Origin of the sequence: Candidatus Izemoplasma sp. (assembly GCA_036172455.1) — a bacterium.
In the GTDB taxonomy this organism is placed as follows: Bacteria; Bacillota_I; Bacilli_A; order Izemoplasmatales; family Izemoplasmataceae; genus JAIPGF01.
Window position 1 is genome coordinate 1 of record JAXKVY010000003.1, and the last position, 57,671, is coordinate 57,671.

The following is a 57,671-nucleotide window of genomic DNA, read 5'->3' on the forward strand; positions in this document are numbered from 1 at the left end:
ACCAATCTAAGGGGTAGAAATAGAGTAAGAAATCATATCTTACTCACTTTAGGATGTATGAATCTTAAAAAAGCAGCAAGATATCTCGAAAGATTATCAAATATGGACTAGAAAAGCTTTGCTTTTCGCAATGTAGTCTAAAAATACAAAAAATCGACTATGATTTGATAATCATAATCGATTTTCTTTTATTAATGTGGTGTTTGTCAACAGTCTGAGAGAATCTCTTTATGAGATTCTCTTTTTTCTATCTTTCCACAATCCCTTATCTGTGATATCATTAATCTGGATTATCATGTTATAATCAGTTTAGCTTTTAAAAAAGGATGATATGTATGCTTACAATTGCACTACTTATAATAAATTTCATTATTGCCGGCTTTGGAATCTATTGGTTTGACTATCTACCTGATCAAATGATTAACCATCCATTGATCATAATCTCATCACTTGTACTTGGAACAATCGGTATGGTCATTGCACTACTTATGTATATTGAAGTGTTTTATATACTGATTGCCAAAAGGAATCCTAAGACAAGCATGTTGAAACACAAAATAGCGAAACAGATGGTAAGTATTCCCCTTCATTTAACACACGTTAAAATCACAGTAGAAGGCATGGAACATCTACCAAAAGATCCAGGGTTTACAATATTTTCTAATCACACATCATTAATGGATATTCCCGTTTTAATGTATAAATTATATGAGTACCCAGTTGCTTTTTTACAAAAAAAAGTTGTCGCTAATTTATTTAGTGTGGGTAAATGGACACCTGAACTTGGCTGTGTAAACATCGATCGGACAAATCCAAGAAAAGGCGCAGAGGCGATTATTCAAACCATAAAACATGTAAAACAAGGGAGTACAATGGTCATTTTTCCAGAAGGAACAAGAGGATCTGAAATAGGAGAATTATTACCCTTTAAAGACGGTGCTTTTAAAGTAGCGCTCAAAAGTAAGGCGCCATTAGTCCCGATAACAATTGTAAAGCCGAAGCGGTATAAAAAAATTATATGGCCTTTAAAAAAGCCAATCAAATTGATTATACACCCACCCCTTCAGTATAATACGTATAAGAATCTTAAGTCACAGGAACTATCTGAACGCGTGAAAGAGATCATTAAAAAATCATTAGAAACACGATGAGTTTTAAAAGTAAACTCATCGTGTTTCTTATAAATGGACAGTTCTATCAAAGTTAAGAATCATTCACACGATTTCTGGAAGGTATTTTGTTCTACCCTCTTCTTGTTATCAACAAAACAAGCGAATGCTAAAGAAAATAATATCTTGTTTTCAAAAATCCTGAAATAAAAAAGATACCTTGTTTGTTAATACATTCAAACATAGTTGTATAGAAATGTGCTATTACATATTCGTATCCCATTAAGAACGAATTAATGTATGGTAAAACAGAAAAACTCTATTTTGAAATCTTTTTACTTTTCACATATCACTTCATTATTAAAAATTATATAAAATTACAATAATCATATAAAATGGTTTGTATATTATTTTATATTATATATAATATCGTTATAGAAGAAAACTAAAAGGAAGGGAATACAATAATGAAAAAATTAGTTATGTGTTTTTTATTGTTAATTATTGCTACTTTATCGTCATGTTCAAATGATGTAAACAATCATTAGACCAAGATAATAATGAGGTTAATACAAAAACTGAGATGCTTGAAGTATTTGATAACTTATTGAGTAAAATGCTATCACAAGGCTTTTCTGAAGATGCTAAAGAAGTCATGAACTATTATAGGGTGTTGGAATCACATTATGAAAATTTAACTAATGATAGAGCCAAACCAGAAGACGTTAAACAACTTAATCTTAAAAATAATTTTCTTTTCAGTGTAAAATATGCACTGTATAGATCAGTTGATAGAGCAACTGATGTATTTGAAAATGACATAGAAGAGAATACTATTTATAAAGATGGTAATAACAAATATACGGTTTACACAAATGATAATTATATTTATTACCAAGAAGTAAACGAATATGAGAGCGAAAACATGACAACAATTCAAGTACTTAGAGCGCTAGATAAAGAAGATGGAGTTGTATTAGATTATACCGTTATTAATCTAAATGAAGATGGATATATGATATACTTTTATGGTTATAATGGGACACAATATGAACGGATAAGTTCGCATCATCGTGATGAAAGAACAATAGATTCCGAATCATTTCCTAGCCAAACAAACTTTAATTATCAGGTCTACAATAAATCAACTGATAAGTATCATCAAGAATTATTTGCAATTGAAGAAGATGTAGTAGGCGATTATATTTTAGATAGACTTGAGTATAGAGAATATGATTTCAAGAACAATAATTTATTCACAGTATCTCGACGTGGCTCACTTTATAAAGAATATGAGTATGGTAAGCTATCAGATAATGCCACAAGCATTGTTCAAAGAGTTGGTCAACATGCAAACTTGCAGGATAGGGGCTATGGACCAAAACAATATCTTCTAATATATGCAGCAAAGGATCTAGAAGGATTCAGTTATGCACAGTATACAGCAAATAAGATGGAACTTTTCAATAGTGATGACGAGGCAATCACTGAACTTCAGGGATACTATCAACTAAAATCATATAATTATTACAAATATATAATGGAAAATGCCAAAGATTTAACAAACTCTGAGTTTCAAACAATTGATAATGTATTAGAGTATAATACATATACCTTACAAGAGCTTAGTACGTTAGAATCTGATGCAATAAGTGCACTTGATAATAGTTATATAGGTGAGTCAGCAATTTATATTAATGGTGAAGAATACCTCATTAATGACGATATAAATACCTATTTATCCTATATGCCAGATAAAGTTGTAGATGTATACCAAGAGATAATAGAATAAAAAAACCTAGATAACATATCATAGTTGTTATCTAGGTTTTTTCATCATCATTATTTTGTAATAAATAAGTAAAACTATAGCTTGGATCAAGTTCAATTAATACAATAAAGATTAACATACCGATACCACCCTGACCTTTGCCAGTCACATAGCCAAGTAATACTTGTAAGGCAATTGCAATAATTAAATACATTAAAATTTTAAATTTCTTCACACTTAAACCTCGCCTTCTTGAGATAGTTTTGTCTTTAAGTTTGGAAGGAGATAAGGCAACTTAAATCGTTGATTCGCAACCAATACAATTAAGATAATCACACCAATATGGCGTTAACCTTGCCCTGTCCATTCATCAAGAGTAATTTGAATTAGTATGCTAATAACAACATAAATTATTAACATAACTTTCAACACATAAAATCCTTATTACCCTTATTATATCATAAATTAAGTTATTAAAACAAAGGTATAATATTTATGACTATTGTCAACGCTAAGTGATTATGATAATATAGTAATAACAAAATAAGAGGATTCTTTATAAAAGCACACACAAATTAATTTTTGTGTGTGCTTTTTTAATAGTTGATGCCAGCTTTTTGGACTTTGTTAGGATTATGAGCGCTACATGGTGTAACGCCATAAACCATACTGCATTCTGGACATTTATCTTCAAAATACATCATTTCAAAATGATAGCCGCAATCACATGTGATCGGCAAGGCCATTGGCAACATACCTTCACTAAAGCCCATCATTCTAACTTTATCTACGACTTGTTGTCCATTTTCAAAACTTCCACTACAGTTATCATGCATTAGTATTCCTCCTTAAGTTCAATTGTTTTACCATATCGTAACTGTTGACGCAGAGTCATTAACGTTTTGTCTAGTGCTTCTAGTTTGCCTAGTATATTACGCTCTTCCTCACTTGAATTGATAATCGAATCAATACCACCATTGTTAATAACAATACGTTTGTCTCCCATAAGTGCTAAGATGGGGTCATGTGTTGACATTAATACAATTTTATCTTCACTAACAAGTAAATCAAGTGCTAGTTTCCGATCAATACCAGCATTTTCTATTTCATCGATCAAGATTATAGGAGACGTACTCAAAATCGCTGTATCCGCAATCATTAAGGCCCTTGATTGGCCACCAGACAGTTCTGTAATTGGTGTGTCTTTTGTGAATGCTTCACCGGCTAATGTATTGGCCTTATTAAAGATGGTTTGAATTATAGTTTCTTTGTCTTTAACCAATCTACTTGTTGCATGTAAGTCAAGGAACTCTTCAACAGTCATATCCATGACAAAGTTCATATTTTGTGATAATTGAGCGACTAGTTTATTCGATGATGAGAAGCGTTCATGAGGCTCTAGAGCTCGTCCATTTATATGAACTGTTCGTCCTGTTGGGGTATCGTCATTCGCGGCCCATTCTATGTCAGCAAGTAACCGTGATTTGCCACTACCTGTTGGCCCCACAATAGCAATGATCTCACCACTTTTAATATGGATAGAATCAAACGATTCTTTACGTCCATCTTTGTGGGTTCCGGGGTAAATTGTTATTGATGTTTGTTTTGGCTTATTAGAAACAAAATATTGTTTCATTAAATCAATATATTCAACTAAACTTTTTGTAAATAGATCAGGATTGATGGCATTTTCTTCAATTATGTTCGGATCGAGATATTTAAAGAATGCATCTAATGTTAAATGTTCCTTCCCACGATAAGGGATTAAATGGTCTTCTAAAAAGTCCTTGACAAAGGGATACTCAGTTAATAGTTGACTAATTGTATATTCTTGTGTGTATTTATCCATTATGAATCACCTAATTTGATTTTACGTACATTACCAACTTGATGCTTTTTACCAATACGTGTTTCTCCTAAACAGTAACTACACAATGCTGATGGCATTGGATAACGTAATTGCTCACCTTCTAGGGTTGCGACATGTTTATCTTTATCATAGATTAATGTACTTAACTCATATGCACCTTGTCCACTTAAGCCATTTACGTGCATAATAATAGCTTTTGGATTAACACTTTGAACTTTCATTGTAAATACTTCACGCTCTGCTTGTGAGACGATATCTCCTTTTGTGATCACAACAATATCTGCACTTTTTAACATAGGGCCTATTTTTTTAGGCGTGTTAATACCACTTAAGTTGTCAATGACACAAACTGCTTTAATATCTTTAATGTATGGACTACATCGATTACACAAACCCGCAGATTCTGTAATTAAAATATCTAAGTTTTGATTATTTCCCCACTCAACAACTTCTTCAATGTTTGAAACAAAGTAATGATCTGGACATAATGAACCCGATAATCCTTTTTTAACCGGAATATCTAGCTTGGCAAAGTAGACATCATCATCTGTGAATAGACAATCAAACTTAACCACACCGACATGAAGGCCACGTTGTTTAAAATGCTCAATTGTTCTCAGTAGAATTGATGTTTTTCCAGATGAGGGTGGTCCGCTAACTGTGATGAGATCCATTTTTTGCCATCCCTCTCTCAAATAACTTAGTGCAATGATTTAATGTCGCACCAATATCGTTGTTGTTAATGTAGTCCCAACCAATCCACTTAAAGGTTGGGTTATCTAACTTGTTATCAACGTCTTTATGAGTTGAAGGGAACAGTCCCTTGTGTGCTAAAATCTCTCCAACTTCTTGACTTTGGAAGTAATCTGTATAAGGTTTTAACGTCTCTTCTTTTTCTGTTTTTGTTAACATAAAGATTGGCGATATAATGGCCCCGTCTTCTGGCCATACCGCTTGCATCACACTCCCTGGTAATGCCATCTTTGTAAAGAAATAGGGCATAATACTAATCGCAGGTTTAACACGTGATCGACTAGCGCTTTTAACCATTTGAGAAGGATGCATACTTTCAACAAGTTGTTCACCTAATGTCTCGATGGCACCTTCACCAAATTCTTTATAAAGATGGATCATAATGGCATTGAACAAATCAAAATCACTGACAGGTAAACTAATACTTCCTTTGAAAATAGGATCTAATATATCTTGCCATGTCTTTGGCATTGGTCTATCACCGAGTTCTTTGGTGTTGACTAAAAAGACCGCAGGAACAACGCCTATCATTGAATAATCTCCTTGAGGATCTTTTAATGAGATTGCATCATTATGAAAATCTTTGTTGAAGGGAACATCGTGATAGTAATCTTTAAAGACGTTTTTATTTTTATATTGCTTCATCAAATCTTCTTCAAAGAAGAGATCAAATCCAGCACTAATGTAGATATCAGCTAAATCATGTTCATCTGTTGCATTTTTAACGGAGTCTTTTAACCAATCTAATCCTTCTGCCGCAGCTTTTAACTCATGATTAACTTGTTCAAAATGCGGTAGATTATTTAATCCTTCAAGCAATGGCACCCTTACAGGGCAAGGAAGGAGACCTAATAGATCAATCGTTCCGTTAGTAGAACCTTCTTGTAAAGTGACATCTATCGATTCATCTTTTATTTGCTCTTCTAATAACTCAATAAAGACACTCACATTTTTATTCTTGAGTGTCATGAGTTCTTCTAATGTTTTATCACCAATTTGTTTTAAAATATGGGGATTATCTGTTCCTTTGATACCATGGACCTCTAATGTTGGTTGTAACTCTGGGTAGCTATCTATCAATTCTTTTAAGGTTGTTTTTGGTGTTATCATTGTATTTCTTCAACCCCAACTACTTCAGGAACTTCTGCGAGTAATAAACTTTCGATACCGTCATATAAGGTCATATTAATCGCACTACATCCACTACAAGCACCATGCATTTTAACATACACGATACCTTCTTTAAATTCTATAAATTCGATATCGCCACCATCTTGTTGTAAGATAAAGCGTGTTTTATCTAATACTTCTTCGATTCTTTGTTCTACAGTTTTCATATCTTCACTCCTTGTCATTAATTAACCAAGATTATATTACCTTATGAAAGAAGCTTTGTATGTGATTTTTATCACACTATGCAAACTCTTCTTAATAAGGAGTATTTCAGTCAAGTAATAAAAATGGTATAATAATCATAGCGATACTTTATCACAATGAATCATAAAGGAGGCTTTTATGGAGCATTTAATTTTATTCAGTCATCAATTGAATAAACGGTATATAGATAGGGTCAAACCTGATAAAACCACTGTGTTAGTGACAAAAGAACAATTCAATAGGTTTAAATATCATCAGTTTCGAATTGTATATCATATGTCAGCAGCCAAACACTTTGCGAATGAAAAAGAGATTGATTATATTGAATCAAAAAACTTTGATCAGTTTTTTGCATCGTGTCCTAAAGAGGATAATTATCACTTTTTTACGCCAAATGATGTGTGGATGAAAGACTGTTTAATAGAAAAAACATCTCACCTCCACACAACTTTTTATCTTGACATTAATTATTTCTTTCCAAACATCACAAAAGAAATTAAAGAGGCACCTTATAAATTAGATCCTATATATCGAAAATGGCGAAAACAATTGGATATTCTAATGGACGGTGATAAGCCAATAGGTGGGAAATTCTCATATGATCAAGATAATCGAAATAGACCACCACTAACACTTGATATACCGAAGCCTTTGACGTTTGATATGGATGATTTAACGTCTTCGCTATATGAATCGATTAAGATTGATTACAATGACCATCCTGGTTCTAACAAATCCTTTAACTATCCCGTAACCCAAGCTGATGCGAAGGAACTTCTTAACCATTTTATTGAAAAACGGTTACCATATTATGGAAAATATCAAGATGCGATGATGACTGATGAACCATTTATGGTTCACTCATTACTGAGTGCCTCAATCAATCTTGGCTTGCTTTTCGCAGAAGATGTGGTAAGAGAAGTAGAGAAAGCATATCATGATGGTAACGCTCCTATTGAAGCCGTTGAAGGATTTATTAGACAAATTTTAGGGTGGAGAGAATATATTAGAGGCATCTATTTAAAAGAAATGCCTAATGGATATGGTGATTTAAACGTACTACATCATCAAAAACATAAACCACGTTTTTTATATAATGGTAAATGGTCGTTAAACTGTATAGCAACTGTCATTACTGAAACGATAAATTATGGCTATAATCATCATATAGAGCGTTTGATGATTATTGGCAACATTCTAAATCTTTTGGGGGTATGTCCACAAGATGTTAGAGAATGGTTCAATGAGATGTACATTGATTCATTTGATTGGGTTGTAACCCCTAATGTGATTGGAATGGCAATGTATGCAGATGGAGGCTTGATGAGTACAAAACCCTATATTTCAAGTGCCAATTATATTCATAAAATGAGTGATTATTGTAAAAAGTGCCAATTTAATCCAAATGATAAATATGGTGAACAAGCATGTCCTGTTAATGCACTTTACTATGCGTTCTTAGATCGTCACAAATTATCTTTAGAAGATAATCCGAGAATGAAGTTTATGTATATGAATTATAAAAAATTGTCTAAAGAGCAATTAGATACATTACTATCTTATGCAAATCAGTTTATTCAAGCGATTTAGGACGGTACCATATGTGGTATCGTTTTTTTGCGTGAAAATATTTTCATCATAAATGTACACTATGAGAATGAAAGCGCTTATGATATAATGATTTAAAGAGGTGAAGTCGATGCGAATCAAAGAACATCCAATATTGGACTTTAAAGAAACGAAAAAGCTTCATTTTATGTACAACGGAAAAAAAGTCTATGGGTTTGAAGGCGATACAATAGCAAGTGCGTTACATGCGCTCGGAATCAAGACATTACGGCACAGTATCGAATTGAAAAGACCCCGAGGCTTTTATTGTGCCATTGGAAATTGTGCATCTTGCAATATGGTTGTTGATGGGACACCGAATGTTAGAACATGCATTACCCCTTTAAAAGAAGGCATGCAAGTTGAGACTCAAACAGATAAGGGTGTTTACTATGCAACACGTTGATCTATTAATTATCGGTGGGGGACCGTCAGGCCTTTCCGCGGCTAAAATGGCAGCCGAATCAGGTGTTAAATCATTAGTGATTGAACGGAATTCTAAGATCGGTGGTCAACTGGTTAAGCAAACCCATATGTTTTTTGGTAGTGAGAAACAATATGCTAAAACAAGAGGAATTAATATCGCTGAGATTTTAATTCAAGATTGTATGGAACATAAAGACATGATTTCTTTTATGACAGAAACAACAGTTGTGGGATTATATCCTGATTATGTTGTTACTGTCATGGATCGTAATCATCAATATAGCAAGATTAAAGCCAAAACCATTCTTATAGCCACAGGGGCAAGTGAGAAGGTTCTAGCATTTGAGAATAATGATTTACCAGGCATCTACGGGGCAGGAGCCGTTCAAACGTTAATGAATGTTCACGGTGTCTTACCTGGCCAAGATGTTGTGATGGTTGGCAGTGGCAATATTGGCCTCATTGTCAGTTATCAATTAATGCAAGCAGGTGTCAATGTAAAACGCGTTATTGAAGCGTCTTCAGTAATCGGCGGGTATAAAGTTCATGCGTCGAAATTAAAACGTCTCGGTGTAGATATTCAAACACAAACAACGATTAAGCGTGCAAATGGAAAAGAGGCGGTATCATCTATTATTGTTCAAAGATTGGATGATGACTGGACATTTGTACCAGGCACAGAAGAGGAGATTTCAGTTGATGCTGTTTGTGTTAGTGTTGGACTATCTCCCTTAAGTAATCTATTGAGTATGATGGGGTGTGAAATGAAATATGTTTCAGCCTTAGGTGGACATGTACCAGTAATTGATCAGAGTCATGAAACTTCCGTAGACAATATATTTGTTGCTGGTGATGTATGTGGTGTTGAAGAAGCTAGTAGTGCCATTGTAGAAGGCTATTATGTTGGTCTCATTATTGGGAACAAACTTGGTAAACCACATCCGCATTATGAACATCTTATTCAAGATTTTTCACAACAGTTAGATAACTTACGAAGTGGACCATTTGGTGAAAAAACACGTACGGGTCTAAAAGAACTAAGAGGTGATCAACATGCTTAACAAAACCGGCGTACCCGAAAAATCTCTTATCTTAAGTCGTTTTCCAGATAATGTCAACCTCGGGAAACCAAAAGCAATCACTGAGTGTTATGAACCAATACCATGTAACCCATGTGAGACGAGTTGTCCTTTTGATGCAATCACTGTTGGGAAGGACATTAACACACCACCTAAAGTCGACTTTGATCAATGTACCGGATGCGGTATATGTGTGTATAGTTGTCCTGGTCTGGCAATTATTGTTGCGCAGATTAAAGAAGATCAAGCGTTCTTTAAAATAGCTTATGAGTTTAGCCCATTACCTGAAGTTGGTGAAACCGTTCACGCAATAAACAGAGAAGGTAATATACTGGGTACTGCAAGGATTGAGAAAGTGACATTACGGAAAAAGCAAGATAAAACAGCATTAATTGATGTTTCTACATCAAAAGACTTCTTGCATGAGTTTGTCACGATAAGGAGGATGTCATGAACAAAGAAGATGTTATTATATGTCGCTGTGAAGATGTCACGCTCAAACAACTTCATGACTGTTTTGAAGAGGGGTACACAACATTTGAAGAAGTTAAACGTATATTGCGTATTGGTATGGGACCTTGTCAAGCTAACACATGTAGTTTACTCGTGCAAAAAGAGATTGCGCAATTTACCAAGCAGCCATTAAATAAAGTTGATACACATGTTATACGCCCACTTATTACCGGCGTTCCTTTAGGTTCTCTCGCGAAGGAGGCTAAAGATGAAAGCTGATATTGTAATAATTGGTGGAGGAATTAGTGGTGTCTCTATTGCCTATAATTTAGCTAAACAAGGAATGAAAAATATTGTTGTTTTTGATGATAATTATATGACAGGTGGTGCGACGGGTCGTTGCGGAGCTGGTGTCCGCCAACAATGGGGAACAAAAATGAATTGTTTGATGGCGAAAAAAAGTATTGAATTTTTCGAACAAGCACAAGAAGAACTTAATTATCATCGTGATATTGAATTTAAACAAAAAGGCTATCTCATTGTCGCTGTTACTCAAGAAGAAGAACAAAAGTTTAAAGAAAATATTACCTTACAAAATGCCTTAGGTATTCCTTCACGATTTCTCACACAAGATGAGGCATTAGATATTGTCCCCCACCTTAATAAAGATGCTTTTTTAAGCGCAACGTACTGTCCTACAGATGGCCATCTGAATCCGTTTTTAATGACTGATGCCTATTATCATGCCGCAAAGAAATTAGGTGTCACGTTTCACTACTATGAAAAAGTCATTGACATCGTAGTTGAAAATCAACAGATAAAAGAAGTTATTACAGATAAAAGACGGGTTAAAACACATAAAGTGGTCAATGCGGCTGGTGGCTATGCCAAAGAAGTAGGCGAACTGGCTGGTGTGGACATTCCTGTCTATAGCGAAAATCATCAAATCTTGGTCACTGAACCAATCGAACCTATGCAAGATCCAATGGTTATTTCTTTTGCCCATAATATCTATTGCCAACAAGTACCACACGGGGCATTTATCATGGGAAGAAGTCCAAACAATCCTCAGCACAATCATGATATGTCAAGTAGTTGGCAGTTCTTAGAAGAGATGGCAAAAACGGCCACAACATTATTACCAGCACTTGCTGATTTAAGAGTGATAAGACAATGGGGAGGGTCGTATAATTGTAGTCCCGATCGCCAACCTATTATAAGCGAGTCTAACTTACCAGGATTTTACCTTGCTTGTGGTTTCAGTGGACATGGGTTTATGTTCGCACCGATGACAGGATTATTATTAAGTGAAATAATTCTTAACAAACCAACAACGATTGACATAAAAGACTTACATGTGAATCGATTTGAAAATATGGAAAAAACAGAGTATGAAACCTCTGTCGTCTAAAGATTGAAAGGAGAGAATAACTATGGCTATGTATCCATACAAAACAGAACCATTGACAGATTTTTCAATTAAAGAAAACAAAACGAAATACGAAGAAGCAATTAAAGGTGTACGCTTGCGATTAGGAGAGACCTATCCGTTACTAATTAATGGAGAGAAAGTTGAATCAGGTAAGCTGTACAAATCAGTGAATCCATCTAAAAAAGATGAGGTTATTGGACATGTTCATCAGGCAACAATAAAACATGCTGAAAAGGCCATGGAATCAGCATTAGAAGCCTTTGAATCATGGAAGAAAGTACCCGCTAAAGTACGCGCTGATGTATTATTTAAAGCGGCTGCCATTTTACGTAAACGTAAATTTGAGTTTAGTGCACTTATGACACTAGAAGCGGGAAAACCTTGGCCTGAGGCAGATGCCGATACAGCAGAAGCAATTGACTTTTTAGAGTATTATGGACGACAAATGCTTGAACTGAGTGAAGCCGATAAAAAAGTTCAAAGTAGAAGACATATTGAACGCAATGAATATCGTTTTATTCCGCTTGGTGTCGCCGCTGTCATTACCCCTTGGAACTTCCCACTGGCAATTCTTACAGGAATGACAAGTGCCGCAGTTGTTAGTGGCAATACTGTCTTACTAAAACCAGCTATTACAACTCAAGTGATCGCATACCATTTTATGGAAGTCTTAGAAGAAGCAGGACTACCAAAAGGTGTTGTTAATTTTATTCCTGGTAACGGTCCTGAGATTGGCGAGTTTATGGTAAAACATCCAAAGACACGATTCGTTTCCTTTACAGGAAGTAAAAAAGTTGGGCAAACGATTTATGAGAATGCCGCAAAGGTTCAAGAAGGACAAAAATGGTTGAAACGTGTCATAACTGAAATGGGTGGTAAAGATGCCATTGTTGTAGACAGCGATGCGGACTTAGACCTAGCTGCACATTCTATTGTAAAAAGTGCGTTTGGCTTCAGTGGACAAAAATGTAGCGCATGTTCACGCGCGATAATCGTAAAAGATGTGTATGATGAGGTTGTTGAAAAAGTCAAATCACTTACAGAAGATCTAACAATTGGTGATGTTCAAAACTTTGATAATTTCATGGGACCATTGACAGATCAAAAAGCCTTTGATAAGGTCACTAATTATATTGATATAGGTAAAAAAGAAGCAAAACTATTAGTTGGTGGTACTTCTAATGATGAAAAAGGATATTTTGTTGATCCGACAGTCTTTATTGATTGTGACAAAGATGCTCGCATTATGAAAGAAGAGATTTTTGGGCCAGTTCTAAGTGTGTGTAAAGTAAACGATTTTGATGAAGCAATTGAGGTTGCTAATAATACTGAGTATGGATTAACGGGCGCTGTCATTTCTAATAATCGTATGCATTTAGAAAAAGCGCGTGAAGATTTTCATGTTGGTAATCTATACTTTAATCGTAAATGTACCGGTGCCATTGTTGGCTATCAACCATTTGGTGGCTTTAACATGAGTGGGACTGACTCTAAAGCAGGTGGGCCTGAGTATCTAACATTACATATGCAAGCCAAATCAATTAGCGAAATGTTATAAGTTCTGATTATCATTTCATAAAGATTTAATAAAGCCACTCCAGACAGGTATTCTAACGGAGTGGCTTTTTGTATTCTCTGTCATCATCATCCAAAGTTATCTTTATGATATTGAATGCGTATAGTATATCCAATTCATCTTAATATATATCAGGTATAATAAAAACTATTAAGGGTTTAAAGGAGAATCTGATGAAAGAAGATGTAAGTACGGTAAAAGACTACATTAATGCTTTATCTCAAGAGAAGAAACACGTCATCAATCGGTTACGAAAGACTATTCAAGCTAATCTACCAAAAGGTTTTGAAGAAACTTGTCAGTATCATATGATTAGTTATGTAGTTCCGTTATCACTATATCCTAAAGGCTATCTAAATAAGAAAGATACACCGTTACCTTTACTAAGTTTGGAAGCTCAAAAACATCATATTGCCATATACCATATGGCACTATATATGTCCCCTAATCTAATGAGGTGGTTTAAACAACGATATCAAGAAACAGTAAATCACAGGTTAGATATGGGTAAAAGTTGTATTCGCTTTAAACATCTAGATGATATTCCATATGAACTAATAGGTGAACTTGTCGCAAAAATTACGCCAAAAGAATTCATCTTACAGTATGAATCAGTTCGTAAATAGTAAAAAAGAAGCCGACAAATCATGTCAGATTTGTTGGCTTTTTCAAGGAAACGAACTGCTATACTTTACCACTCGTGTAGAGTCAGGCGTAAATATATCTATTATGGAAGGTTAGTCCGTTTGGCTCGGCTTAATCTTTGATTATATACCGAGCTTGAATATTTCAATTGTACATGTCTTTCTGTTATAGAAAAAAAGACTATATTAGTATGTTACTTAATCTATTTTGTCAAGAATGATATAATATAATTAAGAAAGTAAAAATATTTATTTGCACAACAATAGGAGGTTGTAATTTTGTACGAAATTATTCAAGATTTTAATCATGAAATTTTCGAGGAGAAAGATGGACCATTTGTATCTATCTATCAGAACACACACAAAATACCGAATGACGTGCAACAAGATCTATTAACATTTAAAAATTTACTCAAGAAAGTTGAAAAATCGCTACATGAAAATTATGATGGTGATGTGGCTGAAGCTGTTTTGACACCATTAAGAGAGTTGAAAGAAGTTAATTCATTTTGGAATACAAATACCAGTGCGTTTGCCCTACTAGCAACTCAAAATGATTTTGTTGTCTTTCGCTTAAATAAAGAAGTGAAAGAAAAGGCAATTGTCGCAGATACTTTCCATACGAAACCATTAATTAGACATTTTCAAACACGTGGAACTTTTGATGTGCTCACATTAGACCGTGAGAAATTTGCTTTGTATTTCTGTAATCAAGATGTTTGTCATAAAGTGGTATTTGAGGAAGGAATTCCTGTGACCAAAGAAGAGGTGCTTGGCACATTAGATAAAGATGAATACTTATCACATGCGTCATATAATGGCGCTGGGAATCAAGCGATGTATCATGGACACGAAGACAATAAAGATATTATTGAAAAAGATACTGAGCGCTATTTCAGATATGTTGATCACTTTATTAACGACACATACTCAAAACCAACAAATCGACCACTTGTGTTATGGGCGCTACCTGAACATCAAGGTGTATTCCGTAAGATATCTAAAAATAAGCACTTAATTGATGAAGGAGTAAACCACTCAGATAAAGAGTTAACTACTGACAAAATCCAAGAAGAAGCATGGGAAGTTGTTAAGCCGGTTTATCACAAAGAGATTGAAGAATTGCAAAATCGGTATCAACATGCTCGATCAAAAGGATTAGGATCTGACAATATTCAAGACATTGGTAAAAAAACGATTCAAGGAAATGTTGAAGCGGCTATAATCACCGCAGAAAGGTCTATTCCAGGTAAGTTAAACGAAGTAGATGGAACAATTTTAGAAGGAAAATTAGATAATCCACGATACGATGATGTATTAGATGATTTAGCTGAACACATTACTCAACAAGGTGGAAAAGTCTATGTATTAAAAGAAGATGAGATGCCAACTGATACTGGAATCGCAGCTATCTACAGATATAAATAAGATATAAATAACAAAACCGCTTAGAGTGATTAGACTCTAAGCGGTTTTAAATTTAAGCCATCTGTTCAATTAACGTCTTCACAAAGACAGGCAAATCGTTTGGTGTCCGTGATGTGATTAAGTTATCATCAACCACAACTTCACGATCAACATATGTTGCACCAGCGTGTTTAATATCATCTTGAATAGAATAAAATCCGGTTAAGGTTTTGTCAGTCAAGTCACAGCTAGAAATCATCATCCATGGACCATGACAGATTGCAGCAATAGGTTTTTTGAGAGTGTTCATCTCTTTGACAAAGTCAATCATATCAGGTGAACGGCGCATATAATCTGGTGAGTATCCACCGGGAATCACAACCGCATCATAGTCCGCTGCTTTAATATCTTTTACTGCTTTGTGACTTGTTGTGCTTTGGTCATGCTTGCTCGTATAAGCTTGTTTTGCTTTGTGACCAATAAGTTCAACAATATAGCCAGCTTCTTGTAGTCTGTAATAAGGATAGAATAATTCATTATCCTCAAATAAGTTTGCTACTAAAATGGCGACTTTTTTCATTATTATCTCTCCTCTTTGTTTCACGCTTTATCTTAAGCTGGTGCATCTACTTTTAGTATAGAAAATAATCATATAAATGCAACTAAGACGACTATTTAATTTGTTTGTATTGATTGTCAGAAATTTCTAATAGCGTTATAATACACGTAGGAGGTATTTTATGGATAAAGAACATAATCATTCTGATAATCACGGAAATCACAATCACAAAGATCATCATAAAATGATGATTGATGATTTTAAAAAACGGTTTTATATTGTATTAGTATTGACGATTCCTATTTTGATATTATCCCCTACTGTACAAGACTGGATTTCTTTAACCTTTAGTTTTCCAGGAGATGCTTATCTATTGATGGGCTTATCGACCATTGCATTTTTCTATGGGGGCTGGCCATTTCTGAAAGGTAGTTATAAAGAGATCTTTAAAGAAACCATTGGTATGATGACCCTTATTGCATTAGCACTCACAGTTGCTTATGTTTACAGTAGTGCGACAATACTTGGGTTAGAGGGTAAAGATTTCTTTTGGGAACTAGTTACTTTGATTCTCATTATGTTGCTTGGGCATTGGATAGAAATGAAGTCGGTTGTCAGTGCATCGAGTGCACTGGATGAACTAGCTAAACTGATTCCTGATGATACCCATAGAGTAACTGATGATAGAACGGAAGATGTCTTAACCAGTGAGATTGAAGAAGATGACATTGTTTTAGTCAAGCCAAGTGAACGCATACCATTGGATGGTGTTATCGTAGAAGGCAACAGTCATATCGATGAATCTGTGCTTACAGGTGAATCTCAACCTGTTCACAAAGATGTGGGTGATGAAGTTATTGCTGGGGCGATAAACGGTAATAAAGCGATTAAAGTCAAAATCACACATAAATCTGGTGACTCTTATGTCTCGAATGTTATTAAGATTGTAGAAGAGGCCCAATCATCAAAATCAAAGACACAAAATTTTACTGATAAAGCAGCGTTTTACTTAACAGTTGTGGCTATCTCTGTCGGGATTGGAACATTAATAACATGGTTTATTATTACAGGAGACTTAGCCTTTTCAATCACACGCATGGCTACTGTTATGATTATTACCTGTCCGCATGCTTTAGGATTAGCCATTCCCCTTGTGGTTGCAAACTCAACAACCTTAGCAGCTAAGAATGGTCTGATTATTAGAAATCGCACTGCATTTGAAAACTCACGAAATATTACTGCGATGGTCTTTGATAAAACAGGAACATTGACCGAAGGCGAATTTGCTATTAGTGAATATAATACATTAAATGATAAACAATCAAAAGAAGATATTTTGATCATTGCAGGCAGTTTAGAGCATGCTTCTGAACATTCAATTGCCCAAGCATTTATGAAAGCAATTGATGACGCTGACCTTGATCAACGTGATGTAAAAGATTTTGAAATCATTCAAGGAAAAGGGGTCAAAGGTAAAATTGATGGAACACTATACTATGTTGTTAGTAAGAACTATCTTCAGGAACTCGATTTAACATTACCCGAAGATGTATCCATTGAATCTACGGGTACACAATCTTTTTTAGTCACTGAAGATTCAGTGTTAGGATATTTTGTCCTCAAAGATCAGTTAAGAGAGTCATCTAAAGAGTCAATTCAAACTCTTAAAGACCGTGGTATTGAATGTTGGATGCTTACAGGAGATAATGAAGCAGTTGCGAAAGAAGTCGCAGAAGAACTTGATTTAGATGGATATTTTGCTGAAGTGTTACCAGATCAAAAGCAAGATAAGATTAAATCATTACAAGATGATGATTATATCGTCGCAATGACTGGTGATGGTGTCAATGACGCGCCTGCTTTAGCACAAGCAGACATTGGTATTGCCGTTGGATCAGGAACAGATGTCGCAGTAGAAACCGCTGATATAATCTTAGCTAATAGTGATCCTAAAGATATCGTAGACCTACAGTATTTTGGAACGAAAACTTATCAAAAAATGATTCAAAACTTAATATGGGCAACTGCCTATAATGTTATTGCTATTCCATTAGCAGCCGGTGTGCTTTACAATCAAGGTATCCTTATCCCACCGAGTGTAGGTGCTGTTGTCATGTCATTAAGTACCGTAGTTGTAGCGATTAATGCAAAATTATTATCGTTTGACAGATCATAACTATTCATAAAAAAACACGCCAATACAGATGTATTGGCGTATTTATTTTATTGTTTTCTTTACCACATATAATGGACGGGTTCTTTGATGTACTTATTATACACAGATTTTATTTTAGCCATTTCTTCATCGGTTAATGGGTCTAAATCAACAGCTTGAACATTGCTTTTGACATGTTCTGTTTTACTAGCACCTGGAATAACAGTCGATACGGCATCAAACATTAATATGTAACGTAAGGCAAGTTGAGGTAATGATTTATCTGGAAATAAAGATTTTAACTCATCAACAGCCTTTAATCCTGTTTCAAAATCTACGCCACTAAAAGTTTCACCTTTATCAAATGCTTCACCATTACGATTAAAGTTACGGTGATCATCCTTTTTAAATGTCGTATCTTTCGAGAATTTACCTGATAATAATCCACTCGCTAATGGGACACGGACAATAACGCCAACATTGTGCAATTTAGCTTGTTCAAAGAATAACTCAGCTGGACGTAATCGGAACATATTGAAAATAATTTCAATGGCTTCTACACCCTCATATTCCATTGCTTTTAAGCCTTCTTCTACACGTTCAACGCTCACACCATAGTGCTTAATCTTACCTTCTTCTTTAAGTGTGTCCATTAACTTAAAGACCTCAGGCATGTAGTAGACATCTGTTGGTGGACAATGTAATAACACCATGTCTAATGCATCAACATCCATGTTTTCTCTTGAGTCATCTACATACTTACGTAAGGTTTCTTCATTATAGGCTTCTGCAATATGCGGATTTGATTTTCTTCCGGCTTTTGTAATAACAAATGGTTTTTCTTTAAGTGTTTTAATATATCTCCCGATGGCATTTTCACTCATGCCACCTTGATAAACATCCGCTGTATCAAAACAAGTAATATCTAATTCCGTTGCCGTTTTGAGCGTCTTAAATGCTAACTCATCATCATAAGGATCGCCCCATTTACCACCTAATTGCCAACAACCAAGTGATATTTCACTAACGGATACATCTGTTTTCCCTAATTTTCTATACTTCATAATAACCTCCTTATTCTTATTATATACGATTTAAAAGAAACCTCAAAGTTATTGCGTAAGTATCTTAACACATGGAATTCGATACTTAATACATAGTAGATTAAGGTAAAATTGTCATATATTGATGATTGACTAAGACTTTTTAAAAATATAGGTTTTGAGGCCTTGCATCTTAAGAACTAAAGAAGAAGAGATTAAATGTTTCTAACAAGTTGATATAAATTTATATATGTAAAAAATTTATAAAAAAATAAATTCTATTATGATTAACCTTCATTAACAGGTGGTTTTAATTTGCTATAATCACTTGACTATTTTGTGGGATGTTGTTATTCTTAAATGTAATTTGAACTTCAAAGAAAAGGTGATTTTATGTCATGGCTAAAAACAGATGGGAGAGTAGTAATTCCAGGGATACTTATGATGCTTGTTATGGGAAGTGTTTATAGTTACTCAGTTTTTCGTTTACCGATTGAATCCTATTATGATGTATCAACGAGTCAAAGTGGCACACCTTACATGCTCAGTTTGTTTTTCTATGCTGTTTTCATGGGGATTAGTGGTAAAATTTTAGAACGTATACATTTATTTTATGTGATGTTAATTGGGGTGTTTTGTATATCAATTGGCTGGTTGATTGCGTATTTCAGCTCCCTTTTTATATTGTTATCAATCGGATATGGTTTATTTATTGGAACTGGAATTGGGTTAATTTATGGGATTCCTTTAATGGTAATAACGCAACAATTCCCCCATAAAAAAGGTCTATACCTAGGACTTGTACTGCTTGGGTTTGGATTAAGTCCATTCGTAACTGCTCCATTTTTACAATCACTTGTAGAAAACGTGGGACTTCATTCAACCTTTCTCGTGATGAGTGTATTAACATTGGTTATATTGACTGTTTTAGCGTTCTTTTATAAAGGATACTCGAATACTTCTCAGCATCTTACCTTAAAACCATTTAAAGAGACTTTAAAACAAAGCAACTACCTGTTTTTATATCTACTATTTTTTATCGCAACCTTCATTGGACTAAGTGTTATAGGATTTAGTTCTACATATGCCGTGAATGTTTTACATTATTCATTGAAAGAAGCTGCTGTATTTGTATCATTGTTTGCTATTTTTAATGGTGTGGGCCGTGTTATATTTGGTTTTTTAACTGACCGATATCATTTAGGGAATGTAATGCTTTTATCATTTGTATCAATTATGATAAGCACGTTGTGTATCGTGCTCTTTGTAGAAAGTGTGATGTTTTTCATTCTTGCTTTTTCAATCCTTTGGATGAACTTGGGTGGTTGGTTAGCAATAGCACCGGCCGCAACATCTCAATTGTTTGGAAATATCGCATATCCTAGAAATTATGGATTTTTATTTAGTGCCTACGGTCTTAGTGCCTTAGCAGGAGTCTACATTACGGGAAACTTAATCGATTACTATGGACAGTATCAATCAACATTTATGTTGTTCCTAATTTTATCAACCCTTGCACTGTTTGTCACACTGAAGTTTAAACACCAATTGAAAAATATTATATAGTGAATAGGTTAAACGTATAGAAAAATCTATACGTTTTTTTTTGCACCAATTTCCATAATTGTACTTTTAGTGATATAATGAAAGTATCAAGGATGGATGGAGGTAAGATTATGAGTTTATGGAACAAAGGTTGGTTTAATTTTTTGATTGCACCAATATATGGTTGGTTTTATAAAGGACAATATAAGCGGTACAAAAAAGTTGTCACAGATATGCAAGAGACCTTAGATGTTACAGACTTTCATACTGCAATAGATTTGGGTTGTGGCACAGGGGCTATGTGCGCTGTTTTACATGACCTAGGATTAGACGTCACAGGTATAGACCAAGCGAAATCAATGATTAAAGTGGCTAAGAAGAAAACGAAAAACCGTGATATAACGTTTTTAGAACATGACTTACTAGAAGGTATCCCGTTCAATGATAAGCGATTTGATATAGCTATAACATCCTATGTTGCACATGGGTTAACCATCGAAGAACGTAAAAAGCTATATCAAGAAATGTGTCGTCTTGCGACAAAATGGGTCATTATCCATGATTATAACGATGAACGTGCTTTTTATACATCAACAGTAGAGTGGTTTGAAGGTGGCAATTACTTTACATTCATTAAGGACCCAAAACTTGAAATTGAACAACACATTCAGGAACTTGAAACATGCTTTGAGGAAGTACAAGTTGTACAAGTAGATATCCGGGCAAACTGGTATATTTGTAAACCGAAGTCATTATAGTTGTTACATTATAAATTAGGAGGAAATGGATGCTTTACACTGGAGAAAATCTACGTTACAAAACGGTTCTTGATATCGATCAGTTTACAATAGAAGAACATCAAATAACAGTTTTATTAGGGCCAAGTGGGGGTGGAAAAACAACATTCCTCACACTGTTAAATAAAATGATTTCACCTACAGAAGGCACTTTGATGTTTCATGATAAACCCATTGATGAATTTGATTCGGTTCAATTAAGAAAAAATGTTGTCTTATTACAACAAACCCCCTATCTTTTTAAGGAGACAGTGTTAGATAATTTTAAAATCATCGCCAAATATCACGATTTAAAGGTTGATAAAGATAAGATTCAACAATTACTTAAAGATGTTGATTTAAATAAAAAATTAGATGATCATATCAAAAATTTTTCAGGTGGCGAAAAGCAGCGCCTTGCCTTAGCAAGGCTTCTCTATTGTCATGCGGATGTAATTCTTTTAGATGAACCATCAAGCAGTTTAGATGAAAAAACTGAAGCGTTTGTAATTAAGAAGATTGTTGAGTACGTCAAAAATAATAATAAGTCACTTATTATGATTACCCACTCAACAAAGATAGCAAAGACCTATGCTGAAAAAATCATTAAAATTGAAAATGGACAGATTAAAGAGGTGATTGATAATGAATAATGGCATAATTGAAATTGGTTATTATCAATTGGCAATTGCGTATATATTTATCATCATTATTTTATTTTTAATGAAACGCCGTCACATTTCACGAGAAAAAGAACTATTCATTGCAACGGTCAGAATGACTGCACAATTAATTTTGGTTGGGTATATCCTTGCCTATATTCTAAACAATCCCCATCCATTAATCAGTTTAGGTGTTATTTTACTTATGGTAACCTTTGCTATATATACGGTCTTTAGTAAGTTTAAAGGACAGTTATCTAGACCCTTAAAACATGTCATCGCATTTGCGTTGTTTGCAGGTACATTACCCGTATTAATGTTTTTCACCTGGGCTGTCATTGGGATAGAACCATATTATAATCCTCAGTATTTAATACCACTGACTGGGATGATTATTGGTAATTCAATGACAGGTATTAGTTTAGGTATTAAGACTTTGGTTGAAGGATTTACGACCCAAAAAGATGAGGTTGTAGAGGCTTTAATTCTTGGCGCGAGTGCTAAAGAGGCTTCGAATAATATTATTAATTCTGCCTTTGATTCAGCTATTATGCCAACCATTAATTCAATGCTTGGTATGGGCATTATATTTCTACCAGGTATGATGACAGGTCAAATATTATCTGGCGTAGATCCTAGATTATCTGTTTTATATCAAATAGCAATTATGCTAGGCATTTTAGGTGGCGTAAGTTTAACAACATATATTGCTTTAATAGTCGGCTATAAAACATATTTTAATCATCAAGTACAATTAATTGACTTTTCATACCTTGACGAATAAGAGGAGATAATTATATGGCAAAAGACCTTAGGAATATGACAAAAGAAGCACTCATCCAACATGTTCATGATTTAGAAGACACTATTAGTAAAATGTTAAAAGAAAAAGAAGATACATTTTCAGTTAACTTTCCTTGGGCAGGCAATTTGGGACAATGGGAGTGGTTTTATGATAAGGATCTCGTTGTTTATAATGACAAAAAAGCTACGCAAATAGGTTAAGATCCAGAAAAAATAGGGACGGTTGGCTTTGAGTTTTTCACAGAAAAACTACATGAAGATGACTATGAACGTGTGATGGATAATATGCGTAAACACCTTTAAGGTGAAACAGATGCCTATGAAGTTGAGTATCGCATCCAACATAAAGATGGGCACTATTTATGGTACTATGACCGTGGCATTGTAACGAAACGAGATCACGATGGCAAACCATTACTCTTACAAGGGATTGTCTTTGATATTTCTAAGTCTAAAAAAATGGAAGAACGCTTAAGAGAATTATTAGAACAAGATGACTTAACTAAAGCCTATAATCGTCGTGAACTATATAATGTATTAAATGGATTGATCGAACAATACAATAAAACAGGCGAAAGATTCTCCTTAATTATGTATGATATTGATCATTTTAAAAAGATCAATGATCAACATGGACATTTAATAGGAGATAAAATATTAAAAGAATTGTCACAATATATCATAGATCACAAACGGTCAAAAGACACACTCTTTCGATATGGTGGAGAAGAGTTTATTATTACCTTAGGTGATACCAAGTTAGACGGTGCTAAGCAATTAGCAAAACGCTTTAAAGAGGGTATTTCTGAAGTAGATTTTACTGATGTAAGTGAAATGACTGTCAGTATGGGTGTGGTTGAGTACCATGACAATGAAAGACCAGATGATTTATTAAAACGTGTAGATGAGTTTATGTATAAAGCTAAAGAAGCTGGCCGAGACCAAATTAAATTTGAATAATTCAAAAGCCTATGACAGATTTTCATTGTCATAGGCTTTTATTATATATTTACGATACGCGCTTCAAGCGCAAGGGCATCATTTATATCATGTGTTACTAAGATTGTTGTAATATGTAATGATTGTAACACACGTTTAATATCAAATTGAATCTGTGATTTTAATTCGGCATCAAGTGCGCTAAAAGGTTCATCAAGTAACAATACCTTCGGTTCAGTCACCAATGTTCTTGCGATAGCTACGCGCTGTTTTTGTCCACCGCTTATTTCATGAGGATACCGTTTTAGTAATTCAATAATATCTAACTTTTTAGCAATCTTCTGAATTCTTTTTTGTTGCTCATTACGGGATAGATTATAAATACCATATGCAATATTTTTCTCGACAGTTAAATGGGGAAATAAAGCATTGTTTTGAAAGACATATCCAACTTCACGTTTATGAGCTGGCACATCGTTTATACATACACCATCTAAGAAAATATGACCTGAATCAGGTGTTTCCAGTCCTGCGATGAGACGAAGAACTGTTGATTTTCCGATGCCACTTTTCCCCTGAACTGCGATTATCTCACCCGGCTTCAAGGTTAAGTTAAAGTCGTTTAAAACAGGTGTTTTTATGTCATATGAAAATGTAATATCTTTTAATTGAATCATCGTTTATTACCTTCTTCCAAATAAATAATTAATCCAGTACACAATAAAATGATGATGAGTGAAGGGAATGCGGCGATACTGATCATTTCATTCCCGGCATACCGATAAACTTCTGTCGACAGCGTTTTAAAATTAAACGGCCTTAGACTATATACAATCGTTAATTCTTTCACCATATCTATAAAAAGGATAATAGCTACGGCGAAAATAGACCGTTTTAATACTGGAATGGTTACTCTAATTAAGGTAGAAAATTTAGTCTCACCTAAATTCTCAGAAGCTTCTAATAACGCATAGTCCATGCGGTTATAGGCAGACAAGAGGTTTGAATAAGCAATTGAAAAAAACTTGATAAAGAACCCAATAATTAAAATTGTTATGGTCGATGTGATGAGCATTTTATTTAGGCCAATAGGATTAAATAATCGGTAGAGGAATTGATCAAAACGAATAAATAATAGATACAACCCCAGTGCTAGTACCATCGAAGGGATAGCATACCCGATCACTGAGACACTGGCGAGTACCTGTTTCTTACGTCCTTTAATATGGACAGTAATTGTCGTTAAAATAAGCGCAACCAAAATAATCAGTACAATCGTAATAGATGTTATTAACAAGGTATTAAATGTAATGGTTAAAATATCTAAGTTAGGTAAGTAACGATAGTTGCTGATCACAGAAACGATCATTTGTGTAATTGGCAATAAAGCGCCTAAAGAGATGATTGTAATAATAAAGCCATAGGTAGCTAATCCTTGAATGAAATTAGGGGTTCTTAAAGCTAAGTGTCCATGCGTACTATCTGCGCTAGAATACCGTTTGTTTACCCTGCTTCGACGTTCTACAAAGATCAAAACAAACATAATAACAAGGATGTATAAGGCAAACCGTGCAGCACTGACAAAGTCACCTTGACCAAACCATGCTAGATTAACATACCTAGATAAGGTTAATACTCCATAATATTCCACAACCGCAAAGTCCGATAATGTTTCAAATAAAGCAAAAAGCATGGATCCAATAATCACTGGACGAGATAATGGTAAAATCAGTTTAAAAAACATTCTAAAATGTGATTGTCCGAGTGTTAAAGATGCTTCTACATAATCCGTTAAGTTTTTCTTCAAATAGGACTTTGAGGCAAGATACACATAAGGGTATAAGAATAGACTATAAATAAATACAGCACCATTCATAAAGAAGGGTTGTTTAATTAAAGTCTCTAAAAAAGGTAAGTAGTAAAAAATGTTTGTATATGTATACGCCGCAACATAAACAGGTATGGCTAAGGGTAATATAATAAGTATATTAACGACACGCCTATACTTAATATTAAAAAATGTCATTAAGTAAGCTAATAAGAAACCAATTATTGATGAGAAGAGGCCGACTTTAACAATAAGTTCAACTGTTTTGATGATCCCCTCTAATAAGGCTTTGCTTTCCCATAGTGTTTGAAAATATAATGAACTTTCTCCAAAAGATTTAATAACTAATTGAATAAGTGGTAATAACACAAAAAATGGGATAATTAACCCCATTATTGTGAATATGAACTTGTCATTAGTTTTACGTAAGAGAGGTAATATCATAACTACTCCCTCCTTTTGTTGTGAGAAAAGAGAGCATCTGCTCTCTTGTTTACTCAGTTAAGTGGGATGGATTATCCCAGTTTGCATTTGTCATAATAATTAACGCTGTTTCATTATACTCACCAAGGACAGATAATTGAATATCTTGTTCTTTTATTGCGGATAATCCTTGATCGGTTAACCAACTTTGTAATAGGTCACTCATATCAGCTTCAGGATTCACAGGGAACTCATAGTTTGCTGCCGAGAAAGTTTCTTGGACAGATATACTAGATAAGAATTCAATTAATTTGATGGCATTTTCTTTGTTCTGTGCATTGTTGATAACACCAGCACCACTAACATTTACGTGAGCGCCAGATTCGTTTTCACCTTGGCTAGGGAAGTAAATACCCACTTCATCAGCAACACCATAATAACTTGATGTTTGATCAGTTTCATTCACTAGTTTACCATAGTAATATGAATTTGCAATAGCTATTTTAGCTTCACCATTCGCAATGGCTACAGCTTGATCTCGGTCATTTCCTTCAGGTACACGAGCCATGTTGTTAACAATTCCTTCAACCCATTCAGTTGTTTCAGTTTCTCCCCATAAAGCGACAAATGAAGCAACTAATGACTGGTTGTAAATGTTTGATGATGACCGTGCAATAATGTCATTAGGATATTCATCAGCAACATTTTGATAGGTTAAACCAGTAGGATCAATTGAGTTATCATATAAGAAAACTCGAGCCCGTTTGGTTAAACCAAACCACATATTATCAGCATCTTGATATTTGGCAGGCACATTAGATTCTAATGTGTCACTATCGATAGACTGTAAGATACCTTCTGATTTAGCGAGTGCTAGATAACCAGCATCAGCAGAAAAGAATACATCTGCTTGAGGCACATCGCCTTCAGCTTTTACTTTTTCGATAAGCGCAGGCGCATTATCATTAATAATGTTTACTTTGATTCCTGTTTCTTCAGTGAATTTCTCATATAATGCATCATCACTGTCATAATGTCTTGTTGTGTAAACATTAACGACTTCCTCAGTTCCTGAGCAAGCAGATAACGTAACAATTGTTAATGCTAAAACAACAAACATAAATAATTTTTTCATCGAGTAATTCTCCTTTTCATTTTTTTAGTACATCGCCATTAAAACATACAAAAAAAGGATTTTCAATCATATCAATAATTTTTATAAATAATAACTATTTTTATAAAAAACATACTTAAAAAGTATCACAGCAGCTATGTTCTAAGTACCACAATAAGTTACGTATTTTTCATCGTTAGGATTAGGAGTCTGAAATTTTTCAGGTAGCTCAACTTGATAATTAAAAGGATTTTTAACGAATGTGAGAAGATGTTGGAATAAGGTATCATCATCGTTAAAAGCAAATGACGACAATGCTTCTTCAACAACATGATTTCTAGGGATAATAATTGGATTATGTTTAGTCATTAACGTAGTCGCTTTATCGAAATCTTTAATAGCTTTTTGCCAAGAATTATACCATATGTCAAATCCCTCTTTTTCTAACAAATCATTTACTTGGTTTTTGGTTAGTTTGATAAAAGTGTTAGTATAATCTAATGTGTGAACCTCCATCAAATGAAGTAAGTCATGAACAAGTTGGTTATGAGGTGACTTAAAACCAAGTTTATACGACATCTCTTGGTGATAATAATAAGTATAAATATCTTCAAATGATGTAATCAATTTATTGGCTTTTTCTATAGCTAAATCTTGATTATCATCAAATAATGGATACAGTGTTTCTGCAAGTTTAGAGATATTCCATGACGTTATGATTGGTTGTTGTGAATACTTATATCTACCTAGTCGGTCAATTGAACTGTATACTGTATTTGGATCATAATAATCCATAAAAGCACATGGACCGAAATCAAGCGACTCGCCACTAATGAAGACATTATCAGTATTTAGTACACCATGGATAAAACCAATGCTTTGCCACTTCGCAATTAATTGTGCCTGACGTTTGATTACCTCATGAAAGAAACCATAATAATCCCCAATATGTTTTGGAAAAAGTTGCTCAATCGCGTAATCAGCTAATCTTTTTACAAGCGGTATACCACCTTTTACATAAGCATATTGAAAAGTACCAATACGTAAGTGTGAACGCGCTATACGTGAAGCGATAGCGCCTTTATGTGTACGCGCTCTTATAACTTTTTCACCGGTACCTATGATAGAGAGTGTTCTAGATGTAGGAACATTTAATGCATAAAGCGCTTCACCTATAAGGTACTCTCTAAGCATACTATAAAGTGTTGCTTTTCCATCTCCGCTTCGAGAATACGGGGTGTGTCCGGATCCTTTTAACTGAACATCATACAAAGTATTATCTTTTTCAATCTCACCTACATTGAGTGCTCGACCATCGCCTAAAGTAGTAAAATGACCAAATTGATGACCAGAGTATGCTTGTGAGAAGTAGTCAACGCTATCTGAACCACCAGATAATACATGTTTGCCTCTATCTGAATGCAATCTATTTAATGCTAAATTATCAGCTAAATCATGGTTAAACAATACCCATTTTAGATTCTCATATGACTTACTTTCTACACGACGATATAATATATTTGGTAAGGTTAAATAACTATGTTGTTTGATCATATGTATCACCTTTCTATTTATAGTTTACCGAATAATGTTAATCTTACAAACCAGGATGCATTCTGAGATATGTTTTTCTTAAAATGATTTCATTCAAAGACGTTTTTTGATATAATCAACAGTAGTTAAGAAATAAAGGTAGATAGAAATGAAAACAAAGATATTCCATAGTGAAAAAGATGATTTCAACTCACTCATCACATATTCAGCTCAAATTATCCAACAAGGTGGACTTGTTGTTTTTCCTACTGAAACAGTCTATGGGATTGGTGCGAATGCATTAGACCCTAATGCGGCCAGTAAAATATATCGTGTTAAAGGTCGTCCGTCTGATAATCCCTTAATTGTTCACATTGCAAATCAACAAGATTTAAATACGTATGCAAAAAACATTACAAGCGATGCCAAGTTATTAATCGATGCGTTTTGGCCGGGTCCACTTACGATTGTATTTGACAAACAGACAGTTGTACCAAGCGCTATTACAGGCGGATTAGATACTGTTGCTATTAGAATGCCAAGTAATCCTATTGCACATGCTTTAATCAAATCTGCTAATGTGCCAATCTGTGCACCTAGTGCGAATATAAGTGGGACACCATCTTCAACGATATTTAAGCATGTCTACAATGATTTATTTGGTAAAGTCGATGTGATTATTGATGGTGGACAATCTGCTGTTGGGCTAGAATCGACAGTCCTTGATATGACAGGCGATATACCAGTTGTTTTAAGACCAGGAGCGATAACAAAATCAATGATTGAAACAATCATTAAACATTCGGTAATCGACACCACTGAACATATCACTGACAATACAATTCCAAAGGCACCGGGGATGAAGTATAAGCATTATGCGCCAAAAGGAGAGGTTATCTTATTGAAAGGTACCCAGGACGATATTATTAATTACATTAAGCAACAGGATCCATCGATAGGTATCATTGCGAGTAATGAACTTTGTCAATACTTAGAGACATATCATACCTACCCTCTAGGTCCTAAAAATGATCCATCTCTCATTGCAAGAAATATCTTTTTAGCTTTAAGAACGATGGATGAACATAACATAAAACACATTTATGTAGAAGCGTTTGAGGATAAAGAATTAGGACAAGCTATTATGAATAGATTGTTAAAAGCAAGCAACTATAATCTTATTAAACTATAAAAAAACACCGACTAGTAAGATACTAGCGGTGTTTAGTATATTATTGAATACCGGGGGTTTTGATATTTAGGAATGTCAGACCATCATCGTCTGCCTTTAGTGACATTGGAGTATTTGGTGGACAAAGAATGATATCATTTTTCACAATTGTTTGGTCACTTTTACCAATAGTAATGGTACCAGAACCACTTAAAATAAAAAATGTTACATCAACGGGGACTTGATGTGGTGGAATAGTTTCATTTGGTTTCATAATTAAGTTTTTAATCGTGGCTGTTTTGTGACTCACAACAGTTTTTGTTGATATACCACGCTTATTAATAAATGTCTCTAAATCACTTAAATTTTTATGATTCATCGGATCACCCTTTCTAAATATAGTATAACACACCAAAATACTTTCGCTGTGATATGGGTCACATATCGTAGAAAAACAAGGAGTTTGATAACATGCGCAAGGATTTAATTATCTCAACTTTAATTACATTACTTATCGGAGTATTGATATATGTTTTAACTTTACCGAGTATTCTTAATACAGCGGATCAATATCCATTATTAAGTAGTTTTATAAAGTTTTTCTTGCTTGCATCTATCGGTGATATTATTGGATACCGCCTTCAAACGGGTACTTGGCATAGACCACCTAAATTACTTGCAAAAGCGATTGTATGGGGTATCATTGGGAGTATCATCTATATGATCTTTCAAATATACTCAGAAGGTATTAGATTATTACAAGTTAATAACATCTTACCTTTTGCTGGTAGTAAACTAGCGTTTGCATTGTTCGTGTCTATCATTATGAATTACACATTCGCACCGACAATGATGAGTGTACATCGAATGAGCGATACGTATTTTAACTTACAAAAAGAGGGTATGAAGCCATCTTTTAAAGATGCAGTAGGGGCAATTGATTGGAGCGCGTTTTATCATATGACACTATTAAGGACAATCCCATTATTCTGGATACCTGCCCATACAATCACCTTTTTGTTACCAGAAGACTATCGTATCATTTTTGCGGCTAGCCTGGGGATAATTTTAGGCATTTTATTACGATTTACAGATAAATTAAAACAATAATTTATCGCTATTAACATCACAAAAGACTTCATTATGAAAAAGAGCGTTCCATGTAATGATTGGAACGCTCTTTTAATATGCGTTATAAAGGATGGTGCATTGTTTATTAAAATGACTGAAATTAGCTCTGGTGACTGGTTATCGCGATTCATGCATTGCTTTGATCCGATTTAATGCCTCTTCTAGTGTAGATAAGTTAGCCGTATATGAGAGTCTGACGTAGTTATCATGGTTACCAAGGAATGCGCTCCCTGGGATTAATGCGACACCATAATCTTTAACAAGTTTTTTACAATAGTCTAGTGAGTTAAAACCTGTATCTGCAATACTGTAAAAAACATAAAAAGCTCCATCAGGATGTATATAAGATATCCCTAGTGTCTCCAGTTTTTTTATAACATAATCGCGTCTGTGTTTTAAACTATCAATCATGTCGTCATAAGTGAAGTCTATTGCTTCTAATGCAGCATATTGGCTGATGGTTGAAGTAGATGTTACGGTATATTGGTGAACTTTTAAAAACGCTTTAATCAATGTCTGATGTGATATGATATAACCAATCCGAAAACCAGTCATCGCATGACTTTTTGAAAACCCTCCTAAGACAACTAATCGATCTTTGAGTGAGACAACATCTCGAAATGTACGGGATTGCTCAAAACTGATATCTTGATATATTTCATCACTAATCAGTAACAAGTCATAATCTGTGACAAACTGAGTCACAATTGCCATTTCTTCAGTACTAAGGACATGTCCTGTTGGATTGTTTGGTGATGTGACAAGTAAAGCTTTAGTTTTATCAGTATAGGCTTTTTCTAAGGCTTCTTTTGTTATTGTGTGATTGGTTTGTGTGGTATCAACTTCAACTACCTTACCCCCTTCTAGATGTATTAATGGCGCGTATCCAACATAACCTGGAGTGGGAATGATGACTTCATCACCATCATCTACAATACTTTTTAATACAATAGCCAACCCTTCAGTGGTGCCGACAGTTAGGATGACATCATCTTCATTATAGAGTGTGTCTTGTGTAATTTTTTGTCTTAATGCGCTTATGCCCTGATTAGTAGTATAAGTTGTTTTATTTTGATTAATTGCTTCAATGGCCTTGTCTTTGATTCGCTTGGGAGTGTGAAAATCTAATTCACCTAAGGTAAGTTTAATGGTATTCGGAAATTGATTAGCATAAGTATTAAATTGGCGAATACCAGAGATGTCAATGTCTTTAATAGAGGATTTAATAAAATTATTCATTCAGAACCTCCATTTCCTTAAGGACAGCTTGATAAGCCTTAAGTCCTGTTTCTAAAACCGTTTCATCAAAATTAAATTTAGGATGGTGTAAAGAATGGGTATATCCTAAGGATGTATTTTTTGTGCCCACATAGAAAAATACACCAGGGACATTGTCTTGATAAAAGCTAAAGTCTTCCGCAATCATTAGGGGTTTTTCAAACGTATATGTTTCAAAAGATGATGTGGCATTTTGCCAACGTTTATATAAGATTGGATCATTTATAACAGGTAAATATCCCTCTGTAATTGCGACATCTATTTGACAATCATAGCTTATTTCATATTGTTTACAGAGTTGTCTGATAGATGATTTTATGGTTTGAAATGTATCGACACTAAATGCACGAATAGTTCCTTCCATAAAAGCGTAGTCTGATACAGCATTTCTAACGGTACCACCACCGATTTTTCCAAAGGTTATAATCGAATACTCGAGTGGTGAAAGTTGGCGCGTTTGAATGGTTTGAAAATCGATTAACAATTTACTTAAAATAAGATTCGCATCAACACCTAAATGGGGCATTGCACCATGCGCAGATTTGCCGTTTACAGTAATTGTCACTTCACTCGCCATAGCCATAAATTCATTAGGTTTAGAGGCTAGGATGCCTTCGTCAATCTCAGGATATAAATGAATACCAAATATTGCTTTCACATTGTATTTATCTAAGAATCCTGTATCACATAGTAATTTTGCTCCGCCGATACTTTCTTCTGCAGGCTGAAAAATGAGTAAAATATTTTTCTTGAGTTGACTTTTTTTGCTAGAAAGATACTTCGCTAAACCAAGAAGCATACTCATGTGACCATCGTGTCCACATGCATGCATATTGCCTGGATGTTTACTTTTAAAATCAAGGCCAGTTTCTTCATTTACTGGTAAAGCATCAATATCACTTCTAAAAGCAATAGTCTCTTCACTACTTGCATCAATAAAAACCAAGACATCTGTTTCTAATAACGAAAAAGGTTGATATCCCATATCCTCCAATGCTTGCTTTAAATAAGAACTGGTTTTCTGTTCTTGTAAACTCAGTTCAGGGATTTGATGTAAGTCGCGTCTGAATTTTTTTAATTCTTTCATATGTTTCACCACCGTTTACATTAGATTACATTAATTATGAAAAATTTTCAACGTATTTGTTTACAAAGCATTTTTCATATGGTATAGTGACATGTAATAAGTATAGAGGCGCATTTGACAAGAGTACTGCCCATTCACTGATCAATTGAGTAGGTACGAAAGGGGAAAATGCCGAAGGTTAATACGATCTGATCAATCGGTTGACTTGGGACTAAGGAAAATATCTTTAGTACTCCATTATCTTGATAATGAGGCGCTAATACTATTGAATATAATGTATTCAATCAGTAGGCTTGCCTACTGGTTTTTTTATTAATTGAGGTGAAATAAATGGAATTTGGAACACAAGAAAATAAAGAAGGGGTTTTACATATTGGTGGGTTATCTACAAAGGAACTTGTTAAGCATTATGGTACGCCACTATATGTCTACGATGAATCGTATATTGAATCACGGCTAGATACGTTTAAGACGGTTTTTACAAGTACACAGTTTAATGCCAACATTGCCTATGCATCAAAAGCATTATTAAATAAAAAGATTGTTAAGATGATCCAATCACATAATCTTTATATGGATAGTGTGAGTGGCGGGGAATTATATGTTATTAAAGAAAGTGGCTTTGACATGTCTAGAGTCCTCTTCCATGGTAACAACAAAAGCATTCAGGAGTTATCTCAAGCCATTGCGTATGGCGTTGGATTAATTGTCGTTGATAATGTAAGTGAGTTAGAGGTGTTATCAAATTTAGCAAAGACAAAAGACCATGAGATTCATACGTTATTAAGAGTTAATCCAGGTATTGAGGCACATACGCATGAATATATTGAAACAGCGCGTTTAACGTCTAAATTTGGAGAGAGTATTTTTGATGATGACATGATCAATCGTATTATGACAATTTACAAGTCTTCAGTTAATCTCAAGCTTGATGGGTTTCATTGTCATATTGGTTCACAGGTCTTTGGACAAAAACCATTTATTAAAACGATTGATGTTATGAGTGAGTTTATCTCTCGTATAGAGAAAGCATATCGTGTTACCGTCAAGACATTAAATATAGGGGGTGGATTTGGGGTGCAATATACCACCGATGATACCCCAGAACCACTAGACGAGTTGTTAAGTGAATTAGTTACCCATGCAGAAAAGACCTTTAATGATTATGCGTTATCAATTGAAAATGTATTTATTGAACCTGGAAGAAGTATCGTCGCAAATGCTGGGGTTGGCTTATACGAAGTTGGCTATATTAAAGAGACCTATGGAAAAAAAGACTATGTGTTTGTTAACGGAGGAATGAGTGATAATATTCGTCCTGCATTATATCAAGCAAAGTATACTTGTGATATAGCGAACAAGCTAAATCAACCAAGAAATAAAGTGTACACTGTGGCTGGTAAGTTATGTGAAAGTGGGGATGTTCTTGTTCATAATGCCAAATTACCAACACCAGAACAAGGGGACATTCTTGCTATATATACAACAGGTGCTTATGGGTATTCAATGAGTAGCCATTATAATAAAATGCCGAGACCAGCTATTGTATTTGTCAAAGATGGACAGTCAGAATGTGTTGTTAGACGTGAAACATATAGAGACTTGTTCCGATTGGATCAGTGATTCGATGGGTGTCGTTATGAAATACGGTGGTACCAGTGTTGGTACCATAGAACAATTAAACAACATAGTTGATTATGTTAAAATACGCAAGAAAGAAGATAAAGATATTGTGCTTGTTGTTAGTGCAATGGGAAAACAAACAGATCACTTATTATCACTCGCAAAAACAATCACATCATCCATTGATAAACGTGAAATGGATACCCTATTAGCAACAGGTGAACAACAAACCATAGCGTTACTTACTATAGCGCTTAAATCAGCGCAGGTTGATGCGATTAGTTTAACAGGCTTCCAAGCCGGTGTAAAAACGACAAGTAGCCATACTAAAGGAATTATCATGGATGTAGACATCTCGCGTGTTACGCAACATCTCAAAGAAAACAAAGTCGTTGTTGTGGCGGGATTCCAAGGTATTACGGAAACGGGAGATATATCCACATTAGGTCGAGGTGGTAGTGATACAAGCGCTGTAGCCTTAGCCGCAAAACTCGGATTTCCATGTGAAATATATACCGATGTATCAGGTATTTACCGTGTCGACCCAAGACGTTACAAAGACGCCAAAAAACTGGATCATATTTCCTATGATGAGTTAATGGAAATGTCAAGTTTAGGCGCTGGGGTAATAGAAACTCGGAGTGTCGAACTCGCAAAGAAATATAATGTGCCGTTATATATCGCCAAAAGCTTAAGTAAGAAAGGAAGTGGCACAACGATTATGAATCAATCATATATGTTTGAAGAAAAACCGATCACAGGATTATCTGTCACGGATAATGTTGTGATGGTCACATTAGAAAATATCGAAAATAATTTAACGACTGTCACAGACGTTTTTAATCATCTCAGTGCGAATAATATTAACCTTGATATGATTAGTCAAACAGTCGATAAACATAATCAATTAGTCATATCTTTTAGTATTGATGGGCATGATTTAGATGCGCTTTATGACACAATTGAGTCAGAAAAATTATTATTTAAGTCAGTGAAATATAACGTGACAACTGAGTTAGTCAAGTTATCACTCGTTGGCGTTGGTATGGCAAGTCATTTTGGGGTTGCCGCAAAGGTTTTTCATTTATTAGCTAAAGAAAATATTACATTTACAACCGTCTCAACCTCTGAAATATCGATTAGTTGTACCATCTCACAAAAAGATCAAGCAAAAGCCATCCAGACATTAGCAAATGGCTTTGGACTGTAGGTGAGTGTATGCGATTATCAAAATATCATGGGTTAGGAAACGATTTTATAATTGGACATTATGATGAGTTAAAGCATTTAGAGTTTAGTCATTTTGCCAAAAAGGTATGTCACCGCCATACAGGAGTTGGCGCAGATGGACTTATCATTGTAAAACAATCCCCTTTAGAAATGATCTATTATAATAGTGACGGTAGCCTGGCTGAAATGTGTGGAAATGGAATTAGATGTTTCGCAGCCTACTGCTTAGATGAAAAACTCGTACAAACACAGGATTTAACAGTTCAAACACTCGCAGGTGAGTACCAACTTAGGATTAAAGACACCTATCCTTATCACATTACAGTCGACATGGGAAAAGTTAATTATGACCCAAAAAGTTTTGGGGCTACAACACATGAACCCATCCATAATAAAGCAATACAATTAGAAGAAACAACCTATCATATTCATGCTGCGTTGATGGGGGTACCGCATATGGCGATACCACTAGATACCTTTAATAATGAAACCCTAACGTATCTTGGTAAAAGATTAACAAATCACACCTTATTTTTAGATGGCGTAAACGTAAACTTTTACGAAATACTCTCAAAGGATACAATTAAGATGCAGACATATGAACGAGGAGCTGGATTGACATTGGCGTGTGGCACTGGTGCTTGCGCTACTGTTGCGATGCTTCATCATCAAGAATTAATCAATAATCAAGTCACAGTTCAGTTACCATTAGGAGAACTTGTGATTACAGTTAATGACAATGATCATGTCATTATGACAGGACCAGCCGAGAAAATCGCTGATCTGATTATCTCAGAAAGGAGCCAATACTATGTTTAAAGGATCACTTGTTGCTATTGTTACGCCATTTGATCAACAAGGTGGCGTGCATTATGAAAAATTAACGGAATTACTTAACTGGCATGTTGAACAAAAAACAGACGGTATTATTATTTTAGGAACTACGGGAGAAGCACCAACTCTATCAAAAACAGAAAAACTCGCTGTATTTGAACACACTGTTAAAGTTATTGATGGGCGTATTCCAGTCATTGCCGGGACAGGATCAAACAATACGTCTGCGACGATTCAGTTTTCACAAGAAACAGAAAAACTAGGGGTTGATGGATTGTTAGTGGTTACCCCATATTACAATAAAGGAAATAGACAAGGTATTATTGAACATTATAAAGCAATCAATAATGCTGTTAATATCCCCATTATTGTATACAATGTCCCATCACGTACAGGGGTTAATCTAGAAGTAGATGTGGTTAAAGAACTATCATCATTCTCTCATATTGTAGGGTTAAAAGAAGCTAGTGGAGATCTCTCATATTTTGGTCAGATCCAGGCAGCGACCCCAAAAGAGTTTCTTTTGTTTAGTGGAAACGATGATGTTGTTTTACCAACATTAAGCCTAGGGGGCAGTGGTGTTATTAGTGTTGCAGCCAATGTGATACCAAGACCATTTCACGATATGGTAGAGGCATTCTTAAATAATGATTTACAAAAGGCAATAGAACTCCAACTTCATTACATGGATTTAATTAATGGATTATTTGTTGAAGTCAATCCTGTTCCCGTAAAAGCAGTACTTAATTTGATGGGGAAAAACGTTGGTGAATATCGTTTACCATTAGCTCCGCCTACTAACGATACATTAACCTTATTACAAGACCTTGTTCGGAGGTATGACCTATGAATATCATTATCAGTGGATACGGTGCAATGGGTAAAACCTTATTAGATGAAATAGGTAACGTTAAAGCTTTTGGTGTGTGTGGAGTTGTTGATATGCAACAAGAATATGGTGTATCAGATTTTTCACAAATTGAAACATCTTGTGATGTTGTGATTGATTTTTCTCACCCAGATCAATTACATACCGTACTTGACTATGGTTTAGACACTAAAACGCCTTTAGTCATCGCTACAACAGGGATGTCTCATGAACAAGAAAAAGCGATTGAAACAGCCAGCAAACACATCCCCATTTTATACACAGGAAATACCTCACTAGGAATCAATGTTATGAATCATATTGTAAAACATATGACAGATGTACTAGACGACTTTGATATCGAGATCATCGAAAAACATCATAATCAAAAAATAGATGCTCCTAGTGGAACAGCTAAAATGCTGCTTTCTTCAGTGCAAGAAAGAAGAAATATTAAGGCTGTATATGGTCGGAACGGTGTATCAAAACGAGACAAAAATGATATTACGATACATGCCCTTAGGGGAGGCACTATACCTGGGGAACATAGTGTTATTTATGCCGGTGATGATGAGCTGATCGAAATCAAACATACCGCATTAAGTAAACGTATCTTTGCTAAAGGGGCATTAAAAGCCGCACAATATATTATAAAACAACCATCAGGATTATATGATATGACTGATGTATTAAAGAAAGGTGACGTATCATGAATGCACAAGAAATTATCGCGTTTATCAGTAACTCAACAAAAACAACACCCGTAAAAGTCTATGTCAATGGGAATCTAAAGGATGTAATATTTCCCAATTGCCAAGTTTTTGGAACAGACAATTCAAAAACTGTATTCGGAGACTACAAAGACATACAACCTGTTCTTATTAAACATAATTTAACAGATTATGTTATCGAACAAGACCGGCGTAATAGTGCTATACCAATGAAAGACTTATTAAATGAATCTTCACGCATTGAACCAGGTGCGATCATTCGTGATCAAGTTGAAATAGGAAGAAATGTTGTTATTATGATGAATGCCACAATTAATATTGGCGCATCCATCGGTGATGGGACAATGATTGATATGAACGTAGTACTTGGCGGACGCGCAACGGTTGGTAAAAACTGCCATATTGGTGCAGGGACTGTTTTAGCAGGTGTGATTGAACCACCAAGTGCAACACCTGTTATAATTGAAGATAATGTTGTTATTGGCGCTAATGCTGTTGTATTAGAAGGCGTAAAAGTGGGTGAAGGTGCTGTCGTTGCTGCAGGTGCAGTAGTAACTAAAGATGTCCCAGCAAACGCCGTTGTCGCAGGAACACCAGCGCGCATCATTAAACAGAAGGATACCAAAACGCAATCTAAAACTGAGATTGTAGACGCATTAAGAAAACTATAAAAAAATCCATTCATGGATTTTTTTATTTTGTATTATGTTTTCTTAACGAAAAAACATGCGATATAATGATGATAGAGGTGAAAAAGAATGAAAGATCGAACAGTTCTAGTGACAGGCGGTTCTGGGGGGATTGGGCAAGAGATTGTAAAACGCTTTGTCCATGATGGTTATTTTACAATAATCCATTATCATTCTCATGCAAAAAGAGCAGAAGCTTTACAAAAAGAACTCTTTACTAAGGGATATGAGAACACAATGGTTGTAGGGGCAGACTTAACCAATCCTAAAGAAATTGATGACCTTATCTCAACATTAGAAGAGAAGCATATTATTGTGGATATACTAATTAATAATGCTGGAATCAAGGATGATGACAGATTGGAAGATATGTCAGATCAGCAGTTTAAAAAAGTCATTGAAATCAATGTTAGTGCACCATTTATGTTGACGAAACGTATTGTTCCGATGATGAAAAATCAGCGCTATGGAAGAATCATTAATATTTCAAGCGGTCTTGCACAACATGGCGGTATCGGAAAGATTAATTATGGGGCATCCAAAGCTGCCATTGAGAATATGACAAAGAACCTTGCAAAAGAATTAGGCCCTAGTGGGATTACTGTTAATACTGTTGCCCCTGGATTAATCGAAACAGAGATGACAGAAGATGTGACAGATAAAGCAAAAGAAGAATATATAAGTCGAGTACCAATTAGACGATTAGTTGAAGCAAAGGATGTTGCTCATGCATGCGCGTTTTTTGCAGATGAGCGGAGTTCTGCCATCAGTAATCAAGTGATTGGCGTGAATGGTGGATTACGGTAAATTAAGAAGCACATCGATTGATGTGCTTTTTTGTTATTTATAAAATTCTATATTAATGATATAATAGATAGAGAAACGGTTATAAGATGGTAAAAAAGGAGGAAACATGTATACAATTGAAGTAAGAACGACAGAATCAGACCAGTTTGTTGATATTACTAAACAAGTACGTAATATTGTCAAAAAGATGCAAATTGATCATGGGATCGTTGTTGTCTTTACCCCGCACACAACAGCAGGGATTACAATTAATGAAAATGCTGATCCAGATGTCACATCAGATATGATCAAGGGATTAAATGATGGTATTAAAGATTTGGAGAGTTTTGAGCACAGTGAGGGAAATTCACAAGCACACATAAAATCTTCAGTCATTGGCGCAAGTGAAACAGTCTTAATCGAAGATAGTGATTTGGTATTAGGGACTTGGCAAGGTATTTATTTTTGTGAATTTGATGGCCCTAGAAATCGCCAAATTATGATTCAAGTAATCCAATAAAAAAGCACTTTAAGTGCTTTTTTTATACGAACAATACTAAACTTGTCGCCATAACAATCATGCCAAGTATCACACCAGTAATCGCGATATGGTGTTTTCCATACTTTTCAGCAGTAGGTAACAACTCATCAAGTGAAATATAAACCATAATACCGGCTACAGCTGCAAAGACTATCCCAAATAATGCCTCTGATAAAAAGTTATACAATAGAAAATATCCAATAAAAGCCCCAATTGGTTCAGATAAACCGCTTAAAAATGAGTAATAAAAGGCTTTTTTCTTACTTCCTGTGGCGTAAAAAATAGGCACACTAACGCTAATACCTTCTGGTATATTGTGAATAGCAATTGCAACAGCAATAGAAATACCGAGAGATGGATCTTGTAATGCCGCCATAAAGGTAGCTAATCCTTCGGGAAAGTTATGAATAGCAATTGCTAAGGCACTAAATAATCCCATTCTAAGTAATGTTTTATTACGTCTATTAGTATTTAACATATCATCCGTATCATGTACCTCATGAGGGTTTTCTGCATTTGGAACTAGCCGATCGATTAATGCAATTAAAGCAATCCCTATGAAAAAGGATAAGGTCGTAATCAAGTAACCATGGGAAGCATTTCCATAATATATCTCTAACGAATCTCTTGCCTTTACAAATATTTCAATCATAGACACATAGATCATAACTCCAGCACTAAAGCCTAGGGCACCACTCAAAAAGCTTGCATTGGTTTTCTTTGTATAAAATGCTAATGCACTTCCTATTCCTGTAGAAAGGCCTGCAAACAGTGTTAACCCAAATGCGAAAAAAATTGTTTGTGTATCCATATCTAGGCACTCCTTTATAAATTATGTGGCTTCATATAGTAATATTTTAACAAAACTTTCTCTCTATTGCTATAAATTTTAGAGTAAAGTACTTGATTTTACAAAAACATTAGGATAAGATTAAAATATCATTAGGGTACAAATAATAGAGGTGATAAAATGATTAGTAAAGATTATGACTCAGAAGATATACTTAAATTAGACAATCAACTATGTTTTAGACTATATTCAGTTTCACGTAAAATGACAAAAACCTATCAACCATATTTAAATAAGTATAATCTTACATATCCACAATATATTATTATGTTAGTTGTATTTGAGAAAAAAGTAATCGACTTTAAAGAACTCAGTGAGAAAGTAAATTTAAGAACGGGAACTTTAACACCGATTTTAAAAAAATTAGAACAACTGGGTTATATTAATCGTGTAACTAACCAAGAAGACAAGCGTAAATTAGATGTTATATTGTCTGAAAAGGGTGAAGTATTAAAAGAACATATTGTTGAGGTGCCAATAGGACTAGCAAAAGACTTACAAGTCTCACTAGATATGTATCATACGTTAGTTGAACAACTTGATGCATTGGATAAAAAATTAGATGAGGTCATTGATGCTTATGAAAAATAGAATCATTGTTGGGCTGATCACGGGTGCTATTCTAGGTGTTTTATGTATCATTGGTGCCAACTTAAGATACTCAAACTCATTAAGTAATGCTTACTTATTTGCTTTTTGGTATAACCGGCTCATTATGGGATTTGTCATTGCTTTATTACCTAAGAATAAGAATGTAGTATTAAGATTAGTTAGAGGGTTGATAATTGGCGTTTTAATCTCGTTTATGTTCTATAGTTCGACTGATTTTATGGATGTGACGGGATTTCTCGCAGGAGGCGTTTATGGCATTATCATAACCTTAGCTATAGATTATTGGGATAAATTTAAAGAAGGAGAGAAAAAAAATGAATGAGATTTCGTTTCAAAAGTTAAGAAAATTTAACTTGATTATGGGAGGGTTACATCTCTTCCAAGGCATTTTGATGATTGTTTTGGGATTAATCATCACTGATTTAGGCAATTTTAAAATGAAGGTTTTCCAACATTACTTAACGTATGTTGAAACAGGACCGGACAGTGGCTATCTTGCATTTGATCGCAGTGAGATTTTCACCTTACCATTTTTTGTATTAGTAGCCGCATTCTTACTTATTAGTGCGATTGCACATGCTTTAGTATCAATCCCTGATAAGCTAAATTCAATTTACAATGATGATCTTGAAAAAGGCATTAACCGTTTTAGATGGTTTGAATATGCATTAAGCTCATCTATTATGATTGTATTAATTGCTTATCTATTTGGTGTATGGGATATTGCATCTTTAATCCTGATCTTTATCGTCAATGCATCAATGAATCTCTTTGGACTTGTTATGGAACAACTTAATAGCGGAAAAGAAAAAACAGATGTAGATTGGGGACCATTTATTTGGGGAACCATAGCTGGTTTAGCACCATGGATTGCTATTATATTGTACCTAAGTGGACAATCCCCAGAAGCAACCGCAGAAGTTCCGTGGTTTGTTTGGGCAATTGTCGGAACGTATTTTGTCGCATTCAATAGTTTCCCTGTCAATATGGTCTTACAATATTGGCGAAAAGGAAAATGGACAAACTATATGTATGGAGAACGGGGATATATCGTATTAAGTTTAGTCGCAAAAACTGTACTCGCTTGGCTCGTCCTTGTCGGGGCATTACAACCTAATTAAGAAGTTCTTAATGAATTTATTTGACATAGAAGTAGAAGATTATCAAGGTAAAGTGACCACACTAAAAGAGCATAAAGGCAAAGTTATTTTAATTGTTAATACCGCTAGTAAATGTGGTACACACCGCAACTAGCTGGTTTACAAGATCTATATAAAACCTATAAAGATCAAGACTTTGTCGTACTCGGGTTTCCATGTAACCAATTTTTAAAGCAAGAGCCTGGATCAATGGGAGAAATCCTCGATTTCTGTCAAACAAACTATGGCGTCAGTTTTCCAATTTATGCAAAACTAAAAGTTAAAGGAAGACATCAAGCAAAGTTGTATGACTATTTAGTTAATTACTCTCCAGAGCGTAAAGGCAAAAAAATCAAGTGGAACTTTGAGAAATTCTTAATCAACCGAGAGGGTGAAATTATCCATCGGTATAAACCCAAAGTGACACCTGAAGACATAAAAGAAGATATCGAAAACCTCCTATAGTTCTTTTTAAAACAAGCAGGCCAAGCGCCTGCTTGATTTATTTTATAAATCTTAATCAAACCACTTGCAGGAATGTTTTAAGTATGTTAATATACTTATGATACTTTAACGATGTAAAGCAATAAAGAGGTGCGAACTATGAAGTCAATAAATTTAGTACAAGTACATCATCATTGGTAAAAACGGGCTCTATTTATAAACACAGTTTATAGATACAAGCCTATTTAATGATGAATGCTTGTATCTATCTAAAAGGTAACTTTAACTAGGTAGATAAACCTAGTTTTTTTAATGGAAAGGACGATTAATATGATTAATATAAAAGAAGAACTAACATTTATTAAAGCACGGAACACGATTTTAAAACAGTTTGATAATCTTGCTGAAGAGAAAGGTTTTATTAAAGTTGAAAGTGATTATTTTGAGAATTATGATGATTTTAAAGAATTGAATCAACGACAAAACACAAAAGAATTCATTAAAGTACAAGATTTAAGAGGGAATCTATTCTTATTACAACCTGATATAACTTCGAATATTATCAAACAAGTTATTCCAAGAATTGAATCGGATATGACACTTGAGTTATTTTACTCTGATAATATCTTTTATTATGATGCTGGTGAAATTGTAACAAAACGACAATTTGGTGTAGAAGTCATCGGTGAAGAAGCTTTAGATGCAGATGTTAAGATGATTCGATTTATTAAAGATATATTTGAAATTTATGAGATTGATTATGCGATTGAGATTGGTAATCAAGCGGTCATTAATATCATCATACAAAATATGAATTTATCCCAAAAAGATGCCAACCAGTTGAAGCGGTTATTAATTGACAAAAACAAGCACGATTTAAAACGCTATTTGAGATCTAAAAACACAACAAACTACAATACGTTTTTACTTGCTTGCATAGATAAACAGAATCAATTAGATGAGTTAATTGATGATGTTAAGCGACTTCATTTAGATGAACGTCTTTTATTAGAACTACAAAAACTAAATGATATAGCAAATGAGATAAAACAAGATAATGTATGGTTTGATTTGTCAATCGTAAATCAGTATGATTACTATAATGGTCCCATTTATAAAGGCTATATTAAAGGATATAAAGAAGAAGTATTAAGTGGTGGAAGATATGACTACTTAACTGTTGAATTTGGATCTCTGACAAGAGCGCTTGGATTTAGTCTTGATATGAATGTCTTTATCAATGAGGTGATTAACAATGGCTAGATATTTAAAGTTTGCATTACCAAAAGGTCGACTAGCGGACAGTGTATTTAGTGTATTAGAAAAAGCTGGATACAAAATAGAAGTACCAAAGAAGACACGTAAACTTGTCGTCACAGATGAGGCGAATCAATTCAAGTATTACTTTGTGAAGCCAAGTGATGTCGTGACCTATGTAGATGAAGGTGTTTGTGATATTGGTGTGGTCGGTAAAGATACCATTTTAGAAAGTAGTGCTTCAGTCTATGAGTTGTTCGACTTAGGAATAGGTAAGTGTAAAATGGTTGTTGCCGGGTTGCCAAACTATACCTATCAAGGAGAGTTACGCGTCGCAACAAAATATCCAAAAATTGCTAGAGAATATTATGCAAAAACCAATCAAACAGTGAATATTGTAAAGTTAAACGGTAGTGTTGAGTTAGGTCCAATATTAGGCTTAAGTGATGTTATTGTAGACATATATGAAACCGGTAGAACACTTAGAGCCAATGGTCTTGAAGTCATTGACGACTTCTTAGATATATCCAGTCGTGTCATTGCGAACAAAGCGAGTTATAGACAAAAATACACCGAAATAAAAACCCTACTGAATCGCTTAGAACAAGAAGGTGAATAGAATGTTAACACAAATATTATTAGAAGATTTAGAAGAAACATTAGATATAGTCAATCAAAACGTTGAAGAAGAAACGCGTGTTGTAAAAGAGATTATTAAAAATATACGCTTGAACGGTGACTTAGCGCTTAAAGCCTATACAAAAAAATTTGATCATGTATCAATACAAGATTTTCGAGTGTCAGACAAAGAAATTAATGATGCGTATAATCGCTGTAGTAAGGAACTTATTGATGACCTTAAAACTGCGTATCAAAACATTACACTTTTTCACGAGGCACAAATCTCAGAAGGATATAAATTAAGCGTAAGTCAAGACAGTTATGTCGGTCAAAAAGTCGTTCCGATTCAAGAAGTTGGATTATATGTTCCTGGGGGAACAGCTGCCTATCCATCAACAGTATTAATGAATGCCGCTCCTGCCAAGATTGCTGGTGTCAAAAGAATTGTCATGATCAGTCCCCCAGATAAAAAGGGAAATATTAAAGATATCATTCTAGCTGCGGCAAAAGTAGCTGGCATTGATGAAGTCTATCGCTGTGGAGGAGCGCAAGGGGTTGCTGCACTAGCTTACGGTACAGAATCTATTCAACCTGTTAATAAGATTGTTGGACCAGGTAATATCTTTGTTGCCTTGGCTAAAAAAGAAGTTTTTGGCAAAGTTGGTATTGATATGATCGCAGGCCCTAGTGAAATTTTAGTTTACGCAGAAGCATCTACTAACCCTGAGTTCGTAGCCGCTGATCTATTATCACAAGCAGAACATGATATTAGAGCCCGTTCTATTTTAGTCTCAACATCACAATCATTAATAGACCAAGTGAACAAGGTGTTAAGACAACAAACCGATAAATTAGAACGGAAGGCGTTTATCGAACAAGCATTGAAAACAGGGGGTATGGCTATTTTAGTAGATGATGATGACGAAGCAATCGAAGTAATCAATCAAGTTGCCCCAGAACATTTAGAACTCTTAACAGATAACGCCGAAGCATTATCAAATGAAGTCATTAATGCAGGTGCAATCTTTATTGGCCCATATTCTCCTGAACCGCTTGGTGATTATATCGCAGGTCCAAACCACACATTACCAACAAGTGGTACAGCGACATTCTCTCAGGCATTAGGCGTTGATGATTTTGTGAAAAAGATGTCGTTGATTAAATATAGTAAAGAGAACTTATTTGACTATAAAGACAGCATTATGAGACTTGCTGACATCGAAGGACTAACGGCTCATAAAAATGCGATCAAGGTGCGATATGATGAAAATTAAACAAGCCATTCAAGCACTCAGACCTTATCAAGTTAATGACCTACAAGCAGATATTATTTTAAATGCCAATGAAACTAAAAACTACTTGTTTGATAAGGGCATTACACTCGATTTTAATACCAGTAAATATCCGAATACATTTGCTGATTCACTAAGAGAGTCGCTGAGTAAGCAATACGCATTAGCACCAGAAAACTTTGTATTAGGTAATGGATCAACCGAATTATTAGAAATACTTGTAAAAACATTCAGTGAAAAAAACGATACAGTACTTACATTCTCACCAACATTTTCAATGTATCAAATTTATGCTCAAATACATGAAGTAAAATACGAAACCATTCCGTTACATTCTGATATGACATTGTCAATACAGACGTTAATTGAAGCAGATGACAAACTAAAACCAAGTATCATCTTTGTCTGTAATCCCAATAACCCAACAGGAACATTAATTCCGAAAGAAGATATCATTCAGCTATTAAATAACACACAAGCACTTGTTGTTGTAGATGAAGCCTATATGGAGTTTGCTGATGAACAAGAAAGCCTTGTCGCAGAAATTGGTACGTATGATAATTTGATTATTGCAAGAACATTCTCAAAAGCATATGGACTGGCTGGATTGCGAATTGGCTATATGATAGGAAATACACAACTTATTGATACACTTTTCAAAGTGAAATTACCCTACAGTTTAAACCAAGCATCAATTCAATATGGGTTAAAAGCTCTTTCAAAAACGACGCAAGTGAAACAGTTTATTCGTAATTTAATCAAAGAAAGAGACATCTTATACAATCAACTAAAAGCATTAGATTTAACTGTGTATCCAAGCTCAACGAATTTTCTTTACATTAAAGCCAACCAACCCCTGGATGCACTATTATTAAAAAAAGGAATATTAATACGATCATTTAACAATGGGTACTACCGTATAACCATCGGTAATGCCACAGAAAATCAACGTGTGATTCAAGCATTAAAGGAGGTTTATCATGAGACAAAGTAGTTTAAATAGACAAACGAAAGAAACAGATATTAACGCAACGCTGAAATTAGATGGTAGTGGTAAAACTAAAATAAATACAGGGATAGGTTTCTTTGATCACATGCTGACAGCCTTTGCCTTCTATGCGAAGATCGATTTAACAATTATGGTTAAAGGAGACTTAGCGGTAGATGATCACCACACAGTTGAAGATGTCGGGATTGTGATTGGTCAATTGATTAATAAGAGTCTAGGTGACAAAAACGGTATCGCCCGATTTGCGTCGACTTTGACACCGATGGATGATGCTTTAGCAGACATCGCACTAGACATATCTAATCGTCCCTACTTAACCTTTAATGCTACGTTTACCCGTGAAAAAATAGGACAGTTATCACTTGAAAATGTTCAAGAGTTTTTCTATGCATTGATGATCGAAAGTCGTATGACATGCCACATCAATTTACGTTATTTTGAAAACAATCATCATGCGGTTGAAGCTATTTTTAAAGGATTCGGAAGAGCTTTAAATATGGCTAAAAGTATCACCGGTAATACTGTTTCATCAACTAAAGGTGTTTTATAATGAATGTTATAATTGATTATAAAGTTGGTAATATTGGCTCAATATCACGTGGATTAGAACGTGCTGGTATTGAAGCGAAAATCAGTTCAGAAGCCAGTGACATCGAACAAGCAGATATCTTGTTTTTACCGGGTGTTGGCGCATTTAAAGATGCAATGCAAGATTTAGAGAAAACGGGGTTGATTCCACTGATTAAAACCCATGTAAAAAACGGTAAATTATTAGTAGGGATCTGTTTGGGTATGCAGTTATTATTTGATAGTAGTACTGAGTATGGTCAAACAGAGGGATTAGGGTTCATAACGGGGAATGTTATTTATTTAGATATCAATAAAAAAGTCCCACACATGGGATGGAATGAACTGCTGTTTAATCAAGAGGATAATATATTAAAAAATATTAATGAATCAGATTATGTGTATTTTGTCCACTCCTATTATGCTGATACGCCTTCTGAAAATGTTATTGCGTATACAGACTATGAGATAAACATTCCTGCTATCGTAAGAAAAGATAATGTCATTGGCATGCAGTTTCATCCTGAAAAAAGTGGCCAAGTGGGACTGAAATTACTACAGGCAATTAAGGAGATGGGACAATGATTATTTTTCCAGCCATAGATCTAATGGGGGGTAATGTTGTTCGATTACAACAAGGTGACTTTAAAGAAAAGACTATTTATAGCAGTAAGCCTGTTGAGATTGCCAAAGCCTATGAAAAAGCTGGTGCTACATGGCTTCATGTGATTGATTTGGATGGTGCAAAAACTGGTTCTCAGAAAAATGATGCTGTTGTAAAAACTATCATTGCAAACACATCATTAAAGCTTCAAGTAGGTGGTGGGATACGCTCTGTGAAACGGATTGAAACGTTACTAAACATGGGTGTTAACCGCGTTATATTGGGCACCTTTGCGATAAAAGAAATGGCTCTTTTACCGAGTTTAACAAAACGTTTCTCAGATCAAATCATTGTGTCAATTGATGCGAAAGATGGCTATGTTACCTATCATGGATGGCAAGAAACATCTGCCAAAAGAACCATTGATTTTTGTCAAGATTTAAGTCAGGCAGGAATCAAAACCATTGTATATACCGATATTGCGAAAGATGGTATGATGGCAGGGCCTAATTTCAATGACTATCAAATACTTTCAGAAAAGACTAACTTAAATGTTATCGCTTCTGGTGGTGTGAGTACTTATAACGATGTTATAAAATTAAGTCAAATGGACTTATATGGTGCCATTATAGGGAAAGCACTATACACAGAAGATATCAGTATAAAGGAGGCAATTCTATGCTCGCAAGACGCATCATCCCCTGTCTAGATGTTAAAGATGGACGTGTGGTAAAGGGATCACAATTTCAAGATTTAAAAGATGTCGATGATGCTAAAAAACTCGGAAAACGGTATAGCCTTGAAGGAGCAGATGAACTTGTATTTTATGACATCACAGCTTCGCATGAAGCACGAGAAATATCCTTACAATTCGTAGAAAAAGTAGCTGAAGAAATTAATATTCCATTTTGTGTAGGTGGTGGATTAAAAACGATAGATGATATTGCTAATGTGTTGAATAAAGGAGCTGACAAAGTTTCGATAAACTCAGCCGCAATCGATAATCCCAATTTGATTAAAGAAGCATCAGAAAAATATGGTGCTCAATGCATTGTACTATCAATGGATGTTAAACAAATCGATAATGAGTATATTGTCTTTAAAAACGGCGGACGTGTAAATACAGGTCTAGATGCACTTGAGTGGGCTAAAAAGGGTGTTAAACTGGGTGCTGGAGAACTTGTCATTAACAGTATGAATCATGATGGCATGAAACAAGGTTTTGATATGCCATTATTAAAGAAGATTACTCAACTTGTATCTGTTCCAGTAATCGCATCAGGTGGCGCTGGAAGCATTCAAGATTTTGTCGAATTAGCTAAATCAACAGATGTGGATGGCTACTTAGCCGCTAGTGTGTTCCACTATAAGGAAATCGCAATCGATAATTTAAAAGAAACATTAAAACAAAACAATATACCAATACGTATAGAGAGGTGACACTATGACACTACAATTTAATAAAGATGGGTTAATCCCAGTTATTGTACAAGATGTTTATACGAATGAAGTGCTTATGTTAGCTTATATGAATCAAGAGGCTTACACTAAAACAATAGATACAAAAGAAATGGTCTACTATAGTCGAAGTAGACAAACACTATGGAAAAAAGGTGAAACATCAGGGAATATTCAACGGTTAACGAGTCTATCATATGATTGTGATGAAGATACCTTGCTAGCTAAAGTGGAACAAGTTGGCGCAGCTTGTCATACAGGTAATAAAACGTGTTTTTACCGTGATGTTTATAATAATAATCGGGTGGCAAACGATACCATCTTACCCATTTTATTCAACGTTATAAAACAAAAGCAACAAAACCCTGATGGTGGGTATACCAACTATTTATTTGAAAAAGGGATTGATAAAATTCTTAAAAAGGTCGGTGAAGAAGCGAGTGAAGTGATTATCGCATCTAAAAATAACAATGAAGAAACGATTTATGAAATTAGCGATTTATTTTACCACTTGCTGGTATTAATGGTGAATAATGGCATCGAACTTAGTGATATCTTTAAGGAACTGAGTAGTCGGAGAAAATGATCCATTTTACAAAAGACTCACACATTCACACCCACTATTCTCCAGATGCTGATCAAGAAGCAACTTTTTCAAAATACATCAAAGCTGCCGAAAAAATAGGATTAAGTGAAATTACCTTTACCGATCATGTTGACTTTGATGCGAAACATCCACTTTTTTACGATATGATCGATTATGATAATTATATCAATGCATTTAATCAAGCAAAAAAAGAAGCCAAAATCAGAGTTCGTTTAGGGGTAGAAATAGGGTATCAATCACATATGGCAAAGACCATCAATGCATTTATAAAAACCTATCCTTTTGAGTTTGTCATTTTATCAATTCACTATGTTGAACAGAAAGATCTCTATACACAAGAGTATTTTGAATCTAAAACAAAACAAAAGGCTTATCAAATGTATTTTGATACTGTCCTTGATGCGATTAATAACATTGAACAATTTGATGTTATTGGTCATTTAGATTATATTACACGATATAGTCCATTTGGTGATTATGATTATCCCATATATAAAAAACAGATTGATTACATTTTAAAAGCTTTAATTGAAAGAAAAAAAGGAATTGAAATTAATACATCGGGTCTTATCAAAGAAAACAGACCTTATCCTAAAATTTCTGTTATTAAGCGGTTCATTGAATTAGGTGGTCAAACCATTACACTCGGTTCTGACAGTCATCAAATATCAGAGTTAGCTCGTGGATTCGATCACATAAATACATTATATAATAATGAGATTAAAGGCATGCTGTTCAAAAACAATAGCAATTAAGTGACTCAGTAAGATGTTAGTAGACGCAAAAAGAACTGTGTTTACTAACATCTTTTGTGTAATAATAAGAGATGACAATATACCTATAGCTAGTATGAAGAATAAACTTGGCATCTCTAATTTAGCTATGAGATTAGTCATAACCTTCAGGTGATATTGAAGGAAAGATTATCGATGCAGATAACAAAATGTATGAACACAAAGCTAAAATGAAAAACTATAAACGTCGTAAAACAGATTAAAGTTTGGATTTTCCAAATTTTTATTTGGAAAAAGGAGAAAATCTTTCTTCAATAATGTATATATGAATGAAAGGTAATGTGTCTTTGGGTGATAAGAATCAAGTAATCTAGCCCAGTCTTGTTACTATTGAACATACAACCTTTCTACAATAATATTCTAATACCTTTTGGATTCCTTTAATTTAAGAATCCTCCCTTAGTTTAAAGATGATATACATGCCCTTGTATATCATCTTTTTTATTGCTTATTAATTTCATTAGGGCACTTATAGTGTATAATGAAATTAACTGAGGTGAGGAAGATGTTAAAACTTAAGAACATAGCAAAAGATTATAAAGTTGGTGAACGATATTTTCGTGCAGTAAATAATATCAATATTGAAATGCATCCAGGAGAGTTTGTTGCGATTTTAGGACCGAGTGGGTGTGGGAAAACAACGTTGTTAAATATTATTGGTGGATTAGATCGATATAGTGAAGGTGACTTGTTAATTAATGGTGTGAGTACAAAAGATTTTAAAGAATCGGATTGGAACGCATACCGTAATCACAGTATTGGTTTTGTATTTCAGAGTTATAATTTAATTAACCATTTATCAGTGTTAGATAATGTTGAATTAGGTATGACTTTATCAGGTGTTACTGCTCAAGAACGTAAGGAGCGAGCACTAGAGGTACTTGATCGGGTAGGCTTGTCATCACATATTCATAAACGGCCAACAAAACTATCTGGTGGAGAGAAACAGCGCGTTGCGATTGCTCGTGCATTAGTGAATAATCCAGATGTTATTTTAGCCGATGAACCAACCGGTGCTCTCGATAGTGAGACAGCACGAGAAATTTTATCTTTAATACAAGAAGTAGGAAAAGACAAATTAGTTATCATGGTGACGCATGCAAAAATGTACGCCGATGAGTTTGCTTCACGAACGATCGAGTTAAAAGATGGCGAAGTGATTCATGAAACAACACATAAGGATATTGCAAAAAGCGAAGGAGAATATCACCCAACCCAAACATCGATGAGTTTTTTAACTGCGCTCAAACTCTCCTTTAATAATCTGAGAACCAAAAAACTTAGAACAATTATAACTGCGTTAGCTGCCAGTGTTGGTATCATTGGCATCGGTCTTGTATTATCAATAAGCAATGGATTTCGTGAACAAATCTCTGAAATAGAAACCGATCAGCTTGTTAACTTGCCTATTTTAATAGGACGTGAAGAAATGGAAGTAGGGTTTGATCGGGCTGGCGCAACCACGTATGTCCCGGAGGATTATGAAGATAATGAAATTGTTATATATGATCCCAATCAAGATACCCATACCAACCTTTTAACCCAAGAATTTATCAACTATTTAGAAACAATGGATGATGATATCTATACGAATATTCATTATGAATATGGCTATGTACCAACAGTGCTCACAGAAAGAGATGGCACAGTAGAAAGAATGGATTTACAAAACATCGGATTTAGTCCATTTGTCATTAGCCAAGAGAAAATCACAGACTACTATACAGTTAAGGCTGGTAGACTGCCATCAACTACAAATGAAGTCGTTCTATTGATGGATGAATGGAGTGTTGTTGAAAAGGATATTATTGAAGCCTTAGGATATGACGCCGACCAAACATTGTATTATGAAGATGTCTTAGGAAAAGAGCTTTACATCGCCTTAAATGATGATTTATATATCGAACAAGGAGAAATCTTTTTACCGAATTATAATAATTTAGATACTGTAGCTGATAACGGTATAACGATGACTATCGTTGGTCTTGTAGAAGCAAGTGATGACGCCCTTGAATATGGCAATGGGGGTATTAAATATTTATATGAATTAAAAGAAGAATTGCTTACGATTAATGCACAGTCTAATATATGTACAGTACAAGAGAATCAAGATCAATCCGTATTTGACTTAGTGAACTTAACGGATGAAGAAAAAGAACAGGTATTAAGTTTCATCGGCTGTAATACAACCCATCCCTTTTTAATTCAAATATATACTGATAGTGTTGAACATAAAGATGCGATTAAAACACATATCGCAGAATATAATGAAAACCAACCACTTGAAAGTAAAATATTTGAAACAGACTTAGCTGCAGCAATAGGAGACACACTCAGTACATTGATCACTTCAATTAGTGTGGTATTAACTGCCTTTGCGGCAATATCACTGGTAGTGTCTAGTATAATGATTGGTGTCATAATATATATTAGTGTATTAGAGCGGACAAAAGAGATAGGTATCATTCGGTCTCTTGGAGGTTCAAAACGTGATATAGGACGCGTATTTAATGCGGAAAGTATCATCATCGGGACATTTGCTGGACTCATTGGAATTGCGTTAACTTATATTTTAACCTTCCCAATTAATTACTTTGCAGGTAACTATGATGAAGCCTTATCAACTGTCGCTCAAGTGAACATCCTTCATTTAATTGGTCTCGTCCTCATTTCTGCATTCTTAACCTTTGTTGGTGGCCTTATTCCTTCTCGGATTGCGGCCAAAAAAGATCCTGTTGACGCGTTAAGAGTTGAATAATATGAAAGACCTTTTTAAAGATATTGTGGATGAGTTAATCTTTGTACTAAAAGGAAACACCTTAGATATATTGATTCCACCTATCTTGTTTTATGTGGGCTTACGGTTCTTTGACTTGTTTATAGCCTTACTTTTCTCCTTAATGTTTGCGTGTATCATGCTTGGGATTCGTTTACACAAAAAAGAAAAATGGTATTATGCAGTTGGTGGCATAATTGGGACACTGGTAGCGGCTGTAATGGTCTATATCAATACCAATGCCTCTAACTTCTTTTTACCAGATTTAATTGGAACAGGCGTGTTTATCGTCGTAACAGCCCTATCTATCCTCATAAAAAAACCTCTTGCGATGTTTGCATCTCACATCACAAGAGGGTGGGATATTGATTGGTTTCTTAGAAAAGATATTTATCCTGCCTACTTAGAAGTAACTATTTTCTGGCTAGGGTTTTTCATTCTCCGTTTTATTGTCGAGTTAACCCTATATCTAACATCAACAACGGAAGAACTTGTAGTTGCTAATATTATCATGGGGCTACCCTTATTAATTTTTGTTTTAACTATTAGTTATATTTATGGTATCTGGCGTTTAAAAACACTAAATGGACCAGGTATCGATGAATATCATGATGAAAAAACCCCACCCTACAAAGGGCAACGTAAAGGATTCTAATTTATATTAGCACGGTGATATTCATTACGTTTATTTGTATCGATAATCACCTGTCTTATAAACAGTGCTTTAAAGAGTATAATGATAATTAAAGTGATTGACGTCAGTAAAGTAACATTTCCAATCGCTGGAATAACAAACGGCATGTTAAAGAGATCAATCAGATATACATAAATCTCATGAAACAATAAGATATAATGTGTACTTAGGCCAAAGCCTACAAGAATAGCAAATGTTGTTACTAATAATTGTGTGTAGTGTTCAATCACCAAAGTAATACTTACTATAAAGATTAAAAGTAATAATACTTGTCGAATAAAGTTTAAGTTATAGACCATAGAATACACTTCTGTTGTTGTATTTAAGTAGATTATTAAAATACTCGAACTGATGGTATATACTAGAAATATGAAAGCTAAAACTATCTTATAGTAAGATCGTTTTTTCATCGTGAAAAGCACCGTTAAAATATAGATATCCATGATGATAAGGACATAGGTGTTAGTGATACCAAATAAAATAGGTATGATACTTATCCCTGCAATGAGTAATCCGGTATTAGCCTTTGTTTGTCTCACAGTATCCACTCCTTTTGTCTATTATAACAAGTAGCATAAAAAAATCACGTTCAAATTAACGTGATTTTTTGTTATTAGAATAAGATAAATGCACTTAGTCCAACAAGGAACCCATATAGTAATGCAGGTAATAAGGTTTTATTAATGATGTTTCCTTCTTCACCTTCCACACCAACAACCGTTGCGACACTGACAACATTATGCACGCAAATCATATTTCCTGCGGCACCACCAAGTAATTGTAATGCGAGTATAACAGTACCATTTAGTCCGTAATCTAACGCAATTTGATATTGTACAGGACTAAATGTGAGTGTTGATACAGTCGCACTTCCTGTGATAAAGGATCCTAGTTCTCCAATATAAGGTGCTAAAAATACCCAAATACCACTCAAATGCTCTCCTAGAAATGTTGCTAGATAGACCGGCATACTTTCAAGATCACTTAAGTTAATGCCAGAGTTTGAAAAGATTTGTACCATTGATAAGGTTGGCACTAATGCAAGGGCGGCACCTTTGACCGTATTGAGACTTAATAAACTCGCAGCTTTAATGTTCTTAGTACTTGATTTTTGAATGAATACACTGCTGATTGCAACAACAATTAAAATAAATCCTGGTGAATACAAAAGTTGTAATGAAGATGAAATTTCAGCAATACCTAATATATTATTGATTGATAAGTCAATAGCTGATTGGAAGAATGTTTTAACAGGTGCAATCACCCGTGAAATGATAAGTAACAGGATAACTATTGCATAGGGTAACCACGCGCGAATGATTGACATGTCACTCTCTGTTAAGTCTTCTTCGCGTTCATTAGCATTTTGCCATTTATGTTTAGGAATTAAAAATCCTAGTTTAATCGAAGCAATTGATATAGCTAACATAATTAATACCGTGATGATGGTCACGAATTCATATCCTAAAGTAATTGAGACGAGTTTCGCAACAAGGGTGTAAGTGAATCCGATAAACAATGTCCAAGGGAGAATTTCGAAATAGTCTTGTTTTTTACTATCTTTAGCAAAGAAGAACAGTAACATAAATACAATAATGGTTGGCATAAATGCACCAGCTAAAAACTCAATACTTGTAATTGTTCTCGCAACTTCATTAAGAAAATCAGTTGATGTTGAGATATTACCTAAACCAATTTTTATGGGCGTACCTACAGCGGCGAAAGGGACAGGCACACTGTTTGATACAAGTGCAAGTGCTGCGGCTGTTATGGGTTTAAATCCTAATGCAACAAGTAGTGGCGCAACAACAACGGCAGGAGTACCAAATCCAGCCACTCCTTCAATTAAACCGCCGAAGATAAATGCGATTAAAATAGCTTGTATACGCATATCCTGTGTAAGTTCATCAAACCATAAATTAATACGGTCAATTGCCCCATTCATCTGTAATATATTCATCATAATAATGGCACCAAATAATATAATTAAGATACCAAATGCTTTATGAGTACCTTGGATAATGGATGCAAGTAGTGTAACTTGACTCATATCCCAGAAAAAGTAGGCACCTATTAAGACAATTAAAAAGCT

At 34.6% G+C, this 57,671-nt stretch carries 61 protein-coding genes, 1 pseudogene and 1 riboswitch (1 of these 63 running past the window's edge); of the genes and pseudogenes, 44 read left to right on the forward strand and 18 right to left on the reverse strand.

Annotation, left to right across the window (positions count from 1 at the left end):
* The first annotated feature begins 335 nt into the window (after positions 1-335).
* Positions 336-1,151 (forward strand): lysophospholipid acyltransferase family protein, encoded by an 816-nt coding sequence (locus UMR38_05275; protein MEC9485267.1) that lies wholly within the window; start codon positions 336-338, stop codon positions 1,149-1,151.
* Positions 1,152-1,692: 541 nt separating this feature from the next.
* Positions 1,693-2,901: a hypothetical protein gene (locus tag UMR38_05280; GenBank protein MEC9485268.1), complete on the forward strand. Its 1,209-nt coding sequence runs from the start codon at positions 1,693-1,695 to the stop codon at positions 2,899-2,901.
* 31 nt (positions 2,902-2,932) lie between these two features.
* Here UMR38_05280 and UMR38_05285 read toward each other — a convergent pair whose 3' ends face one another.
* The 6 genes from UMR38_05285 to UMR38_05310 form a co-directional block, all read right to left on the reverse strand.
* On the reverse strand, positions 2,933-3,115 hold the full coding sequence (locus UMR38_05285; GenBank protein ID MEC9485269.1) for a hypothetical protein: 183 nt from the start codon (positions 3,113-3,115) through the stop codon (positions 2,933-2,935).
* A gap of 361 nt (positions 3,116-3,476) precedes the next feature.
* Positions 3,477-3,716, reverse strand: a complete 240-nt coding sequence (locus UMR38_05290; protein ID MEC9485270.1) for a hypothetical protein — start codon at positions 3,714-3,716, stop codon at positions 3,477-3,479.
* The gene (locus tag UMR38_05295) at positions 3,716-4,729 is read right to left on the reverse strand and encodes an ATP-binding cassette domain-containing protein (GenBank protein ID MEC9485271.1); all 1,014 of its coding nucleotides are present in this window, start codon (positions 4,727-4,729) and stop codon (positions 3,716-3,718) included. The genes UMR38_05290 and UMR38_05295 overlap by 1 nt, the downstream gene beginning before the upstream one ends.
* Complete coding sequence (locus UMR38_05300) at positions 4,729-5,424, reverse strand: GTP-binding protein (protein ID MEC9485272.1); 696 nt, start codon at positions 5,422-5,424, stop codon at positions 4,729-4,731. The genes UMR38_05295 and UMR38_05300 overlap by 1 nt, the downstream gene beginning before the upstream one ends.
* Entirely contained in the window at positions 5,405-6,613 is a 1,209-nt protein-coding gene (locus UMR38_05305; protein MEC9485273.1) for an ABC transporter substrate-binding protein, read from the reverse strand. Before UMR38_05305 ends, UMR38_05300 begins: the two co-directional genes overlap by 20 nt.
* A complete protein-coding gene (locus tag UMR38_05310) occupies positions 6,610-6,840 on the reverse strand; it encodes a NifU family protein (protein MEC9485274.1) in 231 nt (76 codons plus the stop codon). Before UMR38_05310 ends, UMR38_05305 begins: the two co-directional genes overlap by 4 nt.
* Positions 6,841-7,018: 178 nt before the next feature.
* Here UMR38_05310 and UMR38_05315 point away from each other — a divergent pair, with 178 nt between their 5' ends.
* The 9 genes from UMR38_05315 to UMR38_05355 all read left to right on the forward strand — a co-directional run bounded on the left by UMR38_05315 (position 7,019) and on the right by UMR38_05355 (position 15,526).
* Entirely contained in the window at positions 7,019-8,470 is a 1,452-nt protein-coding gene (locus tag UMR38_05315) for a cryptochrome/photolyase family protein (GenBank protein ID MEC9485275.1), read from the forward strand.
* Between the two features lie 109 nt (positions 8,471-8,579).
* Positions 8,580-8,894: a (2Fe-2S)-binding protein gene (locus UMR38_05320; protein MEC9485276.1), complete on the forward strand. Its 315-nt coding sequence runs from the start codon at positions 8,580-8,582 to the stop codon at positions 8,892-8,894.
* Complete coding sequence (locus UMR38_05325) at positions 8,881-9,975, forward strand: NAD(P)/FAD-dependent oxidoreductase (GenBank protein MEC9485277.1); 1,095 nt, start codon at positions 8,881-8,883, stop codon at positions 9,973-9,975. The genes UMR38_05320 and UMR38_05325 overlap by 14 nt, the downstream gene beginning before the upstream one ends.
* A complete protein-coding gene (locus UMR38_05330; protein ID MEC9485278.1) occupies positions 9,968-10,447 on the forward strand; it encodes a 4Fe-4S binding protein in 480 nt (159 codons plus the stop codon). Before UMR38_05325 ends, UMR38_05330 begins: the two co-directional genes overlap by 8 nt.
* Complete coding sequence (locus UMR38_05335) at positions 10,444-10,725, forward strand: (2Fe-2S)-binding protein (GenBank protein MEC9485279.1); 282 nt, start codon at positions 10,444-10,446, stop codon at positions 10,723-10,725. The genes UMR38_05330 and UMR38_05335 overlap by 4 nt, the downstream gene beginning before the upstream one ends.
* A complete protein-coding gene (locus UMR38_05340) occupies positions 10,715-11,857 on the forward strand; it encodes an FAD-binding oxidoreductase (protein ID MEC9485280.1) in 1,143 nt (380 codons plus the stop codon). Before UMR38_05335 ends, UMR38_05340 begins: the two co-directional genes overlap by 11 nt.
* Before the next feature lie 22 nt (positions 11,858-11,879).
* The gene (gene pruA, locus UMR38_05345) at positions 11,880-13,436 is read left to right on the forward strand and encodes an L-glutamate gamma-semialdehyde dehydrogenase (GenBank protein MEC9485281.1); all 1,557 of its coding nucleotides are present in this window, start codon (positions 11,880-11,882) and stop codon (positions 13,434-13,436) included.
* Positions 13,437-13,627: 191 nt separating this feature from the next.
* Complete coding sequence (locus tag UMR38_05350) at positions 13,628-14,080, forward strand: DUF1801 domain-containing protein (protein ID MEC9485282.1); 453 nt, start codon at positions 13,628-13,630, stop codon at positions 14,078-14,080.
* Between the two features lie 297 nt (positions 14,081-14,377).
* Positions 14,378-15,526: a hypothetical protein gene (locus UMR38_05355; protein MEC9485283.1), complete on the forward strand. Its 1,149-nt coding sequence runs from the start codon at positions 14,378-14,380 to the stop codon at positions 15,524-15,526.
* A gap of 52 nt (positions 15,527-15,578) precedes the next feature.
* Here UMR38_05355 and UMR38_05360 read toward each other — a convergent pair whose 3' ends face one another.
* Positions 15,579-16,085 carry a type 1 glutamine amidotransferase domain-containing protein gene (locus UMR38_05360; protein MEC9485284.1) on the reverse strand — a complete coding sequence of 169 codons (507 nt, stop codon included), beginning with the start codon at positions 16,083-16,085 and terminating at the stop codon, positions 15,579-15,581.
* 160 nt (positions 16,086-16,245) lie between these two features.
* On the opposite strand from UMR38_05360, the gene UMR38_05365 reads away from it, so the two are divergent.
* The gene (locus tag UMR38_05365; GenBank protein ID MEC9485285.1) at positions 16,246-18,240 is read left to right on the forward strand and encodes a copper-translocating P-type ATPase; all 1,995 of its coding nucleotides are present in this window, start codon (positions 16,246-16,248) and stop codon (positions 18,238-18,240) included.
* A 59-nt stretch (positions 18,241-18,299) separates the two neighbouring features.
* Here the strand turns inward: UMR38_05365 and UMR38_05370 are convergent, their stop codons facing one another.
* Entirely contained in the window at positions 18,300-19,283 is a 984-nt protein-coding gene (locus tag UMR38_05370) for an aldo/keto reductase (GenBank protein MEC9485286.1), read from the reverse strand.
* Between the two features lie 372 nt (positions 19,284-19,655).
* Between UMR38_05370 and UMR38_05375 the strand changes: the two genes are divergently transcribed.
* The 6 genes from UMR38_05375 (at position 19,656) to UMR38_05400 (ending at position 24,009) form a co-directional block, all read left to right on the forward strand.
* On the forward strand, positions 19,656-20,828 hold the full coding sequence (locus tag UMR38_05375) for an MFS transporter (GenBank protein MEC9485287.1): 1,173 nt from the start codon (positions 19,656-19,658) through the stop codon (positions 20,826-20,828).
* 110 nt (positions 20,829-20,938) lie between these two features.
* On the forward strand, positions 20,939-21,565 hold the full coding sequence (locus UMR38_05380; GenBank protein ID MEC9485288.1) for a class I SAM-dependent methyltransferase: 627 nt from the start codon (positions 20,939-20,941) through the stop codon (positions 21,563-21,565).
* 29 nt (positions 21,566-21,594) lie between these two features.
* Positions 21,595-22,236, forward strand: coding sequence for an ABC transporter ATP-binding protein (locus UMR38_05385; protein MEC9485289.1), 642 nt, complete (start codon positions 21,595-21,597; stop codon positions 22,234-22,236).
* Entirely contained in the window at positions 22,229-23,029 is an 801-nt protein-coding gene (gene fetB / locus UMR38_05390; GenBank protein ID MEC9485290.1) for an iron export ABC transporter permease subunit FetB, read from the forward strand. The genes UMR38_05385 and fetB overlap by 8 nt, the downstream gene beginning before the upstream one ends.
* 14 nt (positions 23,030-23,043) lie before the next feature.
* Positions 23,044-23,250 carry a hypothetical protein gene (locus UMR38_05395; GenBank protein ID MEC9485291.1) on the forward strand — a complete coding sequence of 69 codons (207 nt, stop codon included), beginning with the start codon at positions 23,044-23,046 and terminating at the stop codon, positions 23,248-23,250.
* A gap of 258 nt (positions 23,251-23,508) precedes the next feature.
* Entirely contained in the window at positions 23,509-24,009 is a 501-nt protein-coding gene (locus UMR38_05400) for a GGDEF domain-containing protein (protein MEC9485292.1), read from the forward strand.
* A 41-nt stretch (positions 24,010-24,050) separates the two neighbouring features.
* On the opposite strand, the gene UMR38_05405 is transcribed toward UMR38_05400, so the two are convergent.
* The 4 genes from UMR38_05405 to UMR38_05420 all read right to left on the reverse strand — a co-directional run bounded on the left by UMR38_05405 (position 24,051) and on the right by UMR38_05420 (position 28,907).
* Complete coding sequence (locus UMR38_05405) at positions 24,051-24,665, reverse strand: ABC transporter ATP-binding protein (protein ID MEC9485293.1); 615 nt, start codon at positions 24,663-24,665, stop codon at positions 24,051-24,053.
* Entirely contained in the window at positions 24,662-26,260 is a 1,599-nt protein-coding gene (locus UMR38_05410) for an iron ABC transporter permease (GenBank protein ID MEC9485294.1), read from the reverse strand. The genes UMR38_05405 and UMR38_05410 overlap by 4 nt, the downstream gene beginning before the upstream one ends.
* 49 nt (positions 26,261-26,309) lie before the next feature.
* Positions 26,310-27,374 carry an extracellular solute-binding protein gene (locus UMR38_05415; GenBank protein ID MEC9485295.1) on the reverse strand — a complete coding sequence of 355 codons (1,065 nt, stop codon included), beginning with the start codon at positions 27,372-27,374 and terminating at the stop codon, positions 26,310-26,312.
* A 141-nt stretch (positions 27,375-27,515) separates the two neighbouring features.
* Positions 27,516-28,907, reverse strand: coding sequence for a YdiU family protein (locus UMR38_05420; protein MEC9485296.1), 1,392 nt, complete (start codon positions 28,905-28,907; stop codon positions 27,516-27,518).
* Positions 28,908-29,055: 148 nt separating this feature from the next.
* On the opposite strand from UMR38_05420, the gene UMR38_05425 reads away from it, so the two are divergent.
* Positions 29,056-30,078: an L-threonylcarbamoyladenylate synthase gene (locus tag UMR38_05425; GenBank protein ID MEC9485297.1), complete on the forward strand. Its 1,023-nt coding sequence runs from the start codon at positions 29,056-29,058 to the stop codon at positions 30,076-30,078.
* Between the two features lie 40 nt (positions 30,079-30,118).
* Here UMR38_05425 and UMR38_05430 read toward each other — a convergent pair whose 3' ends face one another.
* Positions 30,119-30,436, reverse strand: coding sequence for a cupin domain-containing protein (locus UMR38_05430; GenBank protein MEC9485298.1), 318 nt, complete (start codon positions 30,434-30,436; stop codon positions 30,119-30,121).
* Positions 30,437-30,528: 92 nt separating this feature from the next.
* Here UMR38_05430 and UMR38_05435 point away from each other — a divergent pair, with 92 nt between their 5' ends.
* A complete protein-coding gene (locus UMR38_05435; protein MEC9485299.1) occupies positions 30,529-31,167 on the forward strand; it encodes a hypothetical protein in 639 nt (212 codons plus the stop codon).
* Positions 31,168-31,305: 138 nt separating this feature from the next.
* On the opposite strand, the gene UMR38_05440 is transcribed toward UMR38_05435, so the two are convergent.
* Both UMR38_05440 and UMR38_05445 read right to left on the reverse strand, forming a co-directional pair.
* Complete coding sequence (locus UMR38_05440) at positions 31,306-32,427, reverse strand: aminotransferase class I/II-fold pyridoxal phosphate-dependent enzyme (protein ID MEC9485300.1); 1,122 nt, start codon at positions 32,425-32,427, stop codon at positions 31,306-31,308.
* Positions 32,420-33,553: an amidohydrolase gene (locus UMR38_05445; GenBank protein MEC9485301.1), complete on the reverse strand. Its 1,134-nt coding sequence runs from the start codon at positions 33,551-33,553 to the stop codon at positions 32,420-32,422. Before UMR38_05445 ends, UMR38_05440 begins: the two co-directional genes overlap by 8 nt.
* A 95-nt stretch (positions 33,554-33,648) precedes the next feature.
* Positions 33,649-33,821: riboswitch (Lysine riboswitch) on the forward strand.
* Positions 33,822-33,883: 62 nt separating this feature from the next.
* Here UMR38_05445 and lysA point away from each other — a divergent pair.
* The 8 genes from lysA (at position 33,884) to UMR38_05485 (ending at position 40,834) form a co-directional block, all read left to right on the forward strand.
* Positions 33,884-35,176 carry a diaminopimelate decarboxylase gene (gene lysA, locus UMR38_05450; GenBank protein MEC9485302.1) on the forward strand — a complete coding sequence of 431 codons (1,293 nt, stop codon included), beginning with the start codon at positions 33,884-33,886 and terminating at the stop codon, positions 35,174-35,176.
* A 16-nt stretch (positions 35,177-35,192) separates the two neighbouring features.
* Complete coding sequence (locus UMR38_05455; protein MEC9485303.1) at positions 35,193-36,386, forward strand: aspartate kinase; 1,194 nt, start codon at positions 35,193-35,195, stop codon at positions 36,384-36,386.
* A gap of 8 nt (positions 36,387-36,394) precedes the next feature.
* A complete protein-coding gene (dapF, locus tag UMR38_05460) occupies positions 36,395-37,225 on the forward strand; it encodes a diaminopimelate epimerase (GenBank protein ID MEC9485304.1) in 831 nt (276 codons plus the stop codon).
* Positions 37,218-38,090 (forward strand): 4-hydroxy-tetrahydrodipicolinate synthase, encoded by an 873-nt coding sequence (gene dapA, locus UMR38_05465; protein ID MEC9485305.1) that lies wholly within the window; start codon positions 37,218-37,220, stop codon positions 38,088-38,090. Before dapF ends, dapA begins: the two co-directional genes overlap by 8 nt.
* Entirely contained in the window at positions 38,087-38,821 is a 735-nt protein-coding gene (gene dapB / locus UMR38_05470; GenBank protein ID MEC9485306.1) for a 4-hydroxy-tetrahydrodipicolinate reductase, read from the forward strand. The genes dapA and dapB overlap by 4 nt, the downstream gene beginning before the upstream one ends.
* On the forward strand, positions 38,818-39,510 hold the full coding sequence (gene dapD, locus UMR38_05475; GenBank protein MEC9485307.1) for a 2,3,4,5-tetrahydropyridine-2,6-dicarboxylate N-acetyltransferase: 693 nt from the start codon (positions 38,818-38,820) through the stop codon (positions 39,508-39,510). Before dapB ends, dapD begins: the two co-directional genes overlap by 4 nt.
* A gap of 87 nt (positions 39,511-39,597) precedes the next feature.
* Positions 39,598-40,335: an SDR family NAD(P)-dependent oxidoreductase gene (locus UMR38_05480; GenBank protein MEC9485308.1), complete on the forward strand. Its 738-nt coding sequence runs from the start codon at positions 39,598-39,600 to the stop codon at positions 40,333-40,335.
* Between the two features lie 106 nt (positions 40,336-40,441).
* Positions 40,442-40,834, forward strand: a complete 393-nt coding sequence (locus tag UMR38_05485; GenBank protein ID MEC9485309.1) for a secondary thiamine-phosphate synthase enzyme YjbQ — start codon at positions 40,442-40,444, stop codon at positions 40,832-40,834.
* 22 nt (positions 40,835-40,856) lie between these two features.
* Here the strand turns inward: UMR38_05485 and zupT are convergent, their stop codons facing one another.
* Positions 40,857-41,666 carry a zinc transporter ZupT gene (gene zupT / locus UMR38_05490; protein MEC9485310.1) on the reverse strand — a complete coding sequence of 270 codons (810 nt, stop codon included), beginning with the start codon at positions 41,664-41,666 and terminating at the stop codon, positions 40,857-40,859.
* 159 nt (positions 41,667-41,825) lie between these two features.
* Between zupT and UMR38_05495 the strand changes: the two genes are divergently transcribed.
* The 16 genes and pseudogenes from UMR38_05495 (at position 41,826) to UMR38_05570 (ending at position 55,540) form a co-directional block, all read left to right on the forward strand.
* Entirely contained in the window at positions 41,826-42,296 is a 471-nt protein-coding gene (locus UMR38_05495) for a MarR family transcriptional regulator (protein ID MEC9485311.1), read from the forward strand.
* Positions 42,280-42,639: a hypothetical protein gene (locus UMR38_05500; GenBank protein MEC9485312.1), complete on the forward strand. Its 360-nt coding sequence runs from the start codon at positions 42,280-42,282 to the stop codon at positions 42,637-42,639. Before UMR38_05495 ends, UMR38_05500 begins: the two co-directional genes overlap by 17 nt.
* The gene (heR, locus tag UMR38_05505) at positions 42,632-43,438 is read left to right on the forward strand and encodes a heliorhodopsin HeR (GenBank protein MEC9485313.1); all 807 of its coding nucleotides are present in this window, start codon (positions 42,632-42,634) and stop codon (positions 43,436-43,438) included. Before UMR38_05500 ends, heR begins: the two co-directional genes overlap by 8 nt.
* A 10-nt stretch (positions 43,439-43,448) precedes the next feature.
* Positions 43,449-43,921 (forward strand): annotated as a pseudogene (locus UMR38_05510) (glutathione peroxidase).
* Between the two features lie 309 nt (positions 43,922-44,230).
* Positions 44,231-45,163 (forward strand): ATP phosphoribosyltransferase regulatory subunit, encoded by a 933-nt coding sequence (locus UMR38_05515; GenBank protein ID MEC9485314.1) that lies wholly within the window; start codon positions 44,231-44,233, stop codon positions 45,161-45,163.
* Positions 45,156-45,776, forward strand: coding sequence for an ATP phosphoribosyltransferase (gene hisG, locus UMR38_05520; protein ID MEC9485315.1), 621 nt, complete (start codon positions 45,156-45,158; stop codon positions 45,774-45,776). Before UMR38_05515 ends, hisG begins: the two co-directional genes overlap by 8 nt.
* A gap of 1 nt (position 45,777) precedes the next feature.
* On the forward strand, positions 45,778-47,052 hold the full coding sequence (gene hisD / locus UMR38_05525) for a histidinol dehydrogenase (protein MEC9485316.1): 1,275 nt from the start codon (positions 45,778-45,780) through the stop codon (positions 47,050-47,052).
* Entirely contained in the window at positions 47,042-48,064 is a 1,023-nt protein-coding gene (gene hisC / locus UMR38_05530; protein MEC9485317.1) for a histidinol-phosphate transaminase, read from the forward strand. Before hisD ends, hisC begins: the two co-directional genes overlap by 11 nt.
* Positions 48,051-48,629, forward strand: a complete 579-nt coding sequence (gene hisB / locus UMR38_05535; GenBank protein ID MEC9485318.1) for an imidazoleglycerol-phosphate dehydratase HisB — start codon at positions 48,051-48,053, stop codon at positions 48,627-48,629. The genes hisC and hisB overlap by 14 nt, the downstream gene beginning before the upstream one ends.
* A complete protein-coding gene (hisH, locus tag UMR38_05540) occupies positions 48,629-49,231 on the forward strand; it encodes an imidazole glycerol phosphate synthase subunit HisH (protein ID MEC9485319.1) in 603 nt (200 codons plus the stop codon). Before hisB ends, hisH begins: the two co-directional genes overlap by 1 nt.
* Positions 49,228-49,959, forward strand: a complete 732-nt coding sequence (hisA, locus tag UMR38_05545; GenBank protein ID MEC9485320.1) for a 1-(5-phosphoribosyl)-5-[(5-phosphoribosylamino)methylideneamino]imidazole-4-carboxamide isomerase — start codon at positions 49,228-49,230, stop codon at positions 49,957-49,959. The genes hisH and hisA overlap by 4 nt, the downstream gene beginning before the upstream one ends.
* On the forward strand, positions 49,929-50,690 hold the full coding sequence (gene hisF, locus UMR38_05550; protein ID MEC9485321.1) for an imidazole glycerol phosphate synthase subunit HisF: 762 nt from the start codon (positions 49,929-49,931) through the stop codon (positions 50,688-50,690). Before hisA ends, hisF begins: the two co-directional genes overlap by 31 nt.
* Before the next feature lie 4 nt (positions 50,691-50,694).
* Positions 50,695-51,294 carry a bifunctional phosphoribosyl-AMP cyclohydrolase/phosphoribosyl-ATP diphosphatase HisIE gene (hisIE, locus tag UMR38_05555; GenBank protein MEC9485322.1) on the forward strand — a complete coding sequence of 200 codons (600 nt, stop codon included), beginning with the start codon at positions 50,695-50,697 and terminating at the stop codon, positions 51,292-51,294.
* Positions 51,291-52,070 (forward strand): histidinol-phosphatase HisJ family protein, encoded by a 780-nt coding sequence (locus UMR38_05560; protein ID MEC9485323.1) that lies wholly within the window; start codon positions 51,291-51,293, stop codon positions 52,068-52,070. The genes hisIE and UMR38_05560 overlap by 4 nt, the downstream gene beginning before the upstream one ends.
* A 544-nt stretch (positions 52,071-52,614) precedes the next feature.
* Positions 52,615-54,867: an ATP-binding cassette domain-containing protein gene (locus UMR38_05565; GenBank protein MEC9485324.1), complete on the forward strand. Its 2,253-nt coding sequence runs from the start codon at positions 52,615-52,617 to the stop codon at positions 54,865-54,867.
* Between the two features lies 1 nt (position 54,868).
* Positions 54,869-55,540: a DUF3159 domain-containing protein gene (locus UMR38_05570; GenBank protein ID MEC9485325.1), complete on the forward strand. Its 672-nt coding sequence runs from the start codon at positions 54,869-54,871 to the stop codon at positions 55,538-55,540.
* On the opposite strand, the gene UMR38_05575 is transcribed toward UMR38_05570, so the two are convergent.
* Positions 55,537-56,118: a hypothetical protein gene (locus tag UMR38_05575; GenBank protein MEC9485326.1), complete on the reverse strand. Its 582-nt coding sequence runs from the start codon at positions 56,116-56,118 to the stop codon at positions 55,537-55,539. The two genes, UMR38_05570 and UMR38_05575, sit on opposite strands and share 4 nt — an antisense overlap.
* A 74-nt stretch (positions 56,119-56,192) precedes the next feature.
* Positions 56,193-57,671, reverse strand: partial view of an L-lactate permease gene (locus UMR38_05580; GenBank protein ID MEC9485327.1) — the 3' portion only. 90 nt of this gene lie beyond the right edge of the window; only the last 1,479 of its 1,569 coding nucleotides appear in the window; the start codon falls outside the window, past its right edge; the stop codon is at positions 56,193-56,195.

Coding starts and splice junctions, on each gene's coding strand:
- UMR38_05315 (MEC9485275.1), top strand. CDS start 7,019: ATGGAGCATTTAATTTTATTCAGTCATCAATTGAATAAACGGTATATA.
- UMR38_05445 (MEC9485301.1), bottom strand. CDS start 33,553: ATGAAAGAATTAAAAAAATTCAGACGCGACTTACATCAAATCCCTGAA.
- hisH (MEC9485319.1), top strand. CDS start 48,629: ATGAATGTTATAATTGATTATAAAGTTGGTAATATTGGCTCAATATCA.
- hisD (MEC9485316.1), top strand. CDS start 45,778: ATGTTAACACAAATATTATTAGAAGATTTAGAAGAAACATTAGATATA.
- hisB (MEC9485318.1), top strand. CDS start 48,051: ATGAGACAAAGTAGTTTAAATAGACAAACGAAAGAAACAGATATTAAC.
- UMR38_05440 (MEC9485300.1), bottom strand. CDS start 32,427: ATGAATAATTTTATTAAATCCTCTATTAAAGACATTGACATCTCTGGT.
- UMR38_05480 (MEC9485308.1), top strand. CDS start 39,598: ATGAAAGATCGAACAGTTCTAGTGACAGGCGGTTCTGGGGGGATTGGG.
- hisA (MEC9485320.1), top strand. CDS start 49,228: ATGATTATTTTTCCAGCCATAGATCTAATGGGGGGTAATGTTGTTCGA.
- fetB (MEC9485290.1), top strand. CDS start 22,229: ATGAATAATGGCATAATTGAAATTGGTTATTATCAATTGGCAATTGCG.
- heR (MEC9485313.1), top strand. CDS start 42,632: ATGAATGAGATTTCGTTTCAAAAGTTAAGAAAATTTAACTTGATTATG.
- pruA (MEC9485281.1), top strand. CDS start 11,880: ATGGCTATGTATCCATACAAAACAGAACCATTGACAGATTTTTCAATT.
- dapA (MEC9485305.1), top strand. CDS start 37,218: ATGTTTAAAGGATCACTTGTTGCTATTGTTACGCCATTTGATCAACAA.
- UMR38_05290 (MEC9485270.1), bottom strand. CDS start 3,716: ATGCATGATAACTGTAGTGGAAGTTTTGAAAATGGACAACAAGTCGTA.
- UMR38_05405 (MEC9485293.1), bottom strand. CDS start 24,665: ATGATTCAATTAAAAGATATTACATTTTCATATGACATAAAAACACCT.
- UMR38_05295 (MEC9485271.1), bottom strand. CDS start 4,729: ATGGATAAATACACACAAGAATATACAATTAGTCAACTATTAACTGAG.
- UMR38_05435 (MEC9485299.1), top strand. CDS start 30,529: ATGCGCAAGGATTTAATTATCTCAACTTTAATTACATTACTTATCGGA.
- UMR38_05425 (MEC9485297.1), top strand. CDS start 29,056: ATGAAAACAAAGATATTCCATAGTGAAAAAGATGATTTCAACTCACTC.
- UMR38_05335 (MEC9485279.1), top strand. CDS start 10,444: ATGAACAAAGAAGATGTTATTATATGTCGCTGTGAAGATGTCACGCTC.
- hisF (MEC9485321.1), top strand. CDS start 49,929: ATGCTCGCAAGACGCATCATCCCCTGTCTAGATGTTAAAGATGGACGT.
- UMR38_05305 (MEC9485273.1), bottom strand. CDS start 6,613: ATGATAACACCAAAAACAACCTTAAAAGAATTGATAGATAGCTACCCA.
- UMR38_05365 (MEC9485285.1), top strand. CDS start 16,246: ATGGATAAAGAACATAATCATTCTGATAATCACGGAAATCACAATCAC.
- hisC (MEC9485317.1), top strand. CDS start 47,042: ATGAAAATTAAACAAGCCATTCAAGCACTCAGACCTTATCAAGTTAAT.
- UMR38_05515 (MEC9485314.1), top strand. CDS start 44,231: ATGATTAATATAAAAGAAGAACTAACATTTATTAAAGCACGGAACACG.
- UMR38_05410 (MEC9485294.1), bottom strand. CDS start 26,260: ATGATATTACCTCTCTTACGTAAAACTAATGACAAGTTCATATTCACA.
- UMR38_05420 (MEC9485296.1), bottom strand. CDS start 28,907: ATGATCAAACAACATAGTTATTTAACCTTACCAAATATATTATATCGT.
- UMR38_05495 (MEC9485311.1), top strand. CDS start 41,826: ATGATTAGTAAAGATTATGACTCAGAAGATATACTTAAATTAGACAAT.
- dapB (MEC9485306.1), top strand. CDS start 38,087: ATGAATATCATTATCAGTGGATACGGTGCAATGGGTAAAACCTTATTA.
- UMR38_05320 (MEC9485276.1), top strand. CDS start 8,580: ATGCGAATCAAAGAACATCCAATATTGGACTTTAAAGAAACGAAAAAG.
- dapD (MEC9485307.1), top strand. CDS start 38,818: ATGAATGCACAAGAAATTATCGCGTTTATCAGTAACTCAACAAAAACA.
- UMR38_05375 (MEC9485287.1), top strand. CDS start 19,656: ATGTCATGGCTAAAAACAGATGGGAGAGTAGTAATTCCAGGGATACTT.
- UMR38_05360 (MEC9485284.1), bottom strand. CDS start 16,085: ATGAAAAAAGTCGCCATTTTAGTAGCAAACTTATTTGAGGATAATGAA.
- UMR38_05350 (MEC9485282.1), top strand. CDS start 13,628: ATGAAAGAAGATGTAAGTACGGTAAAAGACTACATTAATGCTTTATCT.
- dapF (MEC9485304.1), top strand. CDS start 36,395: ATGCGATTATCAAAATATCATGGGTTAGGAAACGATTTTATAATTGGA.
- UMR38_05385 (MEC9485289.1), top strand. CDS start 21,595: ATGCTTTACACTGGAGAAAATCTACGTTACAAAACGGTTCTTGATATC.
- UMR38_05325 (MEC9485277.1), top strand. CDS start 8,881: ATGCAACACGTTGATCTATTAATTATCGGTGGGGGACCGTCAGGCCTT.
- zupT (MEC9485310.1), bottom strand. CDS start 41,666: ATGGATACACAAACAATTTTTTTCGCATTTGGGTTAACACTGTTTGCA.
- UMR38_05395 (MEC9485291.1), top strand. CDS start 23,044: ATGGCAAAAGACCTTAGGAATATGACAAAAGAAGCACTCATCCAACAT.
- UMR38_05485 (MEC9485309.1), top strand. CDS start 40,442: ATGTATACAATTGAAGTAAGAACGACAGAATCAGACCAGTTTGTTGAT.
- UMR38_05310 (MEC9485274.1), bottom strand. CDS start 6,840: ATGAAAACTGTAGAACAAAGAATCGAAGAAGTATTAGATAAAACACGC.
- UMR38_05370 (MEC9485286.1), bottom strand. CDS start 19,283: ATGAAGTATAGAAAATTAGGGAAAACAGATGTATCCGTTAGTGAAATA.
- UMR38_05565 (MEC9485324.1), top strand. CDS start 52,615: ATGTTAAAACTTAAGAACATAGCAAAAGATTATAAAGTTGGTGAACGA.
- UMR38_05430 (MEC9485298.1), bottom strand. CDS start 30,436: ATGAATCATAAAAATTTAAGTGATTTAGAGACATTTATTAATAAGCGT.
- UMR38_05380 (MEC9485288.1), top strand. CDS start 20,939: ATGAGTTTATGGAACAAAGGTTGGTTTAATTTTTTGATTGCACCAATA.
- UMR38_05330 (MEC9485278.1), top strand. CDS start 9,968: ATGCTTAACAAAACCGGCGTACCCGAAAAATCTCTTATCTTAAGTCGT.
- UMR38_05280 (MEC9485268.1), top strand. CDS start 1,693: ATGCTTGAAGTATTTGATAACTTATTGAGTAAAATGCTATCACAAGGC.
- UMR38_05500 (MEC9485312.1), top strand. CDS start 42,280: ATGCTTATGAAAAATAGAATCATTGTTGGGCTGATCACGGGTGCTATT.
- UMR38_05340 (MEC9485280.1), top strand. CDS start 10,715: ATGAAAGCTGATATTGTAATAATTGGTGGAGGAATTAGTGGTGTCTCT.
- UMR38_05400 (MEC9485292.1), top strand. CDS start 23,509: ATGGAAGAACGCTTAAGAGAATTATTAGAACAAGATGACTTAACTAAA.
- UMR38_05455 (MEC9485303.1), top strand. CDS start 35,193: ATGAAATACGGTGGTACCAGTGTTGGTACCATAGAACAATTAAACAAC.
- UMR38_05415 (MEC9485295.1), bottom strand. CDS start 27,374: ATGAAAAAATTATTTATGTTTGTTGTTTTAGCATTAACAATTGTTACG.
- UMR38_05275 (MEC9485267.1), top strand. CDS start 336: ATGCTTACAATTGCACTACTTATAATAAATTTCATTATTGCCGGCTTT.
- hisG (MEC9485315.1), top strand. CDS start 45,156: ATGGCTAGATATTTAAAGTTTGCATTACCAAAAGGTCGACTAGCGGAC.
- lysA (MEC9485302.1), top strand. CDS start 33,884: ATGGAATTTGGAACACAAGAAAATAAAGAAGGGGTTTTACATATTGGT.
- hisIE (MEC9485322.1), top strand. CDS start 50,695: ATGACACTACAATTTAATAAAGATGGGTTAATCCCAGTTATTGTACAA.
- UMR38_05560 (MEC9485323.1), top strand. CDS start 51,291: ATGATCCATTTTACAAAAGACTCACACATTCACACCCACTATTCTCCA.
- UMR38_05300 (MEC9485272.1), bottom strand. CDS start 5,424: ATGGATCTCATCACAGTTAGCGGACCACCCTCATCTGGAAAAACATCA.
- UMR38_05570 (MEC9485325.1), top strand. CDS start 54,869: ATGAAAGACCTTTTTAAAGATATTGTGGATGAGTTAATCTTTGTACTA.